Consider the following 42,540-nt stretch of genomic DNA (forward strand, 5'->3'; position numbering starts at 1 on the left):
TTGACTCGGAACGAAAGGCGGCTGACTCCAGCGAGAACAGCACGAGTCTGAAGCCCCCACGTGAAATGGTTTTCTTCCGAGGAGGCTGAGGCTGTGCCCGCGGAAAGCAGCCGCCTGCAGTGCAAGTCAACGGGATTACTAAATAAGTATAAAACGCACGAAAAAATAAAATATAGAAGTTCGGGGGTTCCATCTAGAGATGGGACTCCCGAACTTCTTTTACATTTACTGGGGTTTTGTCTCTGCCTGATTCTTCTATAAGGCAATATCTTTTTGGATTGCTGTTTGATCATTAAAAGTTTGTAAATTTAGTTTTCCTAGAACTCGGGATGTCAATGTTCCTGCAAGCATACTATCATTTACATTAAGTGCTGTACGTCCCATGTCAATCAATGCTTCGATGGAGATTAATAACCCAGCAAGTGCAACAGGCAGACCCATCGATGAAAGAACAATTAAGGCCGCAAAAGTCGCTCCTCCTCCTACACCAGCTACACCAAAGGAACTAATGCCTACGATCAGGACCAATTTGATAATAAATTCCGGTGTAAGTGGATTAATCCCTACAGATGGTGCAATCATGACAGCCAGCATTGCCGGATAAATTCCTGCACATCCATTTTGCCCAATCGTCGCACCAAAGGAAGCTGACATATTTGCAATTCCCTGATCAACACCAAGTGAATTTTTTTGTGCTTGAATATTAAGCGGAATTGTTCCCGCACTGGAGCGTGACGTAAAGGCAAAGGTTAAAACAGGTAGTGCCTTTTTCAAATATACCATTGGATTTAATCCAAATGCCCCGACTAATACTAGATGAATGATAAACATGACGAAAATCGCTGCATAAGAAGCAATAACAAATTTCCCAAGCTCCACAATGCCCGCTACATCTGTATTTGCTACGGTTGTCGTAATCAATGCCAAAATACCATACGGTGTTAAACGAAGCACTAACGTTACAATTCTCATCACAACAGCATACACAGCATTTACTATTTTCGTAAACATCTCTGCCTGTTCAGGTTTCTTTCTTCGCACACCTAATACTGCAATACCGACAAACATCGAAAAGATCACAACTGCGATTACAGAAGTGGAGCGTTCACCTGTCATATCTAAAAAGATATTAGACGGAATAAACGCTAGTATTTTCTCTGGTGCCGATAAATCCTGTACTTCTTCAAGGGAGGACTCCATCATGTTTCCTCGTTCATCTTCTGCCTGCCCTGCTTCGATCTGATCGGCGTTCAGGTCAAATAATGCAGCACTTCCTACTCCTACAAGTGCCGCTACCATTGCGGTAGTCACAAGTATTCCGATAATCCACGCTGACATCTTTCCAAGTTCAGATGATTTTTCCAAATTGATGATTGCTTGAATAATAGATACCATCACCAGCGGTACAACAATCATCATTAATAAGCGAATATAGCCGCTTCCTACAATATGATACCATTCAGATGTATTTGCTAATACATCTGAATCTGTCCCGTATATCGCTTGCAGAAGGGCACCAAAAATAATTCCTATTCCCAGACCTGTGAATACACGTTTTGTAAATGATATATGCTTTTTCTGCATCCAGATAAGAAACCCGATAATTGCTAAGAATACGGCAATATTCACACCTAGAAATAAACTATCCATAACCAATCCCCCCTATTTTTTATTTAAAAGCACTTATGACAACTAACCTTATAATTCCTATTAAATTAGTACGCTTTTATACGATACATCGATTTATATTCCATGTCAAGAAAAAAAAAAGAAGGTGCGACATCTTATCGACCTTCTTTTCTCTTATATATTCGGTTGTAACTCCATTTCCACATTTCCCCGCAGCGCTCGGGAAATCATACAGCTCTTTTCCGCTTTATAAATCAATTTCCTAAGCTTTCGATCATCTTCCTCAAGAGCATCTTCTTGCAAAGTGACAGATGGTTTATGAATGATTTTTTTATACGTTATCACACCATTTGTTACATCCACAATCCCTTCTGACTCTAGGGACATTTCTTTTAAAGGTAGCTTTGCATGCTCTATCATCGCTGCTAACGTGATAACGTAGCAGGTTGCTGCGGCACCAAGCAGCATTTCATCAGGGTTGGTGCCAATACCCGGTCCGTTCATTTCAGTTGGGATCGATATTTTTGTTTGTAAGTTTCCCGCTTCGATATAACCATCACGATTTCTTCCGCCTGGCCAATCCGCTTTTAAATGAAAATGATGTTCAGCCAATGGAACGCCCCCCTTTTACTGATGATCCAGAATTTCCTTTAGCACATTTGCTTGGTTATTTTTTTCATCTTTTGCTGCATATAAAAGTGTCATTTCTTTATTATTTTCTTTTATAAGCTGTTTTAGTTTTTCAAGTTCTTTTTGCTGATCACCACTTGTTAGTTCCATCTTATATTTTTCCTTAAATGCTGGATACTTCTGCGGATCATGTCCAAACCATTTTCTAAGCTCATTAGATGGCCCTACTTCTTTCATCCAATGATCAAGCCTGGCCTTTTCTTTTGACATCCCTCTCGGCCAGATACGGTCAACCAGAACACGTATACCATCTTCATCTTTCGCTTCTTCATAAATTCGTTTGACTTTTACTGGCATATGACTCACCTCTCTACCTAACGATACCCGTTCTACGGGAAAATAAGCAATTAAGTAAAATCACGTTTGTCCATCGTCTTGCTCTTTTTTCCTGAAGCAAACCATCCAGTTGCTGCTATGCCAACTAATACGATATAGAAGATAAGTTTCCATATTGTTGATTCTGGGAAATCATGCGGAATAAGTGCAATATCCTCATGTGCCAATACCAGAACAGTCAGTTTGATCCCAACCCATCCGACAATGAAAAATGCAGCCGTTTCTAAGCCTGGACGTTTATGCAGCAAGGACACAAAGACATTTGCTGCAAAACGCATGATGATCAGTCCGATCATACCACCGGCGAATACGACAATAAATTGTGCTGTATCTAAACTTCCGATATGCCCAAGGTCAGTTGCAGGAAGTGCTACAGCAAGTGCCACTGCAGCTAGGATGGAATCTACAGCAAATGCTAAATCGGCAATTTCGACTTTAAAAACCGTCATCCAAAACCCGCTTCCTTTTCCTTTGAGCTTGACTTCTTTTTCTTTATGGGCAAACACCTCATATAAATTTTTCACGGATATAAATAGTAAGTATGCTGCACCTAATGCTTGTACTTCCCAAAAGTCAACAAGGAATGAAATAACAAATAAAGAGCCAAAACGCAGGACAAAGGCCCCAAATAAGCCATAAAAGAGTGCTTTTTTCCGTTTTTCTTCTGGTAAATGCTTTACCATAATTGCTAGCACTAAAGCATTATCTGCTGCTAATAAACCTTCCAGCCCAACTAAAACAACCAAAACCCATAAATATTCTACTAGTAATTGCATGTCCATTTCGATTTTATCTCCTTATTAAAAAAAATGTCCTTACTAATAAGTAAGAACCATCAAAAAAGACCCTTACCTATTAGTGGTAAAGGTCTCGCTAACAACGTCCAGTTGCCAAGTAAGCCGGAGATATCATCTCGTAATGACGACTTAATTTGTACAGCTACTCCCCTTTAGGAATATATATAACTTTTTTAAAGCATGTTTATAACATTTCGCTTAACAATTCTTGAGGATTCGGTCCATCATCTCATTCATTGTTGTTTGTAAAATTTCTAATCGCTGTTTACTTTCTTCCATACTTTCGCCTCGAGCACCATAGTAGCATTTAATTTTCGGCTCTGTACCAGATGGACGTAAACAAACCCAACTATCCTTTTCTAGTACATACTTTAACACATTTTCACGTGGTAGTTCAATCGTTTCTTTTTTATCATCATGCTGCGTGAAAGTCCGAGTGCATGTTAAATAATCCTCAAATTTTTCCACTTTTAGCCCAGCTATTTCTGATAATGGATTGTTTCGCATTTCTTTCATCATTTGCTCAATTTGGCGGGAACCCTCTATCCCCTTCAGTGTTATAGAGGACAGTCCTTCTTGATAGTAGCCATGTTTTTCATATAATAGCTCTAAAGCATCCAGCAATGTTTTCCCTTGTCTTTTCCAATAATCAGCCATTTCACAGGCGACGACTGCCGCTTGAATAGCGTCTTTATCACGCACAAAACTCCGAATTAAATAGCCATAGCTTTCCTCAAAGCCAAAAATGAACGTTTCTCCTGTTGCATCATATTGCTTTATTTTTTCGCCAATATATTTAAAACCTGTTAACACATCGACTGTTTTCACACCGTGAGAAGAAGCGATGGCTCGTCCAAGTTCTGTTGTAACAATGGATTTAATCATTTTACCATTTTTAAAAACATCCTGGTCGATATGTGATAAGAGATAATCCAGTAATAAAGATCCGAGCTGATTGCCAGTTAATACGGAGTATACCCCGTCCTCATCCTTCACTGCGACCCCTAAGCGGTCTGCATCTGGATCGGTTCCAAGCAAAATGTCCGCGCCTTTTTCTTTTCCTTGCTCAATAGCCATTGTAAACGCCTGATGTTCTTCTGGGTTAGGAGAATCAACCGTTGAAAATTCCGGATCGGGTTTTGCCTGTTCTTCAACAATAGCTACATTTGGAAAATTTAATTGTTTCAAACCTTCCATAACAAGCTTGCTTGCTGTTCCATGTAAAGGGGTAAATACAACTTGTAAATCTTTATCCTGCTGAAGGTGCTGTTCTTCCATTTTAGAAATTTGCTTTAATTGCTCTAAATAAGCATGATCCACTTCATTGCCAATCCAATTTAAAAGCCCTTTCTCTTCCAGCACCTCTTTTTCCAAAATAGGAACCGTGAGTTCATTTTCTGTTTGCTGAATGGAAGCAACAATATGATCCGCTTCATCTGGTGTGATTTGTCCGCCGTCTTCGTTATATACTTTAAAGCCGTTGTATTCCGGTGGATTATGGCTGGCGGTAATCATGATTCCAGCTGTGGTCCCTAAATACCTGACAGCAAATGATAAAAGAGGGGTCGGGCGCAGCGATTCAAATACATGTGTTTTAATGCCATACGCGCCAAGTACTTTAGCAGCTTCTACTGCAAATTCCTTGGACATGTATCTTGAATCATATGCAACAACTACACCGCGGTCTTTTACATTTACACAATTAACCTTGATATAATTGGCTAGGCCATTTACTGCTTTTCGCACTGTATAAATATTCATCCGATTCCTGCCAGGTCCTAAAATCCCGCGCATTCCACCCGTACCAAAGGTTAATTCTGTGTAGAAGGCATCCTCTAATGCTACTTTATCCTCTTTCATTTGGTTTAATTCTTTTTTTAATGCTGGATCGAGATCCTGGAATGAATTCCATTTTTCATATGCCTTTTCCCAACTAGTCAATGTTGCATCCCCCTAATACGAACCTTTTTATCTGCTCAAATTTTAACACACTTTACATATTTATTCTATTAAATTCGACGGGGTTCGTTTATGAAGTTTACTATTTTCAATATCGGATAAAAATGGAATATAGGAAAAGAACGGTTTCTATTATTGCCTGATACAGGTAAAATAAGAGATAAAAGACCAGAAAATAGAAAGTTGTGATAATCATGCTGCAAAAACGTTGGTTTCAAACATTAACTTTTTTCATTTTAGTTTTTCTTCTCATTTTATTAATCTCACTTACAAACTTTATCTTTACACCACTGCTAAAGTATATTGGTGCTGTTGCTCTCCCCATAATCGGAGCCGGAATTCTCTTTTACTTGACTAAGCCTGTGATGCACTTTTTTGAGCGGTTTAAAATACCACGGGGTATTTCTATTTTATTCGTTTTCCTGCTGCTCATTTTTACTGGCTTTTTGATTACTACATATATCGCTCCAATCGCACAAACACAATTTTTAAATCTTGTTGACAACATTCCAAAAATGGTCGAGGCAGTGCAAGATCTAATTTATTACTGGCAAGCAAATCAGACCGTCATCCCGGATGAGGTTAATAAGACCATTAATAATTTTACAAATAATTTGCAATCCCATTTGGAAAACGTGATGAGTTACCTATTTGGTTTTATCAGTCAGTTAATTAGCTTTATCGCAGCAATTGTACTTGTTCCATTCTTTTTATTCTTTATGTTAAAAGATGGTGAAAAATTAGTACCGCATATTACACAGATTTTCGAGAAGAAAAAGGCGGAAAATATTCGCAATTTACTTCATAAAATTGATGTTACGTTAACAGCATTCATCCAAGGGCAGTTGATTGTGAGCTTTTGTGTTGGTGTACTCTTATTTATCGGTTACATCAGCATTGGGCTAAATTATTCATTAACCCTAGCTCTTTTTGCAATGCTGATGAATGTCATTCCTTTTCTAGGTCCATTTATTGCTGTTGTACCAGCTCTTATTGTCGGTGCATTCCAAGATCCAATGATGATTGTCTGGGTTTCGATTATTACACTGATTGCACAGCAAATTGAAAGTAATTTCATATCACCGAATGTAATGGGACGCGTTTTAGATTTACATCCATTAACCGTCATCACCGTTATTTTAGCAGCTGGCAGCATTGCAGGCTTTTTAGGCATTCTGTTCGCAGTACCGTTTTATGCTATTATCAAAACGATCATTGTCCATTTTTATAAAACATACCAAGACTCAAAAGAACATAAAGACGATGCATTAATCTAAAGAACTTACTTGTTTTCAAACATCTTTTTCCGCTAAACTATCTATAGAGGTGATTTCTAATGACAAAAAAAGAATTGGAAGCCAAATTAGCTGAATTAAAGTCAGATTATGTACGTATCCAAGGAGATATGGATAAATTAGAATTTGTTGGTGGCCGGGTGTCTTCAGCAGAAGAACAATTAGTTCGATTGGAAAAGGAAATAGCGGAACTGAATGATAAGCTGGAGGCGTTTGATTAAGCAGAAATACTTCCTTTTGAAAAAACTGTTTTCTCATACTTTATTTTTATGCCACCGCAGCCCGAAGACATTTCGCTTTTTGCGGGGGAGCCGTGAGCCTCCTCACTCGTATGTTTAAAACAACAACCTTTAAAAATACAGCCTTGATTAAAAAAGCAGATGGTGCCGCGCGGACACCATCTGCTCCTTTTGTTTATGCTTCAAAAACTTTATCCCATGAACTTCTCTTCTTTAGCATCTCTTCTGCTAGCTTTTTGGCTCCCTCAAGACTATGACTAGCTGCCCATCCGCATTGTACTTCGTTACATGCCGGAACTGCATCAGCCTCCAGTACATCATTTAATGTCTTTTCGATCGTATCTAATATTGCCTCGTAATTATCATGATTCAATACGGTTAAATAAAAACCCGTCTGGCACCCCATTGGTCCAATATCCACAATATTGTCATGGTGATTGCGAATTTTCTCTGCCATTAGATGTTCCAGTGAATGAAGTGCCGGCATTTCCATATGTTCCTTGTTTGGCTGTTTAAAACGGAGATCATATTTGTGAATAACATCCCCACTTTCCCCTTTCGTTACACCTGCCAATCGAACATATGGTGCTTTTACCTTGGTATGATCGAGATTAAAGCTTTCTACATTCATTTTCTCTGCCATAACAATTCACCTCACCTATTTATCTATTGCTTCACCTTTACATATAAATGATAACATACTCCTTTTACGTTTAGCTTCTTTTTCAGGTTATACAATGAATTCCAGTCTCAAGCAAGAAAAGAGTGAAGGCCCATTAGCCTCACTCTTTTGTCCCGTTATTCGTTCCATTACTTCGTTGGTTTTCCAGCTTTGCCTGGATTTTTTTAATTTCTTTATTTGGCGGTGTTAAACTGACAATAATATCGCCTGCTCCAGGAATTGCCTTCGTGTCCTCCGCATAAAATCTAATTTGTCCAGACGGCTTAATAACATATAAAAATACGGTAGCATCATCTTTTTCTTCGACATATTGTTTATAACTATATTGCTGTGTAATCGTTGTTTGGCGGAAAATATAGCCATTGTTAATTTTTTCATTTAAATCATCCAGCGCCATTTTCTCTTTAAATAAAATACGTCCTCCGATTTTCGATACAATATCACTAGAACTACTGTCTATCTGCCTGAAAGGGCTAATTTTAAATACATTGGTTCTTCCGTATTCAGGCATAAAAGTTGTACATACAAGTGCATTGTACGAATGAAAATCCGTAGCTGCAATTATATACTCATATGGAATCGTGTCCAAGTTATATTCTGTTTGCTCTGACAGCATTTCCCCGTGGTAAAAAGGTACACCCTCTTTTCTTGCATAACGAAGTTTTTCCCAGGAGGAGTCAACAATAATAATAGGTACTCTTGCTTTTCTAAGTGATTTTGCAAGTTCTACGGTAAACGGGTTACTGCCGACAATCAGTGTTCCAGGTCTTCCTTCCATTGATAAATGAAGCTTTTTTGCTAAACCGCGAATCGAGAATCCGTGCGCAATAACCGTAAAAATCACTAGTCCGAACGTTAACGTAGTCAAAATAGAGGCATCTTCATAGCCAGCATCAGTCAGAATCGAAGCAAAATAACTGGAAACCGTTAATGCGACAATTCCTCTGGGTGCAATCCACCCTACTAACGCTTTCTCATTTAATGACAAGTCTGTTTTAATCGTTGAGAGAAAAATGGACAATGGACGTACTGCAAACATCATCAATAATACATAACCGATAATATTTGGACTAAATATTTGCAACAATGTATCCATTTTTAATGAGGCAGTCAGCATAATAAAGATTGCTGATATTAAAAGAATGGACACATTTTCCTTGAAGTGCCTCATATCAGCAACAGAGCTTATTCCCATGTTTGCTAATGTAATACCCATGGCAGTCACTGAAAGCAGTCCCGTTTCATGCATGAATTCATCTGGTATCGTAAAGCATAAAATCACTACGACAAAAACAGCGGGGGACTTCAAGAATTCAGGTATATGTCCTGTCTCAAACATCCAACCAATTCCTCTTCCACACAGCCATCCGAAAATGCCAGCAAAAACAGATCCGACAAAGAATAGAACAAGTGCCGTCCCATTCGGATTCTCAGCCGTCAAATAAGCGATAATTTCAAAAGCAAATACCGCTAAGAGAGCACCGATCGGGTCAACAATAATACCTTCCCATTTTAAAATTTTTGCTGGACGCGGCTTTAATTTTGACTGGCGGAGCAAGGGCATAATAACGGTTGGACCTGTAACAATAAATAATCCACCAATCACAAAAGCGACTGGCCATGATAACCCTGCAATATAATGAGCGGTTAAAGAGCCAAGTATCCAAGCAATAAAAGCACCGATCGTAGAGATACGAAATACAGGCTTTCCAAGGCCTCTTAATTCCTTAAAGTTTAAATTCAAACTTCCTTCAAAAAGGATGATAGCAACTGCAACGGATATAATAGGATTATATAAATTACCGAAATCTTCCTCTGGATTGATGAACCCTAAAATTGGTCCTACCAGCAAACCTGTAACAGACATTACAACAATCGCTGGTATCCGGTAACGCCAGGCTGCCCACTGGGCTCCAATCCCTAAAAGACCGATAAGCATAATTTCAAATAAGATAGATGGAACCATTTGATACCCCCTCATATAAGCGCATGTAAGTTCAAATTGCCTTCCACCAACATGACGATTTTAAATATATAGGGTCAGTTTAAATGGGAAAGAGGAGAATGTAAATACTTTTAATCATTTATATTTTAAAAACAAATTTTTCTCTATTATCATAATAATTAGTAATCGGACACATAATTTTTGAAATTAAAGCCATTAAAATTATTCTACATATATTGACATAAACTGCGCTTCATTGGTAGTATATATTTTGTTTGATTTGAATGAAATGTCTATACAATTCGATTCCCCTTTTTAATTTTCAGATAATATTGAAAAAGGATACTTTTTTTGAAACTAAATTGTTGCAAGTTTGGGAGGATAACACATCGTGAATAAAAATACATTTATTATAGGTTTTATGCTTTTTGCTCTTTTTTTTGGGGCGGGAAATTTAATTTATCCACCAACACTCGGTTCTGAATCCGGCACATCTTACTGGACCGCAATCGCCGGATTTGTCATCACTGGTGTTGGACTGCCAATACTTGCAGTAACAGCTATTTCATTTGTGAAAAATGATGCAAGAGAATTAGCAAACCATGTACATCCGCTATTCGGGCTTATCTTTACTTCGATTGTATATCTTGCCATTGGACCTTTTTTCGGAATACCACGTGCTGCTACTGTTGCTTATGAAATGAGTGTGGAACCATTCATCGGAGATAAAGCCTCCATGGCATTATTTATTTTTACAACCATATTTTTCGCACTTGTTTTACTTGTCAGTCTTAACCCATCTAAAATGGTTGATCGGATTGGCCAGTTCTTAACACCAATTTTGTTACTCGCGATTGTTGCTTTAAGTATTGGGGGATTTATCCTACTTAAAGACCCACTAGGAGCACCTGGAGAAAAGTATGTAAGTTCTCCATTTTTTACGGGATTCGTAGAGGGGTACTTGACCATGGATGCTATTGCTGCATTTGCATTTGGTATCATCGTTGTAAATGCATTTAAAGAACGTGGAATTTCAACGCAGAGCAACCTTATTAAATCAACTTTAAAATCGGGCATAATAACAGCAATTGGCTTAATTGCAGTCTATGCATCTATTGGTTGGATTGGTGCTAAAATGGCAAGTCAAGGAACCTATGAAAATGGAGGCGAAATTTTATCCAGTGCAGCTAACTTCATGTTCGGTGACTTCGGTACCTTATTACTCGGTATTATTGTTACCCTTGCATGTTTTACTACAGCAGTCGGATTAATCGTTGCCTCAGGACAATACTTCAGTAAAATTATTCCGCTTCCATATCCTGTCATTATCACGATTTGGACATTGGCAAGCTATCTGATTGCAAATCAGGGACTAAATACCATTATTAGCTATTCTGTCCCCGTACTTACTTTCATTTACCCAATTACGATTGTTCTTATTCTCTTAACCTTCACGCAAAGACTCTTTCATTCTTCCAGTGAAGTGTACCGCGGGGCGATTATTGGTACGATGATTGTTAGTATTTATGATGGATTAATAGAATTTGGCCTTGAATTGCCAACAATAACAAGTTTTATGGAAAAGCTTCCATTTTTCACAATCGGCCTTGGCTGGATTGTCCCAGCCTTCATTGGTGCCGCCATTGGCTTTTTATTTTCACGAACAAAAAACTGACGTCTTGCGTCAGTTTTTTTATGAAATGAATCGAGTCTAAGATCGTGAAAATATGTTAGGATAGAAAAATAAAGGAGGATCCCATTGTTAGTGAAAGAGGAAAAAATTCTACAAACCTATTTTGGCTATGAAACGTTTCGTCCCGGACAAAAAGAAACAATCGATAATATCTTGCAAACGAAAAACACACTTGCTGTCATGCCTACAGGTGGAGGAAAATCGTTATGCTATCAAATTCCCGGCCTGTCTAGAGACGGCACAGCGATTATCATTTCTCCATTAATTTCACTGATGAAAGACCAAGTTGATGCTCTAAAATCACTAGGCATACCTGCTACATATATTAACAGTTCGCTATCAGCAAGTGAACAGCAAACACGACTTCAGGATGTCTTTAAAAACAGGTATAAATTTGTTTACGTTGCACCCGAGCGTTTTGAATCCTATAGCTTTACGAATACCATAAAAAGAATCCCCTTATCTCTAGTAGCCTTTGATGAAGCACACTGTATTTCTCAATGGGGGCATGACTTTAGACCAAGCTATCGATCCATCGTTCCTCAGTTAAAACAGCTTGCTAACATTCCTGTATTCGTTGCCCTAACTGCTACTGCTACGGAAGAAGTTATTTCTGATATTCAGCAGCTGCTTCATATAGAAAAGGATTCCGTCATTAATACTGGCTTTGAGCGTGACAATTTATCCTTTCATATTGTAAAGGGGAAAGATCGCACATCTTATGTTCGTTCCTTTCTAGAGGAGCATCCGAATGAATCTGGAATCATTTACACAGCAACACGAAAACAGGCAGATTCCTTATATGAACAGCTTCAGAAGCGAGGATTCTCCGTATCCAAATACCATGCGGGTCTGTCTGAAGAGGCGCGTAAGCAAGCACAAGTTGCTTTCATCCATGATGAGGTAAATATCATGATTGCCACAAATGCATTTGGAATGGGAATTGATAAGTCAAACGTACGCAATATCATTCACTACGCAATGCCAATGAATATCGAGTCTTATTATCAGGAAGCCGGAAGAGCAGGACGGGACGGGGAACCCAGTGATTGTATTCTACTATTCTCACCGCAGGACATTCAATTACAGAAATTTTTAATTGAACAATCCATGATGAATGACGAAGCCAAACAGCTGGAATATCGTAAATTACAGGCCATGATTAATTATTGCCATACACATGGCTGCCTGACTTCTTTCATCTTAGATTATTTTAATGATCAACCCACACAAGAGACTTGTGGACGGTGCAGCAATTGCGTGCACCGCCAGGAAAAAACAGAAATAACTGAAGAAGCACAAATGATTCTTTCCTGTGTAAAAAGAATGGGTGAACGCTTCGGAGTTGGCATGACCGCCAAAGTACTTAAAGGTTCAAAAGACAAAAAGATAAGAGAATTTCAATTAAATAACTTATCCACCTATGGCATTCTGTCCGCTTACACGGAAAAAGAACTGACCGAGTGGATTCACTTTTTAATTGCCGAACAACTCCTTGCTACAGAAGAAGGAAAATTTCCAACCCTGAAATTAAACCGAAACTCTGTGGATGTATTAAAAGGGCAGAGACCCGTATGGATGTATACCGCTCCATTACCGGTTAACGAACAAGCAGACTATCATGAAGATTTATTTACGAAACTGCGAGCATTACGCAAGCAAATTGCCGATGAAAAAAATGTGCCACCCTATGTTTTATTTTCTGACGCAACATTAAAAGAATTAAGTCGTTATATCCCGGAAGAAAAGGAAGATATGCTCGACATTAAAGGAATTGGCGAAAAGAAATACGAACAGTATGGAGAGGTATTCCTGGATGTTATTAAAGGCTGGCGCAAAGATCATCCCGATGTAAAAGCAAAAATACAGATTTCAAGTACTTCACCAGCAAAACCGAAAAAAGACCCGAATGATGACCGGCCAAGTCACATGATTAGTTATCAGATGTTCCAATCCGGAAAATCCATCAAGGATATTGCTCTTATCAGGGAAATGTCTTCCCAAACCATCGAAAAACATTTGTTCAGGGCATACAAAGATGGCTTTCCACTGGCATGGGAGATATTTTTTAATCCTGAAGAAGAGACACAAATTTTAGCAGCATACGAGGAAGTTGCGGAACCTCGCTTAAAGCTATTAAAAGAAGCCTTACCGGAATCATATAGTTATACAAAAATTAAGGCTGTTTTAGTAAAGAATGATATCATGTAAAGAAAACTCAAAGCTATTAAAAAAAGGTTAGGACATAACTAGCCAAGAATAAGTAAAAATGGGTTCATCATCAAAGGCCGATGATCGAACCCATTTTTCGTTATAATAAATTTTCTGGTTTTTCATATCTAGTTGACTGGAACGAAAGGCGGCTGACTCCTGCGGGAATAGCACAGGTCTGAAGACCCCACGTGAAGTGGTTTTCTTCCGAGGAGGCTGAGGCCGTGCCCGCGGAAAGCAGCCGCCTGCAGTGCAAGTCAACGGGATTACTAAATAAGTATAAATCGCACGGAAAAATAAAATAAAGAAGTTCGCGAGTTCCATCTAGAGATAGGGCTCCCGAACTTCTTTTACATTTACTGGGGTCTTGTCCCAGGCTCTTCCTATTATTTCCCTTTTATATCCAAAGCCCATGTACCGTTTCTAAAAACAGCTTCTGTTGTACCATCTGCTTTTACACCGTCAATGTCTAGCTTTTCTGAGCCAATCATGAAGTCAACATGTGTCAAGCTATCATTCACACCATGCTGATCCAGTTCTTTCTCATCCATTTCGGCCCCGCCTGCTAGGTTTGTTGGATAAGCCTTACCGAGCGCAATATGGCAAGATGCGTTCTCATCAAATAACGTATTATAAAAAATCAGACCGGACTGGGAAACAGGGGATTCATGTGGTACTAATGCAACTTCCCCTAGGCGCTTGGCACCTTCATCCGTATCCAGTAAATGCTTTAATGTTTCTTCCCCTTGCTCCGCCTGATAGTCTACTACTTTCCCGTCTTTAAATGTCAGGCTAAAGTTATCAATGAGGCTTCCCCCATAATTTAAAGGCTTTGTGCTCGTCACTGTTCCATTCACCCCATATTTATGCGGCAGGGAAAATACTTCTTCCGTCGGCATGTTTGGATTAAAAGTAATCCCTTTTTCCGACTCGGCTGACCCGCCTTTCCAAATATGGCCTTTAGGAAGCTCAATTTCTAAATCTGTGCCCGGCGCTTTATAAATTAACTTTTGATAGTTTTTCTCATTTAATATTTCCCTGGCTATTTTCAATGTCTCATTATGCGCATCCCAAGCAGCGACAGGATTATCCTGATCAACACGGACAATTTTCACAATTGCTTCCCATAAACTTTCGATTGCATCATCCTTTGATTGATCAGGAAAGATTTTTTGCGCCCAGTTCCCAGTCGGGATAGAAATAATAGACCAGGTAATTTTATCATTCATCGTATATTTTCGGAAATTCTTCATCGCTTCCGCACCAGCTTTATTCGCCTTCGCAATCAAGGAAGGATCAATATCCTTCAATAAATCTGGATCGGTGGAGCGGATGGACAGGACAGCTGCACCATCTTCTGCGTACATATCATGTAATTTCACTTTCCACTCCGGATAATGAGCAATTACTTCTTCCGGAGCATTTTTAAATTTGAGCAACGTTAATTCATCATCTACCCAATTAATATGGACATCTTTCGCTCCTAATTCATATGCTTTGTGGGCAACGATTTTAGTAAAATCAGCACCCTCTATCGGAGCATTTATCATTAAAGCTTGATTTTTTTGTAAATTAACGCCTGTACGAAGCGCTAATTCAGCATATTTTTCTTGCGTTTGTTGACGAACCATCATCATACCTCCATTTTAAAAATTTATGAGATTCCCAAGAATATTATTTCATACCATACAGGATTTACCAACTATATGAAAACAATTCAGGTTAAGAATTTTCCTTTGCTTGTTTACGCTCCCAGTACTCAATGCCTGTTTCATCTTCTAATACATCTCTGTAAAACACAGGGTCTTTCCCAGCCTTGCGCTGCTGCCTGTAATCTTTCAGAACACGATTTGCTACTTTAAATAATTTTGTAATCGCATAAAGGTTAATCAGTGCCATGATTGCCATGGTGACGTCAGCAAGTGCCCAGACCAGATCAAAAGAAGCTAAAGCACCAAACACCACCATGACGAGCGCAACGATTCGATAGATAAATAATCCAACTTTACTATCTTTGATATAACCGATATTACTTTCCCCGTAATAGTAATTTCCTAAAATAGAACTATATGCAAATAGAAAGATGGCAATCGCAATGAAAGCGGAAGCCCAACCGCCAACATGAAATTCAAAAGCTTTTTGCGTTAATTGAATACCATCTGCCTTACTTCCCTCATAGCCGCCAGCAGAAATAAGAATAAATCCTGTTGCACTACAGATTAAAATCGTATCAAAAAATACACCCAAGGCCTGAATGAAGCCTTGTTTAGCAGGGTGCGTTACTTCTGCAGTAGCCGCAGCGTTCGGGGCACTCCCCATACCAGCTTCATTAGAGAATAATCCACGTTTAATCCCCATCATAATTGCCGCTCCAAATCCACCACCGGCAACTTCGCGAATACCAAAAGCATTAGCAAAAATAAGTCCAATCATATTAGGAATTTCTGTAATATTCATGATAAGGACATAAATCGCTAGTAAAATATACAAAATGGCCAAAACAGGTACGATAATCTGCGTTACATTCGCAATACTTCTTAGACCGCCAAATATGACGACTGCAGTTAATAAGACAAGGACAATCGCCATGTACTCTGCACCAAATTCAAATTCTCCGGCAAAAGCCAAGCTGATCGTGTTTGCCTGCACAGAATTAAATACAAGTCCATATGTAAATGTAATCGTGATTGCAAATACAATCCCAAGCCAGCGTTTATTTAATCCCTTCTCCATATAATAAGCAGGGCCACCCCGATACTGCGTTTTTCCAGGAACTTTATACACCTGTGCAAGTGTACTTTCCACAAAAGCTGTAGCAGAGCCGAGCAGCGCAAGCAGCCACATCCAGAAGATAGCACCTGGACCTCCTGCAGCGATTGCAGTTGCTACACCCGCCAAATTACCAGTTCCAACCCTTGATGCAGCACTTATAGCAAATGCCTGGAAAGAAGATGTTCCCTTTTTACCCGAAGCATCGATTGTTCGTTTATCAAATAATACACGGAACATTTCTGTAAAGTATCTGAACTGTACGAAGTTCGTCTTAAACGTAAACCATAAACCTAACCCAATGAGTACTGCAATTAGCACATACGTCCACAGTACATCATTTACTTCACCTATTATTTTTTCAATTATATCCAAAATAAAACGTTCTCCCTTCTCCCTTTGAAATAAAAGCTATTTATGATATACCCATCTTCTATTTTATACTAACCAAAGCCACAGGAAAATCTCATTCAAAAAAAACTTCACTATTTTTTAGTGAAGTTTTTAATAATAAATAACAACTCCCATCACACCCGACAGAAGGATTACCATTACCGGATTTATTTTTGTAAATAAAAGAAGGCCTAGTCCTGCTATTACAAAAAGAATCCCGATCCACTCAAAGCCCAGCAACTTTGAAGTACCTATCATATCGTTTTGCATAGCAAAATGAATCGCAGCATAGGCAATTAAACCTGTTATAACCGGGCGTAATCCATAAAACGCATTATCCATGAAGTTTCGCTTCTTCATCTTATACATAAACAACGATAGGAGTACAACAATGAGCAGAGAAGGCAAGGAAACAGCAACGGCTGAGATTGCCGCTCCTAACATCCCACCAACTTTATATCCAACAAACACCGCACTGTTTGTTGCAATAGGCCCCGGAGACATACCAGCTATCGCTACTACATCCGTAAACTCTTGTGTTGACAGCCATTGATGTGCTCGCACTTCATATTCAATGACAGGAATCATGGCGTAACCTCCACCAAAGGAAATAAAACCAATTTTAAGAAAAGAAACAAAAAGATTCCAGTACATTTATTTTTCCCACCTTACCCATGTTGATCTGCTCCCTGCCTTGCAACATGCTTTGATGTAACACGTTTTCTATTTAATAAAATACCAATAACTCCCAGCGATAAGGATAAAAATTGGATGGACAGGTACAAATAAAAATAAGATTAACGCAACACCTGCAATGATACCTGTTACTGTATTAAAGATGGCTGTTTTACCGATGGTAATTGCAGCATACGCGATTAGTGCAACAATTGCCGGGCGAATCCCCATAAATGCAGCTTCAACGATCGGGTTGTGCTGAAAACTCAAAAATAAAGCAGCGAGCGCAACAATGATTAAGAAGGTCGGTGTAACAATCCCGATTGTCCCGGCTATTGCGCCAAATAAGCCAGCTATACGGTAACCAATGAATGTGGCAGTGTTTACAGCAATAGAGCCAGGGACCGTTTGCGCCATAACCAAAACATCTGCAATATCTTTCTCCTCCACCCACTTTTTCTTCACGGTTACAGCCCGCTCCAGTAAAGGAATCATAGCATATCCTCCACCAAATGAAACCGGGCTGATTTTAAAAAAGGTAAAAAAGATATCCCATAGTAATTTTATTTTATTCTTCTCCATACCGACCCTCCAACTACGCTATATAAGAATCAATTACCATACTGCCGGCACCTATTGCAGTAGCATTTTCACCCAGATTCCCATGACTAAAATTCACTTCACATCCAGGATACAAGCTGTTAATTCACTCCGTAGCCGTTTGTACTACGGTCTGATAAAATAAGTCGAAGCGATGATACATCGGTCCGCCTAGGATAACTAAATCAGGCTGCAAAAGCGCAAAAATATTAGAAACAGCTATTCCAGTATGATAACCAAAATCTTTTAAAATAGTGGTGCATAATGCATCATCTTTTTCAACTGCTAAACAAATGGAATCAAAATCAATATCTTCCGGGTTTTCCACATGTTCCATCAGAAGGGAGGAATGGCCACATTTTATCTTTTCTATAATCTCACTCTTTAGAGCTAGAATGGTTGAATACGTGTGAACACACCCATCACTACCACAAACACATCTTCTACCATTTGTATTCACAACCATATGGCCATTCCCATATTTCCCGTGCCGATCAGCAGCACCCTGGAATAAATCATGATTCGTAACGACACCAAGACGAATACCTACCCTCAAATAGCCGATTTCTAAATGGGGCTGTTTCTATTCATTCTTATAAGTGAATCTCCTGACCTTCCTCCAAAATGAAAAATCCATTTGCTTCTACTTCTTCTTGATATCTCTGGTCGGTGCCAATCACTGGATTCGTATGATTAAAATGAGTGAAATAAATATTACATGTGTCTTTGTATGGTTCAAACTTTTCCATCGACTTTGTCATGAGCGGATGCGGAATATCTTTATAGGATCTGCCAATCCACTCAAGCTCTACGGTGGAATAAAATGTTCCATCAATAATACAGTAATCGATATCCTTCATTCGTTGACCTAAGTCTTGCTCCCATTCCTCCCAGCTATCAATATCAGGTATATACAGCAGACTTTTTTGTTTACCTTGAATCATAAAACCAAACGTTTCAGAGAATTCATTTCGATGCGGAACAGATAGCGGAATAATACATGCTCCTTCAGGGAATGAAATTGCTTTTTGATTCTCTATTAATTTGAGCTTTATGTTATTAAAATCGATTAATTGTTTCCAAGGATAATGGCTTGATAGAAAATGATTCATTTCCCCCCCTGCCATGACAGGCATTTCCTTTGTTGAAATTGCTTCTTTTCCTAGGAACATCAAACCAGGGTAGTGACCGATATGTGCATGTGTAAGCAGTATCCCATCCATCATCTGCTTCCACCCCATGTCACTTTGAACATGTTGAAGCTGCTGCTTAAAATCAGGCGAAGGGTCAATCATATACCACTTATTTTCTGTTTCAAAATGAATGGAAAGTGAAGCAGCAAAACGTTGGTATTTTTTATCCTTTTTTGCTGCTTCACAATGGTCACAAAAACAATTGGGATGAGGTATACCTGCATCCTGTGCTGTTCCTAATACTTTAATAAACATTGCGAGCCATCCCCTCTTTCTTTTCATAATTTGTAGCCGGGATACGCTTGATTGCAAAACCGGTATACCCATAGACAATATTGATAAGCGGCACCAGAAACGCAAAAAAGATAAATGGAATGAATTCAGTTGCTGGTACACCAAATACCCCTGCTGCAAACACAGCTGGAACTCCCCACGGCACCAAATTTATCCCGACTGTCCCAGCAGCTTCAACACTTCTTGATAGATTTAATGGGGAAAGTGCAAAATTTTTATAGGACTTAAGAAAGCCTCTTGCAGGTAAAATGATTGCCAAAAACTGGGCTCCACTTGCAAAAGCAACTACAAAAGTGGATAGAACCGTAGAAAGAATGAGCGACCCCGTTGAATGAACTCTTGCTACGATCGTATTTACAATCACTTTGAACACTCCGGTTGATTCTAGGACTCCACCAAGAGCAGTTGCAATAATAATTAAGCCGATTGTGTTAAGCATCGAATTAATTCCACCTCTTGATAACAAAGAGTCAATTGCTTCAATACCGCTTTCTGCTTGATATCCTGCTGTCATTGCTTGGACCACTTGCGTAATATTGCTTCCCTGTACAAGGATTGCTGTTATACCTCCTATGACTGCAATGAGTACAAGAGAAGGTATTGCCGGGTACTGTTTCAGCATTAAAAATAAGGTGAAAACCGGAATAGCAAATAGGAGTGGATGAATGACAAATAACGCATCTAAACCTTGCATCATTTCATTGATTTCACTGACACTTGCTGTTGATGTTGCGTAATTCAGCCCCACAATCCAATATAATAACAGTGAGATTACAAAAGCTGGGATCGTATCCCAGAGCATGTAGCGAACGTGTGCAAATAGATCCTCACCCACCATTGCTGGAGCAACATTTGTAGTGTCTGACAAAGGAGATAATTTATCACCAAAAAAGGCTCCCGAAATAACCGCACCTGCTACGAGTGGCAGCGGAAAATCCATCCCCTGTCCAATGGCAATAAAAGCCAGCCCGACTGTAGCGATTGAGGTGAAAGAACTGCCCAGTACAAGTGCAACAATACCAGTAATAAAACAAACGAGCGGTACAAAAAAATTAGGATTAATCATTGCGAGTCCGTAGTAGATAAGTGTAGGGATAACCCCACTTAAAATCCAGGTTCCAATGATGGTTCCAATAATAAATAATATAAATACTGCTGGAAGTGCCTTAGAAACACCATCCGATAAAGCCCCTTGCAAATCGCGCCATTGGTACCCTAGTATTTTTCCTATCAAAGATGCCGCAGCAATACCACTAATTAAGGGAATAAACATCCCTGCGTCCCAGACAAAGATGGACATAGCCGCAGCACCTATTAAAATGACTAACGGAACAAGTGCAAGGCCAATATTTGGTTCTTTTCCATTCATCTATTCTCACACTCCTTGATCATGTCCCCCAAATCTTTTATAATTTTGATTTTTAAGACGATTAATGATGAAAGTATAGCGAAAAGCATACCTAACGTCAATATCGTGACGATCGAAAAATGCGTTATATTAATCTTCCAAGAAAAATTGAAGACCCCGCGTAAAGTGGTTTTTCTTCCGAGGTGGGTGAAGCCGTGCCTGCGGAAAGCAGCCACCTGTAGTGGAAGGCAACGAAGTTCCCATCCATATCGATAATTATTTCATTTATAAAAAAAGTCAGGCAGTCCATCGAAAGATGAACTATCTGACCATTTTTACATTTGCTGGGGTTTTGCCCCAGCCCCATTTTCTCAATTATCCCATTACTTTTTATACCGGGTATGAATATTATTTAATTTATATGTCGGTGCCTGAAACTCATATAATTCCATGGATAGTGCCAAGGATCGCTTTTCATATGTTTCAGCAAAATGCTCTTTCATTGCATGAAAAAGAGCATCACAGACCTTCTTTTTATCTTCTTCTGAACGCCCCTTCCCAAGTTTAAGTGTAGCATGTACAAATGCATCATCTTCCGCTCCATCTGCAACAAGATAATCGGTTAGCTCAATTGCCCGGGAGCGCAGTCCTCCAATTGGAATAATATCACGATGGGAAAGGAGTGATTGATTCATCTTTTTGAGTAGTTCAGGGATATTTGCTTCTTGTTTAATATTATCCGTATATTCAATATAAAAGTGTGGCATTTTATTCCCTCCTGTCCTAACCTTTCCTATGCCTGATTAAAAGCAGATTCTCCTACAATGGTGCTAACCAGTTGACCAATGCCTTCGACCTCCGTAATCACTTCATCGCCTACAGCTGTATCTACGGAACCTTTTGGGGTACCCGTTAGTATAAGGTCACCCGGGCTTAGCGTCATAAATCCGCTTAAATATTCAATTAAGTCTGGGATACTAAATACCATATCTTTCGTTGTGCCTTCCTGAACAACTTTTCCGTTAATCGTAGTCCGCAGCGTTAGATTCATTGGATCTTTAATATCCTCTTTATCAACGAACCATGGACCTATCGGTGTGCAACTATCCCGATTTTTTGCACGTAAGTTTGGGCGATAATAGTTTTCTAGATAATCGCGAATCACATAATCATTCGCAATCGTATAACCGGATACATAGTCATATGCATCCTCTTTTTTGACATGACGAGCCGTCTTACCAATGACAACAACAAGTTCACACTCATAATGCATGTAGGTTGCATCACTAGGGCGATAGGTTTGTCCACGATGCCCGATAAATGTGTTTGGTCCCTTTAAAAATACGAGCGGTTCTTTTGGAGCAGAAAAAGACAACTCTTTTGCGTGATCCGCATAATTCAATCCTAGCGTAAATACTGTGCGAGGCTCTAACGGCGAAAGCCAAGTGACATCCGTCTCTTCTACAATGCGTCCATCCAATAGCTTAACTTTGCCATCTTGCTCAACAACGTCATGAATTAATCCGTCAAATGCGACACGACCGTGCTTCATATGATATCTCCTCCTACTACATCGTTCTCTTTTTTAATTGTATTTTCCAGTGTTCCTACACCTTCCATTTCAATTTTTACAACATCGTTTTCTTTGGCAAGCGGTGCATTTTCGGGCACACCAACGAGTAATACATCTCCAGCATATAATGTCATAAACTCCGTTACATCTGCCATTAAAGTTCCAATCGAACGAATTAAATGCTTTGTATTGTTTTCTTGCTTCAGTTCATCATTAATAAAGACACGGATATTTAATGCATCTGGATCCGTAATTGCTTCGCGCTCCATCACCCAAGGGCCCATTGGACAAAATCCATCGCGTGCTTTTTCCTTTACTGCCGGACGATGCACACTCTCATGTGGAATGCTGACATCATTTACCACGGTGAATCCTTTCATGTACTCTAACGCTTCATCTGCTTTTACCTGCTTTGCTGTTTTTCCAATGACAAGGCCTAGTGCAGCTCCCATTTGAAGTTCTGAAACACCTTCTGGAAGTGGTATTGCAGCACCATGACTTGCAAAAGTGTTCTTTGGCTTGATATATAGTACAGGTTTTTTTGGTGGCGCTTTATAAGGTTTCTCATGCATCTGACTCTCAAATGCTTTATACGCACCTTGATAATTCAATAATGTTCCATAAACAGTACCAGATACGGGAACATCAAACGATAGTTCATTTACTTGAAGATTTCTTTGATTTATCTCGACTGTATTCTCCTGATTAACCCTTGCTTCCTGCAGCTGACTTACCCCACGTAATTTCATTATTACATTGCTCATGTAACATCACTCCTCTTCTCTTTCTGTACGCTTGCACTTTTTCAGAAAAACAGACCAGTTCATCACTGGTCTAACGCCTTAATCGATTATCTTATTTGATTAAGCATATTCTACCGGGGCATAGTTACCATATTTTCCTTGATAAAATGTTAGTGGGTTGCCATCTCTTAGGCTAATTTCAAATACTTTACCAATAAATAGCGTATGATCCCCCACAACATGTGAATCGTGTACATCACAAACAACAGTTGCCAATGCATCACGAACAATTGGCACATTGTGAACGAGGTCAAAATCAATGCCATCTTCTTTTTTCTTCTGACCCGCAAAATGCATCGAAATGTCCTGTTGCTCTTCGCCTAGAATACTCACTGCAAATTGTCCGGAGCTCTTTATCTTCTCCAGCATATTTGCTTTATTATCGATGGAAATAGTGATCAACTTTGGATCTAGGGATACCGACATGAATGCATTCGCTGTCATCCCATGTACGTCTTCTCCAACTTTTGTTGTAATCACCGTAACACCTGTTGCAAATTTCCCCATTGTGTTTCGAAAGACTCGATCATCCATGATAACGCTCCTCCTTATTTTAATTTAAACAGAAACCACACTTGCCGCTGACACTTTACTGAGAAATAAAATCGACAATTCCTCACCATGTAACGCTTGTAATCCCGGAGCAACGATTTCATTATCCTTTTCTGCGTATCGGTGAAACTCCCCTTGAACAGTTCTTCTTCCGTCCGATATTTTGACAAAATAGATACCTGCTTTTGGTAAAATGTAACTTCCAAGTGTGCGTACGTTTTGACTTCCAGTTTGATGTTTTTTTCCTGTCTCTACTTTTACTTGATAATTTGCACCTAAATAGAAAGGAATCCTATCAACTTCCCCGTCTCCTATTAATCTTCTTAATAGGGTCGAACTTATCTTTTCGTTCCGGTAGGTTTTTTTCGGTATAACGGATAATCCAAACGATTGCTTTTTTGACTGTTTGCGAAGAAGCAGTGTATCTCCCTCGGCCTTAAAGCCAAACGTAAAGTCAAAACCAACAACGACATGTTTTGTATGTGTATTAATAATATAATCGTTTATAAAGTCAGCTGGTGGAAGGGATGCAAAAGCTTTATCAAACGTCATGACAAATAACTTATCTACTCCTAGCGCCCTCATCTTCTCTATCTTTTGAGGCAGTGGTGTAATATATTTTCGGTTTTTATCTCCTTTAATTACTTCATCCGGATGTGGACTGAACGTCAGCGCTGTAAATAGAACATTATTTTTTTCAGCAAGCGACTTTGCATGATTCAATAATTCCTGATGTCCTAAATGAACACCATCGAAAAAACCGATTGCCATCACATGGGCTTCTTTATTGAATTGCTCGCTTGCCTGTGTGATATGAATTACTTCCATTCGCTCTTCCTCCCACTTCGCTGTTTTAATTATGCTTTGGCATAGGCGCACCCCATACGTCGCTACTCGGGTGGCCATGCGCTTTTGATTCGTCTAGCGCATGGCCACCAGCGACTAGTGAGGCTTCCTTCTCCTCCGTACGATAAGGTCAACATCGGTTCGCTCCCGCTCACCGTGTTTCCTTTATCTCCTGCGGCTCAGTCCACCCCATACGTCGCTACTCGGATGGCCATGCGCTTTTGATTCTACATGACAAAGTCTGGTTTTCTTTTTTCTAGTTTTGCTTCTTCGGTTGTTACTTTCTCTCCTGATGTCACATCAAGGAATTCCATTGCTTCTTCAAACCAGCTGTCAGGTGCTTCGTGGCCCCAGAACGTGGCACGTTGCGGGTCATCTAGATCCCAGCGGACTGGTTCAAAGTCAGGATCGCCTGTGAAATAATCCCCAGTATAAAGCTCAACTCGGTGCCCATCTGGATCGCGTAAATACAAGAAAAATGCATTGGATAAACCGTGACGGCCTGGTCCTCTTTCAATATTTTTTGCATAACCCATCGATGCGAGTACATCACATGTATCAATAACACTCATTGGGTCACTTAGCCAAAATCCTGTATGATGCAGGCGTGGCCCTTTTCCATTCATATATGCGACATCGTGCACAGCTGGTTTGCGGTGCAGCCAAGCTGCCCAAATTCGCTCATCCATTTTAGCTGTTGTTGTATATTCAGAGCATCTGAATCCTAGCTTATCGATATAAAAGTCATAGGCTTTCTGAACGTCAGGCACCATACAGTTGAAATGATCAATGCGCTGCATACGTGCGCCTTTATAGAGATCAAAACGTTGTAGAAGACGTTCTACCCGATCCATTTTGCAGAAGAACTCAACTGGGATACCGGAGATATCCTTCACGCGAAGCGCACGTCCGATAGCGCGCTGACTTCCTGCCTCCACCCATTTCGTTGGTAGCCCTTTACCTGCAAAAAACGTTTCCAATTTATCCAGATCTTCTTCACATGAAACTTTATAACTGATTACTTCAACACCCGGTTTGTCTGCCTTTTTCAAAACATAGCAATGATGACCTTGATCTTCTAATCCTCTTAGATAAATATGGTTGTCATCTGCTTCTGTTTCAATAAATCCTAAAGCATGCACATAAAAATCTCTGGATGCTTCTAAGTCAGTCACACGAACAATCGCTCTTGCAGTACGAATAATATTAAAGCCTCTTTCCATTGAATTTCCCCCCTTAAGCTTTTATCAGACCTGGTTTAGATACATTTTGGCGTTTTAAGAAATCGCGCACCATTTCTTTGTATGGCTCTTTATCATATTTATCAAAATAAGCCATTCCCATTTTAATTGGGTCACCGAAGAAGTAGTACTCATAATGTGTTTGACGATTTCCAAATGCACTCATTGTTAAATCCCAAGCTAAGCGGAATATTTGAACACGCTCATAACCTTCCACATTTTTACCTTGCATTGCTCGATGCAAAATCGGTCCAATTTCTTCATGATTGAAATCAGCATGTGTTGGAATTCCCATCAATCCGGAAGCTCCAAGAATACGTACAATTTCTGCTAAACGAGGGTACGTGCGCGGATACCAATTTCTTGCAGCATCAAGTGCATTAAAATCTGGTGTCATCATTCCCCATTTATCTAATTTTGCGTTATGCTCTGCTCGATACATATGCGACTTCATTGTTTCAAGCGCTAACATAATTTCAGTTCCTTTGTCTTTCACATGCTGGAAACCATCGATACCAATTGAATCCATTAATGTTAAGACAACACCTAATACAAATTCTGTTTTTGCAACGTTTTTTGCGATCACTTGATGTGCCATATGAGCTACCGCATTTGTTTCACCAAATGCACGGTTACAAATCGAGGAGTTTTCACATACAAATACGCGATCCCAAGGTACAAGCACATTATCAAAGGAGACAATCGTATCTCCTTCTTCAAAATTTGCACTTAGTGGATGGTCAAATTTATTTTCACTATGAACAAACGCTTCACGAGATAGATACTTCAAACCTGGCGTGTTATTAGGCAGTGCAAATGCAAGAGAGTATGGATCATCTTTCACATCTGCTTTTACAACGGTTGATGGGAATACGAGAATCTCATCTGTAATGCCGCCTTGTGTTGCAAGTAAGCGAATACCATCAACGATGATACCTTCGTCTGTTTTCTTCACAAGATGAAGTGCCATGTTCGCATCCTTTTGTTCTGCTTGGATTTTCGCACGGTTCACTTGTGGGTGAATCAACGTATGCGTTAAACTTAAATCATTTTCACGTGCATATTCATAATATTTCCTTGCATTTTCAGCAAACATTGGGTCACCTTCTGCAAAAAACTCACTTGCAGTCCCCATTGCCATCACATCTGCGTTTAAATAATCAGGTGAACGTCCCATTAATCCGCCGGTGAAATGCTGCCATTCCATAATTGCTTCGCGTCTTTCAATTAAATCATCAATGGTTTTCGGTGCCATAAATGATTTACCTACTTTATCTCCTGTTATCGGAGAGGTGTAAAGCATCTTCTCCGGCTTCTCATGCTGTAGATCATACAGATTCGCCATTGACTGAATGGCCCCTTTAAATGCCGGGTGTTCTGTAACATCATCCACACGTTCTCCGTGTATATAGACGTTATTATTCGCTTTTTTCAAACGGTCAATATATTGCTGCCCTGTTTTCGCTCCCATATTTGTTCCTCCTCAAAGTTGTAAAAATTTATTTCTTTCCAAACTGTGGTATATGATGATCCTGCAATGCCACGTGGATGACTTGGGTTTCTGTATAGAAGTCAAATGCATAGTGTCCGCCTTCTCTTCCAATACCACTTGCTTTCGATCCGCCAAATGGAATACGCAAGTCGCGAACGTTTTGCGCATTGATCCAGAACATGCCGGAGTCAACTGCTTGTGCGATGCGGTGCGCGCGCTGGATGTCCTTCGTCCAGACAAATCCCGCAAGTCCGTAGTCAATATCATTGGCCAGATCAATGACTTCCTCTTCTTCCTTAAAGGTCATCACAGAAAGTACCGGACCAAAAATTTCTTGTTGTGCAACTGTTTTATCATTCGTTACGTTTAGAAGTAGTGTTGGCGGGATAAAATTACCGCGTTTATGCTCTTCTGCAACATTTCCACTAATAACTTCTGCACCTTCTTCTTTGGCAATTTCCAAGTAGCGTTTCACATTATTAAAATGTTTTGTATGAATCAGTGGGCCAACTTGGGTTGCTTCATCCATTGGATCGCCAACAACAATATTTTGAACGCGTTCTTTCAATGCATCGACAAATTGATCGTAAATATTTTCGTGCAAGAATAAGCGAGAGTTCGCTGTGCAACGCTCCCCGTTAAAGGAGAAAATCCCCCATGTACAAGCATCTAAAGCACGATCGAAATCGGCATCATCAAATACAATGATTGGTGATTTTCCACCCAGTTCCATGGACGTACGCTTTAAAGTATCTGCACCGTTTTTCGTGATTTCAGATCCAGTTGTTGTTTCACCAGTAAATGAAATCAGCTTTACGTCAGGATGTGCGACAAGAGAAGCACCTGCTGTTTCACCGTAGCCATGAACAACATTAAATACTCCTTCTGGAAGACCCGCTTCGTCAATAATCTCTGCGAGTCGATTTGCTGTAACTGGAGACCATTCAGCTGGCTTTAGAACGACTGTATTTCCTGTCGCAAGAGCCGGCGCAATTTTCCATGTCTCTAGCATAAATGGTGCGTTCCAAGGTGTAATCAGACCTGCAACACCTAGTGGCTTATGAATGGTATAGTTAATAAATTGATCATCTACTTGATAAGCCTCGCCAACCATCCGAGACGCAACCATCTCTGCATAGAAACGGAAGTTATTTGCTGCACGGGAAACCATTTTTTTCGTTTGGCTAATCGGAAGACCCGTATCATACGATTCGAGCGGAGCAATCTCATCAATATGCTTATCAATCACGTCCGCAATTTTGCGAATATAGCTGAGACGCTCTGCTTGCTTCATCTTTCCCCAAGGGCCTTTGAAAGCTTTGTCTGCAGCTTCAACTGCTTTATCTATATCTGCCTTATCCCCTTCTGCTACTTGGTTAATCACTTCATTTGTAAACGGATTCAAATTATCAAATGTTTTACCTGATGCTGCATCTACAAATTCACCGTTAATATATAATTGAATGTCTTTGACTTCTTTATCAATAATCGCTTGTTGTTTTTCTTCTAATTTTTGACTCACTTATGAACACTCCTTTAACATTCTACTTGAGTCTGATAGTGATTTCGTTCGTATTAGTTCTTAACAGCGTCTTTTATTTCATCTTCGGCATAATAACCTTTAAGAACTTCACGGATCTCATCCTGCAATTCTTTTGTTGGAACATCCATTGGCATACGAAGTGTTGGATTGATTTTACCAAGAATTCCAAGTGCTGCTTTCGCTGGTGCAGGGTTTGTATCTTTAAATAGAACATCATTCAGTGGCATTAATTCATAGTGTAAATCCTGTGCACGTTTGAGATCGCCTTCATTCCATGCATCATGCATTTCTGCTACTTTTGCCGGTGCTACGTTTGATGTTGCACTGATGGATCCTGCCCCTCCAATTGCAAGCATCGGGTAGCATAGTAGTTCGATACCTGAATATAATAGGAAATCGCGGCCGCAATTTAATAGAACGCGGTTCACATGTTCGAAGTCTTTATTGGATTCTTTCACTCCAATGATGTTTGGACAATCTTGATTCAACTTCGCAAGCGTTTCCACTTCTAGGTTTCTTGCAGTTCTTCCTGGAATGTTATAAACAATAATCGGAATATCATTTGCATCTGCTACCGTTTTATAATGTTTATACAATGCAGCTTGGTTTGGTTTATTGTAATAAGGAACGATGACAAGTGCCGCATCTGCGCCAATTTCAATAGCTTTTTTCGTTAAGTACATTGTTTCTTGATGATTGGTAGAACCTGTTCCTGGAACAAATGGTACTCGGCCGTCAATTGCCTTATACGCCGCTTCCATTACCTGCACGCGTTCTTCCACACTTAAAGAACTTGGCTCTCCACTTGTACCTGTTACGGAAATGGCGTGACTTCCACTTTTAATCTGCCAATCGATGAGTTCCGTGAATTTATCAAAATCAATCGATTCATCTTCTTTAAATGGTGTAATGACCGGTGCAATCGATGCCCCTCGTAACTTTTGTTTTACTTCTTCAATTTTCGACATAATTTGTCAACACTCCTCCGAATTAATTTTTTGAATTATTCTTATAGTTCAAATCATAGCATGATTTAAATTATATTAAAAATATCTATTTTATTATAAAAGTATATAAAATAAATATACTTTTTTATTTAGCTATTTCTTGCTGATTTGCAGCTTTGACCGAATGACCTTGCTTTTTATAGGTCCATAAGCTAATGACAACAAATACAATTGCTGAAAGCGGCAACGCATACATAATCGGATCAATATGTGTCACTGGGTATCCAAGTAATGCTCCTTTCCCAAATAAGGCCTCGGAAATCCCAAATGCTGCAGATTCTTTTTCATGGAAAAAGAGAAACCCGATAATGCTAACTGCAAAACCTGTAACTACACTAGCATTAGCGCCTGCACGTGAGCCTTTCTCCCAAAAAAGTGCTCCAATTAAAACTGGCAGAAAACCGGCAGCGCAAATACCAAACCAAAATGAAGTTGCTTGAGCAATTACTCCACCTGGGAGAATATACGCTAGAATAACTGCAGCCACTACACCAATAATAACGCCAAAACGCACTAAACTAATCTTCCCTCCAAAAACGGAAGTAATTCCCAACGTTTTAAATATATCTTCACTAAAAGATGTAGCCTGCACATGCATTAAAGAACTGATGGTAGAGATAACAGCTGATAACGCAGTTAATGTAAATAAATAAACAAACCAATCAGGCATCATTTCATTGATCAAGATTGGAACAACCAAGTCAACATTGCCGCCAGCGACAGTTAAAGCCAGTTCACCACGCGTATCTTGAAAAATAATATTACTAAGTGGTCCAATCATGTAGATGGCACCTGTCATAAAGAAAATAAAGATACCGCCAACCAAAACAGATCGATTTAAATCCTTAGCGCTTTTAACAGTCATCGAACGCATCGCTAATTGCGGTTGTGCTAATACACCGATACCTACCCCCATAATCAGGGTACTTACAAGTGTCCACCACATAGGAGAACCTAGCGCTGGCATGGAAGTCCAGCCACGATGCCCTTGTTCAACTAAATCTTCAGGGACTAGATCTTTCATATTACTTAGTGCAGTATGTCCCGCTGTAATACCACCTACCGCTTGATATGTCACAACTAAAAATAAAATCATCATCGAGAGCATTACCAAGGCCGCAAAAGCATCTGAATACATAACAGCCTTTAACCCACCGCTGATGACATAGAAACCAACAAATATCGCCAAAATAAATAAACTCATATTATAATTAAAACCCAATGTTTCTTGTAGAAATCTCCCCCCGCCTACAAGGACAATACTTGTATATGCAGGCATAAACACAAAAATCATGATTCCTGAAAACACTGTAATAAATTTTGATTCATATCTTGCACCTAGCAAAGATGGAAGGGTGAAAACATTTAGCTTCACAGAAAGCTTCCGAATCCTTTTCCCAAATACAGCAAAAGCAACAAATATCCCTAAAGCAATGTTTAAAAAAGCTAGCCATAATAAACCAAAACCATTCATCGCTGAAACCCCACCAAAACCGATCAGTGATGAAGAACTAATAAACGTCGCTCCGTAGGATAGCGCCATTACAATCGGATTCACATTCCCCCCTGCAATTAAATAATCCGCTTCTGTCCTCGTTTTTTTATATCCATAATAGGCTAGCCCTGACAGAATAAGAATATATCCAGCGAGAATCGGTATTAATACTGACAGATTCATTCAGAATCACTTCCTCCCTTATTCCAAGTAAAAATTCCATACAGGACACAGCCAACTGCAGATAGAACAGTTGCAAGCCAAGCCAGTGCAACAACATAATCCTCCATCCCTAGCACGAAAATTACCTCCTTGTATTGACTAGCTAAGTATGTCTTGGTTTTTGACAATTCCAATAATAAACGTCATAATATACAGGAAGCGCTTACACTTATGCTTTTTTAAACAAAAGTTGATCTATCTTTTGTATACTTTAACGAATTATTGGAATTTTCCCTATTGAAAATTTTATCACAATGTTATATCATTTATGAAATATTTATTTTGTTTGATAAGTATATAATAAAAGTATAGAAGGAGAAACAAAGATGGATATTCGACAATTACGTTATTTCTATACGATCGCTAATGAAGGGCAAATAACACGTGCTGCCAAAAGACTTCATATGGCTCAGCCTCCATTAAGCCAATCATTGAAAGCGCTCGAATCTGAACTGGGAGTTACCTTGTTGGAGCGTAATGGAAGAAAAATGGAGCTGACAGAGGCAGGCATGGTATTGTATAAAAAAACAGAAGGCATTTTCCAACACTTTGATGAGACAATAACAGAGGTAAAAGAAACCGGGGAAGGATTAAGGGGGAAACTGTCCATCGGTTGTGTAAAATCCTGTTTTTCTTACATCCCTCGTCGAATGCATCTTTTCTTAAAAAAATACCCAAAAGTTACTTTTGAGTTAAGAGAAGGAGATTCCTACCGCCTTGCTGAATTATTAAACGACCGGCATATTGACTTGGCAATTGTAAGGTTGCCGCTGGAAATGAAAGCGTTCTCCCACTTTTTGCTTCCGGATGAAGAGTATGTTGCCGTTCTTCCAAAGCAGTGGGGAAATGGTACTTCAGGTAAAAGCATCTCCATTACGGATTTAGCTGATATACCATTATTACTGTTACACCGAATCAGCGGTGTTGGACAATATGAAATAGTAATCAATAAATTTGAAAAGTACGGCTTAACCCCAAACGTGGTATGTGAATGCCCCGATGCCGATATGTTACTGGAACTCGTGAATGAAGGAATCGGGGCAACTGTTATTCCGGAATCCGCTCTTTCCAGATTACATTTGCAAGAAGCGAAGGTAATGCAGATTAAAGAAGCAGAGCTTATTTCAAGGTCAGCTGTCATCTGGGCAAAAGATCGATATCTTTCAAAGAGTGCCACTCGTTTTATCGAATTGTTCCAATCAAAAGAACATACGTTGCAGCTTCACTGAAAAAACCCATTCGTCCATGATTGCTTATTTGACATTCCAAGGATAGTCACTGCCAAACAAGGCTGCCATTTCCTTGGATTGTTCTTTTCTTTCATTTCTCCGTTTGGCACGGGTTGATGCACCTTCATGCAAATACTTTTGTTGCTCTGTTTCAGGAAGAATAGGAGGAACGACTGTAGGTTTCCCCTGCTCATCCAAGGCAACAAATGTTAAAAATGCAGTGGCACACACTTTTCGTTCACCTGTTATTAAGTCTTCAGTTACAGCTTTCACAAACACTTCCATCGATGTATGATGTGTCCACGTTACAAATGCCTCAACGCAAATCGAGTCCCCTTCTTTCACTGGAGCTAAAAAATCAACAGAATCTGTAGATGCTGTAACTACTACTTGCCTGGCATGGCGTACTGCGGCAATGGCTGCAACATCATCAATATGAGCCATCAATTTTCCGCCAAATAATGTGTGATGCGCATTCGTATCAGGCGGGAGAACATGAGACGTTTTAACAGTTAATGAATCAATACACTTTTTTGCTTCCATCCTTACATCCCTCCGTTAGCTTTATTGGCAGATGATGTGTATTACAAAATTGGTGACAACAGGCGGGAGACAGATTCCTTAAAGCGGACTCCCAGGGAGCGCTGTTCATATAGTTTTTTCGTCATCTGCGTGGATAAGGCAATATCATGTTGAAAGGCATCCACTAAATTCTGTGCTGTTTGTTCATCATACAAAAAGGCATTCACTTCAAAGTTCAACCGGAAACTTCGTACATCAATATTAGCCGTTCCTACTGAAGCTATCTCCCCGTCAACAACGATTGTTTTCGCGTGCAAAAATCCGTTTTGATAAATATACACTTGTGCTCCTGCATTTAATAAATCGCCTATATAAGATAATGTTGCCCAGTAAACAAATGGATGATCTGGTTTGTTTGGTATCATCAATTTTACCTCAATGCCTGAAAGTACTGCGATTCTTAGAGCGTCCCTTAAGCTTTCATCTGGAATAAAGTAGGGCGTTTGAATATAGATGTATTTCTTTGCGGATAAAATCATTTTAATATACCCATATTTAATTTGCTCCCAGTCCGAATCTGGCCCGCTTGATACAATCTGGACGCCGGTGTTACCAGCAGGTATAGCTGAATAATAGCGATCTTCATACAAAATATCGTTGCGTGATGCTTGGTTCCAATCTAAAATAAACCGTGTTTGCATATTTCGAACTGCATCACCGTCTATCCGTAGGTGGGTATCTCGCCAGTATCCAAATTTTTTCTTCTTACCAAGATACTCATCTCCAATATTAAAACCGCCTATATACCCTATTTTCCCATCAATAATAGCTAATTTACGATGATTCCGGAAGTTTATTTTTAAGTTTATTTTCGGTATTTTCGGCGGAAAAAATGCATCCACGTGAACACCCGCATGTCTGAGACGTCGAATATATTTTCGGCTTAATAAACGAGACCCCATGTCGTCATAGAGGAGCCGAACTTCAACACCCTCGTTTGCCTTTTTGACTAGGACATCAGCAATCCGTTTTCCAAGTTCATCATGCCGGATGATATAATATAGCAGATGAATATGATCAGTAGCTTTTTCTAAATCCTGTATTAAATCATTAAATTTTGCCTCGCCATCCGTATATACCTGCACATTATTATCTTGTGTGAAAATCGCATCATTATTTCTTAAATGCATATAAAATAAATCTTTGTACTTCATTAAATGCTGGTGCTTAAAGTTGAAATGACCTTCTTCAATGGCACGCATTTGGGCATGTACTGCCTTTTTTACTCCTAATTTACTTTTCGTATCCCACGTAAAGATGCGTCGTTTACTTATTGTCTTTCCAAAAATCAAATACAGCACAAAGCCCGCAATCGGAATAAAAAAAAGGACCATTAACCATGCCCATGTAGAAGTAGCATCTTTTCTCTCTAAAAAAATAACGGTAAACGCCAAAATAAAATTCATAAACATAATAAATCCAATAAAATAAGGTGTTACTTCCACCATTTGCACAAACATCACTCTCCTTCCACACGCCATGGATACTTATATTAACAATAATATAGCATAAATTTCCTTTATACGTTTAACATACCCATTCTTGCATGTGAAAAACATATAAAAAATACATAACCATTTATCATGTAACATAAGCGTTCTAGATCCATTCTATCCTTGTTTATCAAACAGCAAGAACCCCATTCCACATTTTCGGTAAGTAAAATATGTACAATGCGAATGGGGGTAGTAGTTACGTTATCGTATTTTAAGTTACAGATGCGATTATAAGTTATTTAATGCCTGTTCTAAATCAGCCCATATGTCTTGCCAAGCTTCTAAGCCCACTGAAAGACGGATGAGCCGATCTGAAATTCCCATTTCGAGGCGTGATACCTCAGGTACAACGGCATGTGTCATCGTTGCTGGATGCTGTATTAATGTTTCAGCATCACCAAGACTAACAGCAATTTTCAGGAAGTTCAATTGGTTTAACAGCTTTTGTGCATCCTCCTTCTCCCCCTGAATCTCAAATGAAATAACGCCACTTCCACGTTTCATTTGTTTTTTTCTAATTGGATAATCAGGATTGTTTTCATCATTCGGATAGTATACATTGGCTACCTTCGGATGTGCCTTTAGTTTTTCTACTATTTTTTCAGCATTATCACAGTGTCGGTCCATCCGTATTGGCAGTGTTTTCATCCCCCGAATCAACAGCCATGCATCAAACGGAGAAATAATGCCGCCTACATCTTTTTGGGTTGTCATCGCAACGGAATCTAAAAATGTCTTTTTACCGACGACTAAACCTGCAACCACATCACCATGACCGCCTATATATTTTGTCGCACTATGAACAACAACATCACAACCTAGTTCAAGCGGTCGCTGTAAATAAGGAGAGGAGAATGTATTGTCCACGACAACAGGAATATCAAACGCTTTTGCAACTTCAGCAACCATTTGTAAATCGATCAGTTTCATTGTTGGATTGATGGGTGTTTCTACGTAAATACAGGCTGTTTCCGGTTTAATGAGAGACTTGATCTCTTCTTTCGTTGCCATCTCCGAAAAATCATGTGTAATATTATACTTTTCTTTCATCATTGTTAATAATCCAAATGTACATCCATATAGACCTGATGAACATAAAATATGATCATTCGCTTTCGTTAATGCGATTAGCACAGCGGAAATAGCCGCCATTCCAGAACCAAAAGCAAGCCCGCGTTCTCCATTCTCCAGCGCCGCAATCCGCTTTTGTAGCGCTGATACAGTCGGATTCCCTAACCGAGAATAGACATAACCTTCTTCTTCCCCTGCAAAACGCGCTTCTCCTTGCTCTGCAGTTTTAAATGTATATGTAGATGTTTGAAAAATCGGTGGCGTTAAACTTCCTAACATATCTTTCGTATCATAGCCATCATGGATGACAGATGTTTCAAAGTATTTCTTTCCCCGATGCAAAGACATCTCCTCCTTAATGATTATTTTCTCAAGCAGTGCAACTCTTATTATAATATATCTACCCTGCATTTGACAGTAATGTTTTTATTTTCAATCAAGTCATGATATTTGCAATCTTTTATAACTGAATCTAAAATTAATTTATTTAGATATTTTCAGGGGAGAGGCTACCATGAAAAAAAACGAAGCAAAACTTGGCATCTTTTACACCGTACTGGCCTATGTACTATGGGGTTTTTTACCAATTTATTGGAAGCTTGTTGATCATATTTCTGCTGATGAAATATTGGCTCACCGTATTTTATGGTCCTTTATTTTTATGATGGGCATTGTCATTTCACTTAGAAAATGGACCCCTTTTGTCCAAGAATGCCGGAGAATATGGAATCATAAAAAACAGTTATTCAGCATTACATTAGCTTCGGTTGTGATCAGTTTAAATTGGCTTACTTATATTTGGGCTGTTAACAGCGGCTACGTCGTTCAGGCAAGTCTTGGCTATTATATTAACCCACTTATCAGTATCTTGCTTGGAATGATTGTCCTTCAAGAAACATTAACGAAAAGACAATGGATTTCCTTTATCATTGCGGCAGCAGGCGTGTTCTATCTTACATTTCATTTTGGAATTTTCCCCTGGGTTTCAGTGCTACTTGCACTTAGCTTTGGAGCTTATGGTTTATTAAAGAAAACAGTGGATATCAGTGCGATGTTTGGACTAACGATTGAAACAATGATCGTAACACCAGTTGCCGTTATTTATTTATTAACAATGCCTTCAAGCACCATTTCGCCAAGCAGTTTTTTTACATTTGACGGCCTTTTACTAATTGGAGCCGGAATTGCAACAGCGGTGCCACTCCTGTTATTTGCCAGCGGCGTAAAACATATCCCTTTAGCAATGCTCGGGTTCCTGCAGTACATTGCGCCAACCATTATGTTACTGCTTGGGGTATTTCACTTTAAAGAAACATTTTCATTTGCACATTTTATATCTTTCGGAATGATTTGGATTGCTCTGCTTATTTATATGGGTTCAGCGATTCAAAGAAGCTCTTTTCAGCGACGTACACAACCTTAATTTTTTCACCAGTTGACAAAGTCCATTCTTACGCTTATAATACTCTTTAAATTCAAAAAAGTTTATACTTTTATCTCTTATCAAGAGCGGTGGAGGGAATAGGCCCGACGAAACCCAGCAACCTTTAAGCAAATCCTTTTGCTTTTAACGGTGCCAAATCCTACAGGTCCGTTGCAGATCTGGAAGATAAGAGGAGGTCCGGTGATATATACGCCCTCTTCTTAGCGAAGAGGGCTTTTTACATACGCGCCTCTCTCAAGACATTTCTTCCAACGAAAAGCAAAGACGCAAGAGGAATGAACCTCAAACTATCTAAGGAGGAATTATTCATGTCAAATTTCCATTTTTTTAATCCAGAAACAGCTTTACTTCATGCGGGACAAGAACCAGATCCAACAACAGGATCACGTGCAGTGCCCATCTATCAAACGACGTCTTATGTCTTCCGGGATACCGAACATGCACAAAATTTATTCGGATTGCAGGAACCAGGAAACATCTATTCTAGAATTATGAACCCAACCGTAGATGCCTTCGAACAACGTATGGCTCAACTGGAAGATGGGTCAGCTGCGGTAGCGACATCTTCCGGAATGGCCGCTATTACACTTAGTATTTTAAATATTGCCGGTGCTGGTGACGAAATCATCGCCGACAGTAATTTATATGGAGGTACCTATAATCTATTTGCTCATACGCTACCTCGTTATGGAATTGAGATAAAGTTTGTTGACGGAACAGATCCAGAAGCTATTAGGGCAGCCTTTACTTCTAAAACGAAAGCCGTATTTGGCGAAATCATTACAAACCCGAGTCTTAATATATTTGATGTTGAGACAATTGGTGCTATCGCACATGAACATGGCGTTCCATTGATCATCGATAACACATTTGCCACGCCGTACCTTACAAAGCCGCTTCAATGGGGAGCAGATATCGTTGTTCATTCAGCAACAAAGTGGATCGGCGGACACGGAACAACCATAGGCGGAATTGTCATCGATGGCGGAAGATTTAATTGGAACAATGGAAAATTCCCTGGATTTACGGAACCGGATGAAAGTTACAATGGTCTCAGATATGCAGATCTTGGTATAGCTGCATTTGCTACAAAGCTTCGCGTACAGCTATTACGTGATATTGGAGCAGCTTTAAGTCCGCATAATGCATTTCATTTGCTTCAAGGGTTAGAAACATTGCACTTACGCATCGAACGGCATAATAAAAACGCTGAAGAAGTCGCAGCATTCCTAAAGAAACACCGTGCAGTCGAGTGGGTTAACTTCCCTGGATTAAAAGAACATCCATCCCATCAATTAGCTAAAAAATATTTAGCTTCTGGTTTTGGTTCCATCATTACCTTTGGTATTAAAGGTGGCAGAGAAGCTGGCAGAAAACTGATTAACAATGTTTCACTTTGGTCACATGTCGCTAATGTGGGTGATGCGAAATCACTTATTATTCATCCTGCATCAACAACGCACCAGCAATTAAGTGCTGAAGACTTAAAACGTAGTGGCGTCACCGAAGAGTTAGTCCGACTTTCTGTAGGCATTGAATCCGTTAAAGATATTTTGCTTGATCTAGATCAAGCTATCGCACGAGCGGTAAACGACACACCGACGATCCAAACGACAGAAGAAGATGCGATTGAATGGCTATTGCACTCCCCTTTTGATCGCAACAGTGGCGTTGCCAGGAAAAAAGTGATTGCAATTGCCGGACAAAATGAACATGCAAAACAACTAGAAGCCTTGGGATATGAAGTGATATTAACTTCCCAGGACCAGTTAAACGATATACCTGACGTTGATGTTCTATGGATAAATAAGGATGTTTCACCTCAAGCCCTTAAACAACTAAGGAATAAACAAGGAAAAGTGCTGTGGGTGGAACATGCGAATATCGACGATCAAACCCTTGAAGTAGCACACACGTCAGGAATCGTTACAGTCACAAATAAAAATCTTTACAAAGAAGCAGTTCAGCTTCGAGAAAATAACAGAGAGCATTACGTGGCAAAAATATAAACTTTGAAAAACCCGTCTGCAGCAAGACGGGTTTTTTATTTCTTCTTTCCATTATGTAATCTTCTTGTTATGGTTTCTACCCTAAGTTGTCTTTATAATAGAAAATTGAAGTTTACATTGAAGCATAAAAGTTTAAACTATCAAGGTAAGATTTTTAGCAAATAGGATATGCTATACTCATGAGACAACATGTTACGGCTATATACATAGAATATAAACAACTTTAGGTGTGATGACATGAAAACGAAAATCCTCCTCATTACTATCCTTATATTGTTATCAGGATTCGGGGTATTTATTTTCATAAGCCAAATGAATACCAATGAATCCAGCCCCATGAATCACCCTTTTTCCAATATAAATCATACAGATAACGAACATATAAGGGAAAAGAGTATACACGATAATAAACAGGAAACTCCAACAAACGAAGAAAATGCACCCACTAAGAACTTTAAAGGAGCAATCACTGAAGCCTTTAAAGATACAGTTGCTTATTTTTCAAATAAAGAAATGAATATTGTAGCTATTGGAGATTCTTTAACCCAAGGTGTGGGAGATAGCACTAAACAAGGCGGTTATGTAGGAATCTTGGACAATACAATCAATCAAAATAATCAGGTTGCAAACTTCTATAATTTTGGCCATCGAGGTGATCGTACAGTTCAATTACGAAAACGCCTAGATAATCCAAAAGTTTCATCCGCCATCCAAGATGCAGATATTATTTTAATTACAATTGGAGCAAACGATATTATGCAGGTGTTAAAAGATAATATTACCAATCTAACATTGAATAAGTTTCGAGAAGAGCGTGTTCACTATGAAGCTAGGCTGCGAGATATTTTTTCAGAAATAAGACGTTTAAATGCAGATGCAAATATTTTTTTAATTGGATTCTATAACCCATATGATAAATACTTTAAAGACATTAAAGAACTTGCTATTATTGTTGATGAATGGAATGGCACCGGAGAAGCGATCACAGAAGAGCTTGAAAATGTCGCATTTATCCCTACAAGCGATTTATTTGATAAAACAGACAAAGACTTGATTGCAGAAGATAACTTTCATCCGAATAATCGGGGCTATCAATTAATGGCTAAACGTGTTCTCATGTACTTAACCAAACAGGAAAGGTGAGCCCGATGTCTAAAAGAAGACTCAATAAAAAATGGAAACGACGGTTCTATACTTTACTGGCAGTCAATATCGTTGTTGTCCTTATCATTATTTCACTCATTTACTGGCCTGTTGCTGATACAGAGGTCTCTCCGGGCAGTGATTCATATGATGAAGAGAGTTCTGAATTTGTTGTTCGTACGACGAAAGAAAATCTAAATGAATTAGTAAATGCCTATATTGATCAATTCCTTAGTGACACCAAACATCAATACAGTGTATCTTTGGAGGAAGATGTTCATTTAATGGGGGAGTTACCTGTCTTCTCATCAACTGTCCCCCTCTCCGTCCATCTTGAACCGCTTGTTCAAGAAAACGGTGACGTTATTTTGAAACAAAAGTCAATCTCCATTGGCTTATTAGAGCTTCCTAATAAGAAAATCATGGAATATATTAAGAAATATTTACCAATGCCAAAATGGGTATCCGTGGATCCGCAAAAGGAAGAAATTTATGTGGCAGTGACAGAAATGGATATTAGAAGTAACTTCCAAGTAAGTATTGAACATATTGATCTAGAAGCGAATAATTTGGCATTTAAAATCCGAGTACCATATCGAACACTTGGAATAGAGCCGCCACCACCTGAATTTTAAGACATAGAAGGAACGATCTACCTTCGTGTAGACGTTCTTCTCATCGAATAACAAGCTGTTTAATCTTTTCTACAAATAGCATTCGCTTTCTAAAAGCAGGATGATGGAGGATGACCTGTTCGTTTGCGACTTCTTGGGAGGCTTGATAATACCCAAGTTTCCCCTGATAAACCAACTGCATTTCCGGTAACGCCCGAATATCGGCAGGAGTAATGAAACAGAGCGATTTATTTAATTGGACGGATGGTATATCGCTTAACATCTTTGCTGCAAACTGAGAGCAAAAAAAGGCACGCTTCCGGTTAATTTTAATTTGAAACAAGATACCCAGTAAACCCATAAAATTATATTTATAGTATTCCTGTTCTGCTTCTATCTTTTTAACATTATTTACAACTGTCTCCCATTCTCCTTTTGTCATTGGATATACATACACCGCACAGTTTGCGTCTTTGAAAAGAGCATTACGAATATCCTCCCTTACAAACCCTCCAATAAACGGATTTCTCGGACGTTTTCTCCCAAAGCTATATACTTCATTTAATGTTGAATCAAACCCAATCGAAACATGATTAAGTGTTTGCTTCGTAAAATAATTGATGAATTTCGATAATAAGGTGCCTGTATCTGTAAAGAGAAAATAAATCGTCTTTTCTCTCATAACCTTCCCCTCCGCCTTCGTCTTTGAAGCCCTATCATTCTATGGAGCGTATATTATTATCATACGTTCTGCGATTGAATTGGTACACGATTATTTTAAAAAACATCCCCTTTTTTCATGCTGCAAATTCAATTTATATATTGATTGACGTTAGCCTTCAAATCCCGTAAGCTAGCGTTAAGATTACTTTTATTTGGAGGAATTTCTGCGAATGATAACTGTTACTAATGTTAGTTTACGATATGGAGATAAAAAGCTTTTTGAAGATGTGAATTTAAAATTCACACCTGGAAATTGTTATGGCGTAATAGGAGCAAACGGTGCCGGGAAATCAACCTTTTTAAAAATTTTATCTAGTGAAATAGAACCTCAGACTGGAGATGTTTCCCTTGCTTCCGGCCAGCGCCTTGCAGTTCTAAAACAAGATCACTTTGCTTATGAAGAGTATCACGTGCTTGAAACCGTCTTAATGGGTCATGAGAAATTGTACAATGTTAAACAAGAAAAAGACGCCATCTATATGAAACCTGATTTCTCTGAAGCGGACGGCATACGTGCTGCTGAGCTAGAAGGAGAATTTGCAGAAATGAATGGGTGGGAAGCAGAATCCGATGCAGCCGTCCTGTTAAAAGGACTGGGTATTGAAGAATCCCTGCATACAAAAACGATGGCTGAACTTTCTGCTGATCAAAAAGTGAAAGTGCTTCTTGCTCAGGCGCTGTTCGGTAATCCGGATGTTTTATTACTA

Annotated in this window: 39 protein-coding genes and 1 riboswitch; of the genes, 10 read left to right on the top strand and 29 right to left on the bottom strand. The window is 39.3% G+C overall.

Features of this window, described 5'->3' with window-relative positions; all coding sequences use genetic code 11:
- Nucleotides 1-255 precede the first annotated feature (255 nt).
- From GZ63_RS0102820 to GZ63_RS0102840, 5 genes are all read right to left on the bottom strand, one after another.
- Nucleotides 256-1,650, bottom strand: coding sequence for an L-cystine transporter (locus tag GZ63_RS0102820; protein ID WP_029266656.1), 1,395 nt, complete (start codon nucleotides 1,648-1,650; stop codon nucleotides 256-258).
- Between the two features lie 153 nt (nucleotides 1,651-1,803).
- A complete protein-coding gene (locus tag GZ63_RS0102825; RefSeq protein WP_029266657.1) occupies nucleotides 1,804-2,241 on the bottom strand; it encodes an OsmC family protein in 438 nt (145 codons plus the stop codon).
- 15 nt (nucleotides 2,242-2,256) lie between these two features.
- Nucleotides 2,257-2,616, bottom strand: coding sequence for a DUF488 domain-containing protein (locus GZ63_RS0102830; protein WP_029266659.1), 360 nt, complete (start codon nucleotides 2,614-2,616; stop codon nucleotides 2,257-2,259).
- A gap of 50 nt (nucleotides 2,617-2,666) precedes the next feature.
- Nucleotides 2,667-3,437, bottom strand: coding sequence for a TerC family protein (locus GZ63_RS0102835; protein WP_029266661.1), 771 nt, complete (start codon nucleotides 3,435-3,437; stop codon nucleotides 2,667-2,669).
- 213 nt (nucleotides 3,438-3,650) lie between these two features.
- Nucleotides 3,651-5,393: a phospho-sugar mutase gene (locus GZ63_RS0102840; RefSeq protein ID WP_029266663.1), complete on the bottom strand. Its 1,743-nt coding sequence runs from the start codon at nucleotides 5,391-5,393 to the stop codon at nucleotides 3,651-3,653.
- Nucleotides 5,394-5,605: 212 nt separating this feature from the next.
- Between GZ63_RS0102840 and GZ63_RS0102845 the strand changes: the two genes are divergently transcribed.
- Both GZ63_RS0102845 and GZ63_RS0102850 read left to right on the top strand, forming a co-directional pair.
- Entirely contained in the window at nucleotides 5,606-6,688 is a 1,083-nt protein-coding gene (locus GZ63_RS0102845) for an AI-2E family transporter (protein ID WP_029266665.1), read from the top strand.
- Between the two features lie 59 nt (nucleotides 6,689-6,747).
- Complete coding sequence (locus GZ63_RS0102850; protein ID WP_029266667.1) at nucleotides 6,748-6,927, top strand: SE1832 family protein; 180 nt, start codon at nucleotides 6,748-6,750, stop codon at nucleotides 6,925-6,927.
- A gap of 193 nt (nucleotides 6,928-7,120) precedes the next feature.
- Here the strand turns inward: GZ63_RS0102850 and GZ63_RS0102855 are convergent, their stop codons facing one another.
- Complete coding sequence (locus GZ63_RS0102855) at nucleotides 7,121-7,588, bottom strand: S-ribosylhomocysteine lyase (RefSeq protein ID WP_029266669.1); 468 nt, start codon at nucleotides 7,586-7,588, stop codon at nucleotides 7,121-7,123.
- Between the two features lie 139 nt (nucleotides 7,589-7,727).
- Nucleotides 7,728-9,593 (bottom strand): cation:proton antiporter, encoded by a 1,866-nt coding sequence (locus GZ63_RS0102860; protein ID WP_029266671.1) that lies wholly within the window; start codon nucleotides 9,591-9,593, stop codon nucleotides 7,728-7,730.
- A 367-nt stretch (nucleotides 9,594-9,960) separates the two neighbouring features.
- On the opposite strand from GZ63_RS0102860, the gene brnQ reads away from it, so the two are divergent.
- Together brnQ and recQ are read left to right on the top strand one after the other, a co-directional pair.
- Nucleotides 9,961-11,247, top strand: coding sequence for a branched-chain amino acid transport system II carrier protein (brnQ, locus tag GZ63_RS0102865; RefSeq protein WP_156947668.1), 1,287 nt, complete (start codon nucleotides 9,961-9,963; stop codon nucleotides 11,245-11,247).
- 84 nt (nucleotides 11,248-11,331) lie between these two features.
- Entirely contained in the window at nucleotides 11,332-13,476 is a 2,145-nt protein-coding gene (recQ, locus tag GZ63_RS0102870) for a DNA helicase RecQ (protein WP_029266675.1), read from the top strand.
- 386 nt (nucleotides 13,477-13,862) lie between these two features.
- On the opposite strand, the gene GZ63_RS0102875 is transcribed toward recQ, so the two are convergent.
- The 18 genes from GZ63_RS0102875 to GZ63_RS18790 form a co-directional block, all read right to left on the bottom strand.
- Complete coding sequence (locus tag GZ63_RS0102875; RefSeq protein ID WP_029266677.1) at nucleotides 13,863-15,107, bottom strand: aminopeptidase; 1,245 nt, start codon at nucleotides 15,105-15,107, stop codon at nucleotides 13,863-13,865.
- A gap of 91 nt (nucleotides 15,108-15,198) precedes the next feature.
- A complete protein-coding gene (locus tag GZ63_RS0102880; protein ID WP_029266679.1) occupies nucleotides 15,199-16,620 on the bottom strand; it encodes an alanine/glycine:cation symporter family protein in 1,422 nt (473 codons plus the stop codon).
- Between the two features lie 129 nt (nucleotides 16,621-16,749).
- Nucleotides 16,750-17,292, bottom strand: coding sequence for a chromate transporter (locus GZ63_RS0102885; protein ID WP_029266681.1), 543 nt, complete (start codon nucleotides 17,290-17,292; stop codon nucleotides 16,750-16,752).
- A 69-nt stretch (nucleotides 17,293-17,361) separates the two neighbouring features.
- Nucleotides 17,362-17,895: a chromate transporter gene (locus tag GZ63_RS0102890; protein WP_038220893.1), complete on the bottom strand. Its 534-nt coding sequence runs from the start codon at nucleotides 17,893-17,895 to the stop codon at nucleotides 17,362-17,364.
- Between the two features lie 124 nt (nucleotides 17,896-18,019).
- Nucleotides 18,020-18,469, bottom strand: coding sequence for an ROK family protein (locus tag GZ63_RS0102895; protein WP_029266685.1), 450 nt, complete (start codon nucleotides 18,467-18,469; stop codon nucleotides 18,020-18,022).
- Between the two features lie 37 nt (nucleotides 18,470-18,506).
- Nucleotides 18,507-19,361 (bottom strand): MBL fold metallo-hydrolase, encoded by an 855-nt coding sequence (locus tag GZ63_RS0102900; protein ID WP_029266687.1) that lies wholly within the window; start codon nucleotides 19,359-19,361, stop codon nucleotides 18,507-18,509.
- The gene (gene nhaC, locus GZ63_RS0102905; RefSeq protein ID WP_029266689.1) at nucleotides 19,351-20,769 is read right to left on the bottom strand and encodes a Na+/H+ antiporter NhaC; all 1,419 of its coding nucleotides are present in this window, start codon (nucleotides 20,767-20,769) and stop codon (nucleotides 19,351-19,353) included. The genes GZ63_RS0102900 and nhaC overlap by 11 nt, the downstream gene beginning before the upstream one ends.
- Before the next feature lie 362 nt (nucleotides 20,770-21,131).
- Complete coding sequence (locus tag GZ63_RS0102910; RefSeq protein WP_029266691.1) at nucleotides 21,132-21,515, bottom strand: 5-carboxymethyl-2-hydroxymuconate Delta-isomerase; 384 nt, start codon at nucleotides 21,513-21,515, stop codon at nucleotides 21,132-21,134.
- Between the two features lie 26 nt (nucleotides 21,516-21,541).
- On the bottom strand, nucleotides 21,542-22,300 hold the full coding sequence (locus GZ63_RS0102915) for a fumarylacetoacetate hydrolase family protein (RefSeq protein ID WP_029266693.1): 759 nt from the start codon (nucleotides 22,298-22,300) through the stop codon (nucleotides 21,542-21,544).
- The gene (locus GZ63_RS0102920; protein ID WP_029266695.1) at nucleotides 22,297-23,085 is read right to left on the bottom strand and encodes a fumarylacetoacetate hydrolase family protein; all 789 of its coding nucleotides are present in this window, start codon (nucleotides 23,083-23,085) and stop codon (nucleotides 22,297-22,299) included. The genes GZ63_RS0102915 and GZ63_RS0102920 overlap by 4 nt, the downstream gene beginning before the upstream one ends.
- A gap of 99 nt (nucleotides 23,086-23,184) precedes the next feature.
- The gene (locus tag GZ63_RS0102925) at nucleotides 23,185-23,658 is read right to left on the bottom strand and encodes a flavin reductase family protein (protein ID WP_029266697.1); all 474 of its coding nucleotides are present in this window, start codon (nucleotides 23,656-23,658) and stop codon (nucleotides 23,185-23,187) included.
- Nucleotides 23,659-23,682: 24 nt separating this feature from the next.
- Nucleotides 23,683-24,504, bottom strand: a complete 822-nt coding sequence (locus GZ63_RS0102930; RefSeq protein ID WP_051681367.1) for an FAD synthetase family protein — start codon at nucleotides 24,502-24,504, stop codon at nucleotides 23,683-23,685.
- A 245-nt stretch (nucleotides 24,505-24,749) separates the two neighbouring features.
- Entirely contained in the window at nucleotides 24,750-25,745 is a 996-nt protein-coding gene (gene hpaD / locus GZ63_RS0102935; RefSeq protein WP_029266701.1) for a 3,4-dihydroxyphenylacetate 2,3-dioxygenase, read from the bottom strand.
- Between the two features lie 13 nt (nucleotides 25,746-25,758).
- Nucleotides 25,759-27,234, bottom strand: a complete 1,476-nt coding sequence (gene hpaB, locus GZ63_RS0102940; protein ID WP_029266703.1) for a 4-hydroxyphenylacetate 3-monooxygenase, oxygenase component — start codon at nucleotides 27,232-27,234, stop codon at nucleotides 25,759-25,761.
- Between the two features lie 28 nt (nucleotides 27,235-27,262).
- Complete coding sequence (gene hpaE, locus GZ63_RS0102945; protein ID WP_084178930.1) at nucleotides 27,263-28,777, bottom strand: 5-carboxymethyl-2-hydroxymuconate semialdehyde dehydrogenase; 1,515 nt, start codon at nucleotides 28,775-28,777, stop codon at nucleotides 27,263-27,265.
- Between the two features lie 53 nt (nucleotides 28,778-28,830).
- Complete coding sequence (gene hpaI, locus GZ63_RS0102950; protein ID WP_029266707.1) at nucleotides 28,831-29,766, bottom strand: 2,4-dihydroxyhept-2-ene-1,7-dioic acid aldolase; 936 nt, start codon at nucleotides 29,764-29,766, stop codon at nucleotides 28,831-28,833.
- A 124-nt stretch (nucleotides 29,767-29,890) separates the two neighbouring features.
- Nucleotides 29,891-31,483 (bottom strand): sodium:solute symporter family protein, encoded by a 1,593-nt coding sequence (locus GZ63_RS0102955; protein WP_029266709.1) that lies wholly within the window; start codon nucleotides 31,481-31,483, stop codon nucleotides 29,891-29,893.
- Entirely contained in the window at nucleotides 31,480-31,590 is a 111-nt protein-coding gene (locus GZ63_RS18790) for a symporter small accessory protein (RefSeq protein ID WP_324234489.1), read from the bottom strand. Before GZ63_RS18790 ends, GZ63_RS0102955 begins: the two co-directional genes overlap by 4 nt.
- A 258-nt stretch (nucleotides 31,591-31,848) precedes the next feature.
- Between GZ63_RS18790 and GZ63_RS0102965 the strand changes: the two genes are divergently transcribed.
- The gene (locus GZ63_RS0102965) at nucleotides 31,849-32,751 is read left to right on the top strand and encodes a LysR family transcriptional regulator (protein ID WP_029266711.1); all 903 of its coding nucleotides are present in this window, start codon (nucleotides 31,849-31,851) and stop codon (nucleotides 32,749-32,751) included.
- A gap of 24 nt (nucleotides 32,752-32,775) precedes the next feature.
- Here GZ63_RS0102965 and GZ63_RS0102970 read toward each other — a convergent pair whose 3' ends face one another.
- The 3 genes from GZ63_RS0102970 to megL form a co-directional block, all read right to left on the bottom strand.
- Entirely contained in the window at nucleotides 32,776-33,294 is a 519-nt protein-coding gene (locus GZ63_RS0102970) for an acyl-CoA thioesterase (protein WP_029266713.1), read from the bottom strand.
- Nucleotides 33,295-33,335: 41 nt separating this feature from the next.
- Nucleotides 33,336-34,778: a cardiolipin synthase gene (cls, locus tag GZ63_RS0102975; protein ID WP_029266715.1), complete on the bottom strand. Its 1,443-nt coding sequence runs from the start codon at nucleotides 34,776-34,778 to the stop codon at nucleotides 33,336-33,338.
- A gap of 279 nt (nucleotides 34,779-35,057) precedes the next feature.
- On the bottom strand, nucleotides 35,058-36,242 hold the full coding sequence (megL, locus tag GZ63_RS0102980; protein ID WP_404814830.1) for a methionine gamma-lyase: 1,185 nt from the start codon (nucleotides 36,240-36,242) through the stop codon (nucleotides 35,058-35,060).
- A gap of 172 nt (nucleotides 36,243-36,414) precedes the next feature.
- On the opposite strand from megL, the gene rarD reads away from it, so the two are divergent.
- The 4 genes from rarD to GZ63_RS0103000 all read left to right on the top strand — a co-directional run bounded on the left by rarD (nucleotide 36,415) and on the right by GZ63_RS0103000 (nucleotide 41,131).
- Complete coding sequence (rarD, locus tag GZ63_RS0102985) at nucleotides 36,415-37,323, top strand: EamA family transporter RarD (RefSeq protein WP_029266719.1); 909 nt, start codon at nucleotides 36,415-36,417, stop codon at nucleotides 37,321-37,323.
- A 74-nt stretch (nucleotides 37,324-37,397) separates the two neighbouring features.
- Nucleotides 37,398-37,516: riboswitch (SAM riboswitch) on the top strand.
- Nucleotides 37,517-37,652: 136 nt separating this feature from the next.
- Nucleotides 37,653-39,353, top strand: coding sequence for an O-acetylhomoserine aminocarboxypropyltransferase/cysteine synthase family protein (locus GZ63_RS0102990; protein ID WP_029266721.1), 1,701 nt, complete (start codon nucleotides 37,653-37,655; stop codon nucleotides 39,351-39,353).
- Between the two features lie 237 nt (nucleotides 39,354-39,590).
- On the top strand, nucleotides 39,591-40,496 hold the full coding sequence (locus tag GZ63_RS0102995; RefSeq protein WP_029266723.1) for an SGNH/GDSL hydrolase family protein: 906 nt from the start codon (nucleotides 39,591-39,593) through the stop codon (nucleotides 40,494-40,496).
- Nucleotides 40,497-40,501: 5 nt separating this feature from the next.
- Entirely contained in the window at nucleotides 40,502-41,131 is a 630-nt protein-coding gene (locus tag GZ63_RS0103000) for a YpmS family protein (protein WP_029266724.1), read from the top strand.
- Nucleotides 41,132-41,171: 40 nt separating this feature from the next.
- On the opposite strand, the gene GZ63_RS0103005 is transcribed toward GZ63_RS0103000, so the two are convergent.
- Entirely contained in the window at nucleotides 41,172-41,792 is a 621-nt protein-coding gene (locus GZ63_RS0103005; RefSeq protein WP_029266726.1) for a hypothetical protein, read from the bottom strand.
- Nucleotides 41,793-42,003: 211 nt separating this feature from the next.
- On the opposite strand from GZ63_RS0103005, the gene GZ63_RS0103010 reads away from it, so the two are divergent.
- Nucleotides 42,004-42,540 (top strand): ATP-binding cassette domain-containing protein (locus GZ63_RS0103010; protein WP_029266728.1); only part of this gene is annotated, 537 nt, incomplete at its 3' end.

Origin of the sequence: Virgibacillus alimentarius, assembly GCF_000709085.1 — a bacterium.
In the GTDB taxonomy this organism is placed as follows: Bacteria; Bacillota; Bacilli; order Bacillales; family Amphibacillaceae; genus Virgibacillus_B; species Virgibacillus_B alimentarius.

Excerpts from the sequence above, each read along its gene's own strand:
- GZ63_RS0102820 (WP_029266656.1), bottom strand. The coding sequence starts at position 1,650 with ATGGATAGTTTATTTCTAGGTGTGAATATTGCCGTATTCTTAGCAATT.
- GZ63_RS0102830 (WP_029266659.1), bottom strand. The coding sequence starts at position 2,616 with ATGCCAGTAAAAGTCAAACGAATTTATGAAGAAGCGAAAGATGAAGAT.
- GZ63_RS0102835 (WP_029266661.1), bottom strand. The coding sequence starts at position 3,437 with ATGGACATGCAATTACTAGTAGAATATTTATGGGTTTTGGTTGTTTTA.
- GZ63_RS0102845 (WP_029266665.1), top strand. The coding sequence starts at position 5,606 with ATGCTGCAAAAACGTTGGTTTCAAACATTAACTTTTTTCATTTTAGTT.
- GZ63_RS0102850 (WP_029266667.1), top strand. The coding sequence starts at position 6,748 with ATGACAAAAAAAGAATTGGAAGCCAAATTAGCTGAATTAAAGTCAGAT.
- GZ63_RS0102855 (WP_029266669.1), bottom strand. The coding sequence starts at position 7,588 with ATGGCAGAGAAAATGAATGTAGAAAGCTTTAATCTCGATCATACCAAG.
- GZ63_RS0102860 (WP_029266671.1), bottom strand. The coding sequence starts at position 9,593 with ATGGTTCCATCTATCTTATTTGAAATTATGCTTATCGGTCTTTTAGGG.
- GZ63_RS0102875 (WP_029266677.1), bottom strand. The coding sequence starts at position 15,107 with ATGGTTCGTCAACAAACGCAAGAAAAATATGCTGAATTAGCGCTTCGT.
- GZ63_RS0102885 (WP_029266681.1), bottom strand. The coding sequence starts at position 17,292 with ATGTACTGGAATCTTTTTGTTTCTTTTCTTAAAATTGGTTTTATTTCC.
- GZ63_RS0102890 (WP_038220893.1), bottom strand. The coding sequence starts at position 17,895 with ATGGAGAAGAATAAAATAAAATTACTATGGGATATCTTTTTTACCTTT.
- GZ63_RS0102900 (WP_029266687.1), bottom strand. The coding sequence starts at position 19,361 with ATGTTTATTAAAGTATTAGGAACAGCACAGGATGCAGGTATACCTCAT.
- nhaC (WP_029266689.1), bottom strand. The coding sequence starts at position 20,769 with ATGAATGGAAAAGAACCAAATATTGGCCTTGCACTTGTTCCGTTAGTC.
- GZ63_RS0102910 (WP_029266691.1), bottom strand. The coding sequence starts at position 21,515 with ATGCCACACTTTTATATTGAATATACGGATAATATTAAACAAGAAGCA.
- GZ63_RS0102915 (WP_029266693.1), bottom strand. The coding sequence starts at position 22,300 with ATGAAGCACGGTCGTGTCGCATTTGACGGATTAATTCATGACGTTGTT.
- GZ63_RS0102920 (WP_029266695.1), bottom strand. The coding sequence starts at position 23,085 with ATGAGCAATGTAATAATGAAATTACGTGGGGTAAGTCAGCTGCAGGAA.
- GZ63_RS0102925 (WP_029266697.1), bottom strand. The coding sequence starts at position 23,658 with ATGGATGATCGAGTCTTTCGAAACACAATGGGGAAATTTGCAACAGGT.
- GZ63_RS0102930 (WP_051681367.1), bottom strand. The coding sequence starts at position 24,504 with ATGGAAGTAATTCATATCACACAGGCAAGCGAGCAATTCAATAAAGAA.
- hpaD (WP_029266701.1), bottom strand. The coding sequence starts at position 25,745 with ATGGAAAGAGGCTTTAATATTATTCGTACTGCAAGAGCGATTGTTCGT.
- hpaB (WP_029266703.1), bottom strand. The coding sequence starts at position 27,234 with ATGGGAGCGAAAACAGGGCAGCAATATATTGACCGTTTGAAAAAAGCG.
- hpaI (WP_029266707.1), bottom strand. The coding sequence starts at position 29,766 with ATGTCGAAAATTGAAGAAGTAAAACAAAAGTTACGAGGGGCATCGATT.
- GZ63_RS0102955 (WP_029266709.1), bottom strand. The coding sequence starts at position 31,483 with ATGAATCTGTCAGTATTAATACCGATTCTCGCTGGATATATTCTTATT.
- GZ63_RS18790 (WP_324234489.1), bottom strand. The coding sequence starts at position 31,590 with ATGGAGGATTATGTTGTTGCACTGGCTTGGCTTGCAACTGTTCTATCT.
- GZ63_RS0102965 (WP_029266711.1), top strand. The coding sequence starts at position 31,849 with ATGGATATTCGACAATTACGTTATTTCTATACGATCGCTAATGAAGGG.
- GZ63_RS0102970 (WP_029266713.1), bottom strand. The coding sequence starts at position 33,294 with ATGGAAGCAAAAAAGTGTATTGATTCATTAACTGTTAAAACGTCTCAT.
- rarD (WP_029266719.1), top strand. The coding sequence starts at position 36,415 with ATGAAAAAAAACGAAGCAAAACTTGGCATCTTTTACACCGTACTGGCC.
- GZ63_RS0102990 (WP_029266721.1), top strand. The coding sequence starts at position 37,653 with ATGTCAAATTTCCATTTTTTTAATCCAGAAACAGCTTTACTTCATGCG.
- GZ63_RS0102995 (WP_029266723.1), top strand. The coding sequence starts at position 39,591 with ATGAAAACGAAAATCCTCCTCATTACTATCCTTATATTGTTATCAGGA.
- GZ63_RS0103000 (WP_029266724.1), top strand. The coding sequence starts at position 40,502 with ATGTCTAAAAGAAGACTCAATAAAAAATGGAAACGACGGTTCTATACT.
- GZ63_RS0103005 (WP_029266726.1), bottom strand. The coding sequence starts at position 41,792 with ATGAGAGAAAAGACGATTTATTTTCTCTTTACAGATACAGGCACCTTA.